At 62.9% G+C, this 55,783-nt stretch carries 55 protein-coding genes, 3 tRNA genes and 1 riboswitch (1 of these 59 cut by a window edge); of the genes, 34 read left to right on the top strand and 24 right to left on the bottom strand.

Going from position 1 to position 55,783, the window contains the following annotated elements; all coding sequences use genetic code 11:
• The 4 genes in view from ABIE35_RS20100 to ABIE35_RS20085 are tightly spaced (at most 24 nt apart) and all read left to right on the top strand, a layout consistent with a single transcriptional unit that may run on beyond the window.
• A protein-coding gene (locus tag ABIE35_RS20100; RefSeq protein ID WP_354517641.1) for an ROK family protein crosses the window boundary here: on the top strand, positions 1–907 show its 3' portion. 20 nt of this gene lie to the left of the window's left edge; 907 of the gene's 927 nt are visible here — the last part of the coding sequence; its start codon lies off the left edge, out of view; the stop codon is at positions 905–907.
• Entirely contained in the window at positions 904–1,872 is a 969-nt protein-coding gene (locus tag ABIE35_RS20095) for a 1-phosphofructokinase family hexose kinase (protein WP_354517639.1), read from the top strand. The genes ABIE35_RS20100 and ABIE35_RS20095 overlap by 4 nt, the downstream gene beginning before the upstream one ends.
• Positions 1,854–2,708, top strand: a complete 855-nt coding sequence (locus ABIE35_RS20090; protein WP_354517637.1) for a class II fructose-bisphosphate aldolase — start codon at positions 1,854–1,856, stop codon at positions 2,706–2,708. Before ABIE35_RS20095 ends, ABIE35_RS20090 begins: the two co-directional genes overlap by 19 nt.
• Before the next feature lie 24 nt (positions 2,709–2,732).
• Positions 2,733–3,524 (top strand): DeoR/GlpR family DNA-binding transcription regulator, encoded by a 792-nt coding sequence (locus ABIE35_RS20085; RefSeq protein ID WP_089594303.1) that lies wholly within the window; start codon positions 2,733–2,735, stop codon positions 3,522–3,524.
• A gap of 24 nt (positions 3,525–3,548) precedes the next feature.
• Here ABIE35_RS20085 and ABIE35_RS20080 read toward each other — a convergent pair whose 3' ends face one another.
• A complete protein-coding gene (locus ABIE35_RS20080; protein WP_354517635.1) occupies positions 3,549–4,229 on the bottom strand; it encodes a histidine phosphatase family protein in 681 nt (226 codons plus the stop codon).
• 23 nt (positions 4,230–4,252) lie between these two features.
• Here ABIE35_RS20080 and ABIE35_RS20075 point away from each other — a divergent pair, with 23 nt between their 5' ends.
• Positions 4,253–5,026, top strand: a complete 774-nt coding sequence (locus tag ABIE35_RS20075; protein WP_354517634.1) for a CPBP family intramembrane glutamic endopeptidase — start codon at positions 4,253–4,255, stop codon at positions 5,024–5,026.
• A gap of 118 nt (positions 5,027–5,144) precedes the next feature.
• Here the strand turns inward: ABIE35_RS20075 and ABIE35_RS20070 are convergent, their stop codons facing one another.
• Positions 5,145–5,783, bottom strand: a complete 639-nt coding sequence (locus tag ABIE35_RS20070) for a VOC family protein (RefSeq protein ID WP_089594306.1) — start codon at positions 5,781–5,783, stop codon at positions 5,145–5,147.
• A gap of 201 nt (positions 5,784–5,984) precedes the next feature.
• On the opposite strand from ABIE35_RS20070, the gene ABIE35_RS20065 reads away from it, so the two are divergent.
• Together ABIE35_RS20065 and metX are read left to right on the top strand one after the other, a co-directional pair.
• Positions 5,985–7,325, top strand: coding sequence for a bifunctional o-acetylhomoserine/o-acetylserine sulfhydrylase (locus tag ABIE35_RS20065; RefSeq protein ID WP_354517705.1), 1,341 nt, complete (start codon positions 5,985–5,987; stop codon positions 7,323–7,325).
• 185 nt (positions 7,326–7,510) lie between these two features.
• A riboswitch (SAM riboswitch) is annotated at positions 7,511–7,627 on the top strand.
• Between the two features lie 15 nt (positions 7,628–7,642).
• Positions 7,643–8,764 carry a homoserine O-acetyltransferase MetX gene (gene metX / locus ABIE35_RS20060; RefSeq protein WP_354517632.1) on the top strand — a complete coding sequence of 374 codons (1,122 nt, stop codon included), beginning with the start codon at positions 7,643–7,645 and terminating at the stop codon, positions 8,762–8,764.
• Positions 8,765–8,825: 61 nt separating this feature from the next.
• On the opposite strand, the gene ABIE35_RS20055 is transcribed toward metX, so the two are convergent.
• The 3 genes from ABIE35_RS20055 to ABIE35_RS20045 all read right to left on the bottom strand — a co-directional run bounded on the left by ABIE35_RS20055 (position 8,826) and on the right by ABIE35_RS20045 (position 11,388).
• The gene (locus ABIE35_RS20055) at positions 8,826–9,248 is read right to left on the bottom strand and encodes a hypothetical protein (RefSeq protein ID WP_354517631.1); all 423 of its coding nucleotides are present in this window, start codon (positions 9,246–9,248) and stop codon (positions 8,826–8,828) included.
• Positions 9,249–9,323: 75 nt separating this feature from the next.
• A complete protein-coding gene (locus ABIE35_RS20050) occupies positions 9,324–10,511 on the bottom strand; it encodes a winged helix DNA-binding domain-containing protein (RefSeq protein WP_354517629.1) in 1,188 nt (395 codons plus the stop codon).
• A gap of 34 nt (positions 10,512–10,545) precedes the next feature.
• The gene (locus tag ABIE35_RS20045; protein WP_354517628.1) at positions 10,546–11,388 is read right to left on the bottom strand and encodes an SGNH/GDSL hydrolase family protein; all 843 of its coding nucleotides are present in this window, start codon (positions 11,386–11,388) and stop codon (positions 10,546–10,548) included.
• A gap of 70 nt (positions 11,389–11,458) precedes the next feature.
• Here ABIE35_RS20045 and ABIE35_RS20040 point away from each other — a divergent pair, with 70 nt between their 5' ends.
• Positions 11,459–12,109 carry an alpha/beta hydrolase gene (locus ABIE35_RS20040; protein ID WP_354517626.1) on the top strand — a complete coding sequence of 217 codons (651 nt, stop codon included), beginning with the start codon at positions 11,459–11,461 and terminating at the stop codon, positions 12,107–12,109.
• A 10-nt stretch (positions 12,110–12,119) separates the two neighbouring features.
• Here the strand turns inward: ABIE35_RS20040 and ABIE35_RS20035 are convergent, their stop codons facing one another.
• Positions 12,120–12,347, bottom strand: coding sequence for an RNA-binding S4 domain-containing protein (locus ABIE35_RS20035; RefSeq protein WP_062067368.1), 228 nt, complete (start codon positions 12,345–12,347; stop codon positions 12,120–12,122).
• 23 nt (positions 12,348–12,370) lie between these two features.
• On the opposite strand from ABIE35_RS20035, the gene ABIE35_RS20030 reads away from it, so the two are divergent.
• The 9 genes from ABIE35_RS20030 to ABIE35_RS19990 all read left to right on the top strand — a co-directional run bounded on the left by ABIE35_RS20030 (position 12,371) and on the right by ABIE35_RS19990 (position 22,458).
• Entirely contained in the window at positions 12,371–13,375 is a 1,005-nt protein-coding gene (locus ABIE35_RS20030; RefSeq protein ID WP_354517624.1) for a DMT family transporter, read from the top strand.
• A gap of 155 nt (positions 13,376–13,530) precedes the next feature.
• On the top strand, positions 13,531–14,916 hold the full coding sequence (locus ABIE35_RS20025; RefSeq protein WP_207596944.1) for a glycine--tRNA ligase: 1,386 nt from the start codon (positions 13,531–13,533) through the stop codon (positions 14,914–14,916).
• Positions 14,917–14,918: 2 nt separating this feature from the next.
• Entirely contained in the window at positions 14,919–15,881 is a 963-nt protein-coding gene (locus ABIE35_RS20020) for a GNAT family N-acetyltransferase (RefSeq protein WP_354517623.1), read from the top strand.
• Positions 15,882–16,009: 128 nt separating this feature from the next.
• Positions 16,010–17,509 carry a YibE/F family protein gene (locus ABIE35_RS20015; protein ID WP_354517622.1) on the top strand — a complete coding sequence of 500 codons (1,500 nt, stop codon included), beginning with the start codon at positions 16,010–16,012 and terminating at the stop codon, positions 17,507–17,509.
• Positions 17,510–17,631: 122 nt separating this feature from the next.
• The gene (dusB, locus tag ABIE35_RS20010) at positions 17,632–18,813 is read left to right on the top strand and encodes a tRNA dihydrouridine synthase DusB (protein ID WP_014921229.1); all 1,182 of its coding nucleotides are present in this window, start codon (positions 17,632–17,634) and stop codon (positions 18,811–18,813) included.
• Between the two features lie 64 nt (positions 18,814–18,877).
• Positions 18,878–20,194 (top strand): deoxyguanosinetriphosphate triphosphohydrolase, encoded by a 1,317-nt coding sequence (locus ABIE35_RS20005; protein ID WP_354517621.1) that lies wholly within the window; start codon positions 18,878–18,880, stop codon positions 20,192–20,194.
• A gap of 59 nt (positions 20,195–20,253) precedes the next feature.
• Positions 20,254–22,143, top strand: coding sequence for a DNA primase (dnaG, locus tag ABIE35_RS20000; protein WP_354517620.1), 1,890 nt, complete (start codon positions 20,254–20,256; stop codon positions 22,141–22,143).
• 53 nt (positions 22,144–22,196) lie between these two features.
• Positions 22,197–22,269: transfer RNA gene (locus ABIE35_RS19995), tRNA-Asn, on the top strand.
• A 116-nt stretch (positions 22,270–22,385) separates the two neighbouring features.
• A tRNA-Asn gene (locus tag ABIE35_RS19990) sits at positions 22,386–22,458 on the top strand.
• A 48-nt stretch (positions 22,459–22,506) separates the two neighbouring features.
• Here ABIE35_RS19990 and ABIE35_RS19985 read toward each other — a convergent pair.
• The 5 genes from ABIE35_RS19985 to ABIE35_RS19965 all read right to left on the bottom strand — a co-directional run bounded on the left by ABIE35_RS19985 (position 22,507) and on the right by ABIE35_RS19965 (position 28,320).
• Positions 22,507–22,914, bottom strand: coding sequence for a hypothetical protein (locus tag ABIE35_RS19985; RefSeq protein WP_231341051.1), 408 nt, complete (start codon positions 22,912–22,914; stop codon positions 22,507–22,509).
• A gap of 43 nt (positions 22,915–22,957) precedes the next feature.
• On the bottom strand, positions 22,958–24,241 hold the full coding sequence (locus tag ABIE35_RS19980) for an alpha/beta hydrolase (RefSeq protein WP_354517619.1): 1,284 nt from the start codon (positions 24,239–24,241) through the stop codon (positions 22,958–22,960).
• A gap of 22 nt (positions 24,242–24,263) precedes the next feature.
• On the bottom strand, positions 24,264–26,762 hold the full coding sequence (locus tag ABIE35_RS19975; protein WP_354517618.1) for a bifunctional lysylphosphatidylglycerol flippase/synthetase MprF: 2,499 nt from the start codon (positions 26,760–26,762) through the stop codon (positions 24,264–24,266).
• Between the two features lie 125 nt (positions 26,763–26,887).
• A complete protein-coding gene (locus ABIE35_RS19970) occupies positions 26,888–27,067 on the bottom strand; it encodes a YMGG-like glycine zipper-containing protein (RefSeq protein WP_089594322.1) in 180 nt (59 codons plus the stop codon).
• A gap of 23 nt (positions 27,068–27,090) precedes the next feature.
• Entirely contained in the window at positions 27,091–28,320 is a 1,230-nt protein-coding gene (locus tag ABIE35_RS19965; RefSeq protein ID WP_354517617.1) for a multidrug effflux MFS transporter, read from the bottom strand.
• 174 nt (positions 28,321–28,494) lie between these two features.
• Between ABIE35_RS19965 and ABIE35_RS19960 the strand changes: the two genes are divergently transcribed.
• The 6 genes from ABIE35_RS19960 to ABIE35_RS19935 all read left to right on the top strand — a co-directional run bounded on the left by ABIE35_RS19960 (position 28,495) and on the right by ABIE35_RS19935 (position 33,710).
• Positions 28,495–29,343, top strand: coding sequence for a phage holin family protein (locus tag ABIE35_RS19960; RefSeq protein WP_354517616.1), 849 nt, complete (start codon positions 28,495–28,497; stop codon positions 29,341–29,343).
• Positions 29,344–29,391: 48 nt separating this feature from the next.
• Positions 29,392–30,015, top strand: a complete 624-nt coding sequence (locus ABIE35_RS19955) for a CDP-alcohol phosphatidyltransferase family protein (RefSeq protein WP_354517615.1) — start codon at positions 29,392–29,394, stop codon at positions 30,013–30,015.
• A complete protein-coding gene (locus tag ABIE35_RS19950) occupies positions 30,015–30,920 on the top strand; it encodes a DMT family transporter (RefSeq protein WP_354517613.1) in 906 nt (301 codons plus the stop codon). The genes ABIE35_RS19955 and ABIE35_RS19950 overlap by 1 nt, the downstream gene beginning before the upstream one ends.
• A gap of 109 nt (positions 30,921–31,029) precedes the next feature.
• On the top strand, positions 31,030–32,226 hold the full coding sequence (locus tag ABIE35_RS19945; RefSeq protein ID WP_354517611.1) for a glycosyltransferase: 1,197 nt from the start codon (positions 31,030–31,032) through the stop codon (positions 32,224–32,226).
• Positions 32,227–32,311: 85 nt separating this feature from the next.
• A tRNA-Ile gene (locus ABIE35_RS19940) sits at positions 32,312–32,385 on the top strand.
• A 134-nt stretch (positions 32,386–32,519) separates the two neighbouring features.
• Positions 32,520–33,710 carry an acyl-CoA dehydrogenase family protein gene (locus ABIE35_RS19935; protein WP_354517610.1) on the top strand — a complete coding sequence of 397 codons (1,191 nt, stop codon included), beginning with the start codon at positions 32,520–32,522 and terminating at the stop codon, positions 33,708–33,710.
• Positions 33,711–33,751: 41 nt separating this feature from the next.
• On the opposite strand, the gene ABIE35_RS19930 is transcribed toward ABIE35_RS19935, so the two are convergent.
• Positions 33,752–34,261 (bottom strand): M23 family metallopeptidase, encoded by a 510-nt coding sequence (locus ABIE35_RS19930; protein ID WP_354517609.1) that lies wholly within the window; start codon positions 34,259–34,261, stop codon positions 33,752–33,754.
• Positions 34,262–34,667: 406 nt separating this feature from the next.
• Here ABIE35_RS19930 and rpsB point away from each other — a divergent pair, with 406 nt between their 5' ends.
• From rpsB to ABIE35_RS19900, 6 genes are all read left to right on the top strand, one after another.
• Positions 34,668–35,555, top strand: coding sequence for a 30S ribosomal protein S2 (gene rpsB / locus ABIE35_RS19925; protein WP_354517608.1), 888 nt, complete (start codon positions 34,668–34,670; stop codon positions 35,553–35,555).
• Positions 35,556–35,675: 120 nt separating this feature from the next.
• A complete protein-coding gene (gene tsf, locus ABIE35_RS19920; protein WP_026541489.1) occupies positions 35,676–36,512 on the top strand; it encodes a translation elongation factor Ts in 837 nt (278 codons plus the stop codon).
• Between the two features lie 120 nt (positions 36,513–36,632).
• Positions 36,633–37,370: a UMP kinase gene (gene pyrH, locus ABIE35_RS19915; RefSeq protein ID WP_207596961.1), complete on the top strand. Its 738-nt coding sequence runs from the start codon at positions 36,633–36,635 to the stop codon at positions 37,368–37,370.
• Positions 37,371–37,472: 102 nt separating this feature from the next.
• Positions 37,473–38,030 (top strand): ribosome recycling factor, encoded by a 558-nt coding sequence (gene frr / locus ABIE35_RS19910; RefSeq protein WP_026541491.1) that lies wholly within the window; start codon positions 37,473–37,475, stop codon positions 38,028–38,030.
• Complete coding sequence (locus ABIE35_RS19905) at positions 38,030–38,965, top strand: phosphatidate cytidylyltransferase (RefSeq protein WP_089594331.1); 936 nt, start codon at positions 38,030–38,032, stop codon at positions 38,963–38,965. The genes frr and ABIE35_RS19905 overlap by 1 nt, the downstream gene beginning before the upstream one ends.
• Positions 38,966–38,985: 20 nt before the next feature.
• A complete protein-coding gene (locus ABIE35_RS19900; RefSeq protein ID WP_354517607.1) occupies positions 38,986–39,570 on the top strand; it encodes a DivIVA domain-containing protein in 585 nt (194 codons plus the stop codon).
• Between the two features lie 24 nt (positions 39,571–39,594).
• Here ABIE35_RS19900 and ABIE35_RS19895 read toward each other — a convergent pair whose 3' ends face one another.
• Genes ABIE35_RS19895 through ABIE35_RS19875 form a run of 5 tightly spaced genes read right to left on the bottom strand, consistent with a single transcriptional unit; the run spans position 39,595 to position 44,098 of the window.
• Positions 39,595–40,287: a hypothetical protein gene (locus ABIE35_RS19895; protein ID WP_354517605.1), complete on the bottom strand. Its 693-nt coding sequence runs from the start codon at positions 40,285–40,287 to the stop codon at positions 39,595–39,597.
• 45 nt (positions 40,288–40,332) lie between these two features.
• A complete protein-coding gene (locus tag ABIE35_RS19890) occupies positions 40,333–41,799 on the bottom strand; it encodes a sodium/solute symporter (RefSeq protein ID WP_354517604.1) in 1,467 nt (488 codons plus the stop codon).
• A complete protein-coding gene (locus ABIE35_RS19885; RefSeq protein ID WP_354517603.1) occupies positions 41,796–42,158 on the bottom strand; it encodes a hypothetical protein in 363 nt (120 codons plus the stop codon). The genes ABIE35_RS19890 and ABIE35_RS19885 overlap by 4 nt, the downstream gene beginning before the upstream one ends.
• Positions 42,155–42,874 (bottom strand): LytR/AlgR family response regulator transcription factor, encoded by a 720-nt coding sequence (locus ABIE35_RS19880; RefSeq protein ID WP_354517602.1) that lies wholly within the window; start codon positions 42,872–42,874, stop codon positions 42,155–42,157. Before ABIE35_RS19880 ends, ABIE35_RS19885 begins: the two co-directional genes overlap by 4 nt.
• A gap of 21 nt (positions 42,875–42,895) precedes the next feature.
• A complete protein-coding gene (locus tag ABIE35_RS19875; protein WP_354517600.1) occupies positions 42,896–44,098 on the bottom strand; it encodes a sensor histidine kinase in 1,203 nt (400 codons plus the stop codon).
• Positions 44,099–44,306: 208 nt separating this feature from the next.
• On the opposite strand from ABIE35_RS19875, the gene ABIE35_RS19870 reads away from it, so the two are divergent.
• Both ABIE35_RS19870 and ABIE35_RS19865 read left to right on the top strand, forming a co-directional pair.
• Positions 44,307–44,687 carry a DUF485 domain-containing protein gene (locus ABIE35_RS19870; RefSeq protein WP_354517599.1) on the top strand — a complete coding sequence of 127 codons (381 nt, stop codon included), beginning with the start codon at positions 44,307–44,309 and terminating at the stop codon, positions 44,685–44,687.
• A complete protein-coding gene (locus ABIE35_RS19865) occupies positions 44,684–46,303 on the top strand; it encodes a monocarboxylic acid transporter (RefSeq protein WP_354517598.1) in 1,620 nt (539 codons plus the stop codon). The genes ABIE35_RS19870 and ABIE35_RS19865 overlap by 4 nt, the downstream gene beginning before the upstream one ends.
• Positions 46,304–46,398: 95 nt before the next feature.
• Here ABIE35_RS19865 and ABIE35_RS19860 read toward each other — a convergent pair whose 3' ends face one another.
• The 5 genes from ABIE35_RS19860 to ABIE35_RS19840 form a co-directional block, all read right to left on the bottom strand.
• On the bottom strand, positions 46,399–47,418 hold the full coding sequence (locus tag ABIE35_RS19860) for a PHP domain-containing protein (RefSeq protein ID WP_354517597.1): 1,020 nt from the start codon (positions 47,416–47,418) through the stop codon (positions 46,399–46,401).
• 76 nt (positions 47,419–47,494) lie between these two features.
• Complete coding sequence (locus ABIE35_RS19855) at positions 47,495–48,100, bottom strand: hypothetical protein (protein WP_354517596.1); 606 nt, start codon at positions 48,098–48,100, stop codon at positions 47,495–47,497.
• Positions 48,101–48,143: 43 nt separating this feature from the next.
• A complete protein-coding gene (locus ABIE35_RS19850; protein ID WP_011774231.1) occupies positions 48,144–48,551 on the bottom strand; it encodes a DUF4383 domain-containing protein in 408 nt (135 codons plus the stop codon).
• Positions 48,552–48,678: 127 nt separating this feature from the next.
• Positions 48,679–49,386, bottom strand: coding sequence for a hypothetical protein (locus ABIE35_RS19845; RefSeq protein WP_354517594.1), 708 nt, complete (start codon positions 49,384–49,386; stop codon positions 48,679–48,681).
• A 148-nt stretch (positions 49,387–49,534) separates the two neighbouring features.
• Positions 49,535–50,005, bottom strand: a complete 471-nt coding sequence (locus tag ABIE35_RS19840; RefSeq protein ID WP_354517593.1) for an Lrp/AsnC family transcriptional regulator — start codon at positions 50,003–50,005, stop codon at positions 49,535–49,537.
• 195 nt (positions 50,006–50,200) lie between these two features.
• Here ABIE35_RS19840 and pdhA point away from each other — a divergent pair, with 195 nt between their 5' ends.
• The 3 genes from pdhA to ABIE35_RS19825 are packed head-to-tail and all read left to right on the top strand — an operon-like array spanning position 50,201 to position 53,819.
• A complete protein-coding gene (gene pdhA, locus ABIE35_RS19835) occupies positions 50,201–51,370 on the top strand; it encodes a pyruvate dehydrogenase (acetyl-transferring) E1 component subunit alpha (protein ID WP_354517592.1) in 1,170 nt (389 codons plus the stop codon).
• On the top strand, positions 51,370–52,380 hold the full coding sequence (locus ABIE35_RS19830; RefSeq protein ID WP_354517591.1) for an alpha-ketoacid dehydrogenase subunit beta: 1,011 nt from the start codon (positions 51,370–51,372) through the stop codon (positions 52,378–52,380). The genes pdhA and ABIE35_RS19830 overlap by 1 nt, the downstream gene beginning before the upstream one ends.
• Positions 52,377–53,819, top strand: a complete 1,443-nt coding sequence (locus tag ABIE35_RS19825) for a 2-oxo acid dehydrogenase subunit E2 (protein WP_354517590.1) — start codon at positions 52,377–52,379, stop codon at positions 53,817–53,819. The genes ABIE35_RS19830 and ABIE35_RS19825 overlap by 4 nt, the downstream gene beginning before the upstream one ends.
• 95 nt (positions 53,820–53,914) lie before the next feature.
• Here ABIE35_RS19825 and ABIE35_RS19820 read toward each other — a convergent pair whose 3' ends face one another.
• Both ABIE35_RS19820 and ABIE35_RS19815 read right to left on the bottom strand, forming a co-directional pair.
• Complete coding sequence (locus tag ABIE35_RS19820; RefSeq protein WP_354517589.1) at positions 53,915–54,787, bottom strand: NAD-dependent epimerase/dehydratase family protein; 873 nt, start codon at positions 54,785–54,787, stop codon at positions 53,915–53,917.
• Positions 54,788–55,012: 225 nt separating this feature from the next.
• Positions 55,013–55,783, bottom strand: a 771-nt coding sequence (locus tag ABIE35_RS19815; RefSeq protein WP_354517588.1) for an HNH endonuclease signature motif containing protein, incomplete at its 5' end; no start/stop codon positions are given.

Genomic DNA, 55,783 nt, shown 5'->3' with positions numbered 1-55,783 from the left:
ATCACCGGTCCTCTCCTTCGACGTAGGCGGGACTGACATCAAGGCCGGCTTGGTGGATGCCCGGGGGGCAGTCCTGGGCATGCGCCGCGTTCCTACGCCCTTGGATCCTGCACGCCCCGGCGAAGCGGTCCTGGACAGGCTGGCCGAACTCAAAACAGAGTTGGCCGCCGAATTCCCGGAGTCCCCAGCCAAAGCAGCCGGCATCATCGTCCCCGGCATCGTGGACTCCGTGGCCGGCATCGGTGTCTACTCGGCCAATCTCGGCTGGCGTAATTTTCCGTTCACGGCCGAAGCCGAAAAGCGGTTGGGGATCCCGGTGGCGTTTGATCATGACGTCCGGTCCGCTGCGGCTGTAGAACACACCTTTGGTGGGTCCAAAGAGTTCAAGGACGTTGTGGTGATGGTGGTGGGAACCGGCATCGCCGCAGCCGTTTTTTCTGGTGGCAAGGCTGTCACCGCGGGTGGCTTCGCCGGTGAGCTTGGCCATGCCCAGGTCCCGGACCCCGACGCCGGAGCTGGCTCCACCATCCTCGAAGCCGTAGGTTCGGCCGGTGCCATCGCCAAGCGCTACTACAGGGCCTCCGGGAACAGGGTGAACGGTGCCCGTGGTGTCCTGCTGAGGGCTGGAGACGGCGATGAACTGGCCGCGCGCATCTGGGCCGATGCCGTGGATGCCCTCGCCTTCACCATCTGCCAGTGCGTGAACATCATGGGAACCGAAGCGGTGGTGATCGGCGGCGGCCTGGCTGAAGCCGGTGACGAACTGCTGGAGCCCCTCCGGACCAAGGTCGATCAGATCCTCGATTTCCAGCGGCGTCCACGGCTGATCCGGGCCGAGCTGGGGCAGGACGCTGGCCTGCTGGGTGCGGCCTTGAACGCGCGGGCACTGCTGGGAGCAGCACAATGAAACGAGCCAACGTGAACCGCATCATCACCGTCACCGCCAATCCGGCCATCGACATGACCTATACCGTGCAGGGAATCACCGAGGGTGCCAGCCACCGGGTGCCCACCCCTCTGAGCCGGGCCGGCGGCAAGGGCATCAACGTTGCCCGTGTGACGCACCAGCTGGGGTACCCTGTCCTGGCCATCGCACCCACCGGCGGCGCCGCAGGGCAGACCCTTGCAGCTGAGCTCTGGACCAGCGGCGTTCCCCATACCCTGGTAGGAGTCGCTGCCGAGACCCGCCGCAGCATCGCCCTGGTGGACACGGTCGCCGGCGAAACGTCCATCTTCAATGAGGAGGGCCAGGCGCTCCTGCCGGACGACTGGCGCTCACTCCGGATTGCCGTGGTTGAGGCCGTCAGTGGAAACCGAAACCTGCCGGCTTCCGTCCTGGTCGGCTCAGGAAGCCTGCCACCGGGTGCTCCAGCAGATTTCTACCCGGAGCTGGTGCGTCTGGCCCACGACGCCGGGATCCCGGCCATCATCGACACCTCCGGTCCTGGAATCATCGCCGCAGCCAAAGCGGGTGCCGACATCCTCAAACCGAATCATCACGAGTTGGCCGAAGCCACCGGGGAATCCAGCCTTGAAGCAGCCGCCCTCGCCTTGATCGACATGGGCGCCCGGACGGTACTGGTCAGTGCCGGTGCGGAAGGCATGCTCGCCTTCGATCACGCCGCTCCCGGCGGCTACTGGAGCGCACGCCTGCCTGAAGCGCTGAGCGGCAACCCCACAGGGGCGGGCGACGCCGGTGTGGCGGCTGCCGCCGTCGCGCTCGCCGAAGGCATCACGGAACCGCGCGAAATACTCCGCCGCGCCACCGCGTGGTCCGCCGCTGCCGTGCTCATGCCGGCCGCCGGCGAAATTTCTCCGCGGTACCAGGAACTTCAAGACCAACTGATCGTGACATGGAAGGAGACCCGGTGACCCTGGTCAACACACGGGAACTCATGGACAGGGCCGCGGCTTCCGGCACAGGCCAAGGTGCGTTCAACATCATCCACATCGAAACAGCCGAGGGCCTGGTGGCTGGCGCCGAAGCGGCAGGTGTTCCGTTGATCCTGCAGATCTCCGAGAACTGCGCCAAGTACCACGGTGGGCTTGAGCCGATAGCGTCGGCCGCCCTGGCGATCGCCCGCTCCGCCGCCGTCCCGGTCGCCCTGCACCTGGACCATGCGGAGTCTGAGGACCTCGCCCTGGCTGCGGTCAACCTTGGATTCGGCTCCGTCATGTACGACGGCGCGCATCTGCCGTACGAGTGGAACGTCGAAGTCACCCAACGTGTGGCCGCCTACGCCCACCAGCGAGGTGTCTACGTGGAGGCCGAGCTCGGCAAAGTGGGAGGCAAAGACGGTGCCCACGCCCCGGGCGTCCGGACCGACCCCGCCGAGGCCCGGGCTTTCGTTGAGGCCACCGGTGTTGACGCGCTCGCTGTGGCCGTTGGTTCCTCCCACGCCATGACCGAACGAAGCGCCGCACTGGACCTCCACCTGATCACCCGCCTGAAGTCCGCGGTCGGAAAACCGTTGGTCCTTCACGGCTCCTCAGGCGTCACAGATGAGATGCTCGTAGCCGCTATCGGCGCGGGTATGACTAAAATCAACGTATCCACACATTTGAACGGGTTCTTCACCCGCGCCGTCCGTGAGTACCTCGATGCCAACCCTGCAGTGGTGGATTCCCGGAAGTACCTCAAGGCCGGCCGGGATGCCCTTGTGCTGGAGTCCGCACGTATGCTGACGCTGTTCGCCAAAGCGAAATAGCTCCGAACCCGCGAAAGGCTCGTCATGACGCGCACCGATCGGCTGACCGCCATCCTCGATCTCCTGGCCGAGTCCGGCCATGTGGAAGTCGAGGACATCGTGACGCGTCTGGGCGTGTCGCCAGCCACGGCCCGTCGAGACCTGGACAGCCTCGCCAAGCAGAGGTTGCTCAGCCGGACCAGGGGCGGCGCCACCACCGGATCGGTGGCCTATGACCTCCCGGGCCGCTACAACCGTGACGACCACGCCCAGGCCAAGCAGGATATTGCCCAGGCTGCGTCCGCATTGATCAGGCCCGGTGCTGTAATTGGCCTCAGCGGTGGCACCACCAACACCGCTCTGGCCCAGTTGCTCTCCACCCGCGAGGACCTTAACGCCCCGTCCAACCGGCCCACTCTGACGGTGGTGACCAATGCCATCAACATTGCCTCCCAACTGGCAGTCCGGCCCAACATCAAGATCATGGTCACCGGTGGCATCCTGAATCCGCGCTCCTACGAGCTCGTGGGCCCCTATACGGACGTCATCATGCAGAAAGTCGCTTTGGATATTGCGTTCATCGGCGTCAATGGCGTGGACCCGGATCTCGGTCCTACCATCACTGACGAGGGCGAAGCCATGGTCAACACCGTGATGGCACGCCGCGCCACGGAGTCCTACGTGGTGGCTGACTCTTCCAAAGTGGGTCGCCGCTCCTTCGCGGCCATGGCGGGCTACGACTTCAGGCACCTCATTACCGATGCCGGAATCAGCGCCGAGGACAAGGCTGCCTTCGAAGCCAAGGGCACCGAAGTCATCGTCGCATCCGCCGGCTAGCCAGCGGCAGGCCGGGTGCGCCGCCTAGAACCGCATTCTGGGCGCGTGCAGCACCGAATCGTCAACATCCCTGGGCACCCACTGGCTGAACGGTGAATCGAGGCTGTATTGGCCGTCGTCGTTCCTGACCAGTGTGCGCAACTCAGCGTTGTCCGGGTTGTTGAGGGATTCGAAGTACTCAACCGTCCAATGGAACCAGCGCATGCAGAACAGGCGCATGGTCAGTCCGTGCGTCACCAGGAGAGCGTTCGGCGCATAGGTGGGCTTTTGCCAATGGCGGTAGAGCGTCTCCATGAAGGACGACACGCGGTCGTACACATCGGAACCGGATTCGCCCTCGCGGAACCGGTAGAAGAAGTGGCCGTAAAGGTTGCGGAGCTCCTTTTGATCCTCGATCTCCCCGGCGATCTGGAAGTTGGCCCAGTCCTGCTCGCGAAGCCTGGGTTCCTCAATGACCCGTTCTATCAACGAGCCTAGATTCAACGCCTCCAAGGTCTGGTATGCCCTCAAATACGGTGAAACGTAGACGCAGACCTGTTGCCCGTCGAGCTTGCGGCGAAGGTCTTCACCGGCAATGCGGGCTTGCTCCACGCCGAGTTCCGTGAGCGGGATCCGGTAGTCCGGCACACGGTTGTAAATGGACGTGTCGGCGTTCGCGGCGGACTGGCCGTGCCGGATCATGAAAATTCTCGCTGGGGCACCCATCCCACCAAGCATAGGGTGGGTACATGTTCCTTGCTTCCCGCCGACGGCTGCGCGCCGAAGTACTTATTGTGCTGGGCCTGTCACTGGGCCAGTCGGCCGTATATTCCGTGGTGCAACTTCTGGACAAGATGACGCGGGCTCCCTTGGCCGACGCCACATCAACCCTGAACCGGTCCCAAAGCACCCGCGAGTACTTTGACCTCACCTACCAACTGCTGGACATCATCTTCGCCCTGGTGCCGGTGGCTCTGGTGTTCTACTTCCTGTCCGCGCATATCCAGGCAAACCGCGACGGCGACAACGGCTCGGCGTTCGCCCGGCTCGGCTTCAACTTCGCCCGGCCGGGCAAGGACCTGCTCCAGGGTGTGGGGCTTGCTGCCGTGATTGGAATTCCGTCTCTGGGCCTCTACGCCGCCGGCCGGGCCCTCGGCATCACCACGGCGATTGTCCCCAGCGGCCTGGACGCCTACTGGTGGACCGTGCCAGTGCTCATTCTCTCGGCCGTGCGGCACGCGGTCGTGGAAGAAGTGATCGTGGTGGGATACCTCATGGACCGCTTCGGCAAGTTCGGTTGGAGCATGCCCGTGGCCATTGTGGTCAGCGCCGTCCTGCGGGGGACCTACCACCTGTACCAGGGTTTTGGGCCGTTCATCGGCAACGTGGTCATGGGTCTGGTGTTCGCGTGGATCTATACCAAGACCAAGCGGGTGATGCCCCTGGTGATTGCCCACGCGTTGCTGGACATAGTGGCATTCGTGGGCTTCAGCCTGTTCGGCAAGGCGATGGGCCTGGGGTAGGGCGAAAAAAATCCGGCCGCCATCGGTGGGTGACGTCTTTGGCACCCGCTGATGGCGGCCGAAGTTCCTACCGGACAGGGGTGACCGGCGCCGGGACGAGCCCGGATGGACGGGGCGGTCAGATGGTGACGGCTCCTGAGGCGGTTTCGAAAGTTACTGACATGATTCCCGGAGTGCCGTGCGGCGCCATCCACTGGACAGCGACGTCCTCCAGCGGCTTTTCCACCGGTTCTCCGAGCCATTCGGTGACGCGTTCCGCCGAGCCCGCAATGGTGAGGCTGGACATCTTGACGTCGCTTTCGTAAATCCTGGACGGGTGAAGTGACGGATCGCCCTCCCACTTGAGCAAGTACGGAACCTGGGGATCTGCGATCAACCCCAGGATGCCGATCTGCTGCCACACCAGTTCGCGGCCGTCAGGGAACTTGCGGTTGCCCGGCACAGCGGAACGGCCAAGGCGGTCCTCAAACGGTGCCAGATCGTCAACAGCGACGCACCAGCCCATCCATCCACCACCGGCGGCCGAGCGGGCACGAACTGCTTGGCCAAAGGGTGCTTTGTCGGAAGCGGGGTGGTCCAGGACCTCCACAACTTCCAGGTACTTGTTATCCGCAAGGGGAATGATCATGTTCCGGGTACCAAAGCGCGGGTGCACTCCGCCCCGGACAGCGTCCACTCCCAGTGCCGCGGAAATTCGTTCGGTAGTGGCCAGAAGGCCATCTCGTTCACAGGCGTAAGAGACGTGATCCATGCGCATGGCTTCATCTTGGCACTTTGTGATCGGGGTCTCAGCTAAGTCAAGCCTAACTAAGGTGGGATGTGTATAACTGCTGCCGCGTGGCGTCATGCAGTGACGCTGAAAGACCGAAAGATTCCACCGGCGTCATAAAGCTGTCCATGGCTCCGGACACTTCCTAGACTGGCCCCAGCTCACATGCAGCACGTTTCCACAGAACCCATGCGCCACGAACAGGAGAACTCCATGTCACAAGGATGGTCTTTCGAAACCCGCCAGATCCACGCAGGTCAGGAGCCTGACTCTGCCACGGGAGCACGGGCACTGCCGATCTACCAGACCACGTCCTTTGTGTTCCCCAGCGCCGAGAGCGCAGCCAACCGGTTTGCCCTGGCCGAGCTCGCGCCCATCTACACCCGGATCGGCAACCCGACGCAGGATGCCGTGGAGCAGCGGATCGCGAGCCTCGAAGGCGGCTTGGGTGCCCTCCTGCTGAGCTCTGGCCAGGCCGCGGAGACCTTTGCGATCCTTAACATCGCGGAGGCCGGCGACCACATCGTGGCGAGCCCCAGCCTGTATGGCGGTACTTACAACCTGCTGGCGCACACCTTGAAGAAGTTCGGCATCTCGGTGACCTTCGTGGAGGACCCGGATAACCTGGACCAGTGGCGTGAGGCGGTCCAGCCGAATACCAAACTGTTCTTCGGCGAGGTTGTGTCCAACCCGCGCCAGGATGTGCTGGACATCGAGGGCATTGCCCGCACCGCGCACGAGGCCGGCGTGCCCCTCATCGTCGACAACACGCTGTCCACCCCCTACCTCATCCGTCCCATCGAGTGGGGCGCCGACATCGTGGTCCACTCCGCCACCAAGTACCTCGGTGGCCACGGTTCTGCCATCGCCGGCGTAATCGTGGATTCAGGCAATTTCGATTTCGGCAAGGACCCGGACCGCTTCCCGGGTTTCAACACCCCGGACCCCAGCTACAACGGTTTGGTCTACGCCCGGGATCTTGGCAAGGACGGGGCACTCGGCGCCAACCTCTCCTACGTTCTGAAGGCACGGGTCCAGCTTCTTCGCGACCTCGGCTCCGCTGTGTCCCCGTTCAACGCCTTCCTGATCGCCCAGGGACTGGAGACGCTGAGCCTGCGCGTCGAACGTCACGTAGCCAACGCCACCAAGGTGGCAGAGTGGCTGGAAGCCCACGACGACGTCGAATCGGTTGCCTATGCGGGTCTGCCGTCCAGTCCGTGGTACGACCGCGGCCGGAAGTACGGTCCGCAAGGCACCGGCGCCATTGTTGCTTTCAACATCAAGGGCGGTGTTGAAGCGGGCAAGCGCTTCGTTGACGGACTGGAACTGCACTCGCATGTTGCCAACATCGGCGATGTCCGCTCGCTGGTTATACATCCGGCCTCCACTACGCACAGCCAGCTGACGGTTGAGCAGCAGCTGGCGGCCGGTGTGACCCCCGGCTTGGTTCGCTTGTCCGTGGGAATTGAGCACGTGGATGACATCATCGCCGACCTCGAAGCCGGATTCCGGGCCGCCAAGGGAGCTTGAAACAAGCCCTGAAACCTGCGGCGTGAACACGCCTGACGCCTTTCCTGGAATGCCGCCCGGACCGACGATTATTCGCCGGGTGGCATTCCGGAGTGCTGCTTCGTGAACGAAAACGCCCCGAACCGTCACACTGATGTCATATTCTTCGCCATAACCGCCCTGTATTTCCTAGACTCTTCGTATTAGGTCATGAGTGCCAGCGCATAGCCCCGGCTTGCTGGCCGGCAACCCTCCTCCGCGGTGGGGTGCCCCGGGTGAAGACCTGGCCTGTTCGCACGCAAGGCGACGGGCAAGCGCGAGGTTAAGGTGTCAAAGGAATGACCATTACTGCTACAGCCCTTCCCAAATCCGGAGAAGAAGACGGAACCGTCAAGTACGCCGCCATTGGGTCGCTGGACCTTGAGGCCGGCGGATTCCTTCCCGACGTCGTCCTCGCTTATGAGACCTGGGGGCAGCTGAACGCCGATGCCTCCAATGCCGTGCTCATCCAGCACGCCCTCACGGGCAGCACGCACGTTGCCCGGGGAGCTACGGACGAAGAAGGATGGTGGGAGCAACTGGTAGGCCCCGGTGCCACCATCGACACCAACAGGTTCTTTGTCATCTCCATCAACATCGTGGGTGGCTGCTACGGCAGTACCGGACCGTCCTCGGAGGCGCCGGACGGCCGTCCTTGGGGCTCCCGGTTCCCCTTGGTCACCCTGCGAGACAGCACCGAGGCCGAGGCACGCCTGGCCGAAGCCTTGGGAATCCAGGCCTGGCACGCCGTGTTGGGCGGTTCCATGGGCGGGGCCCGCGCGTTGGAATGGGCAGCGACCTTCCCGGAGCGGGTGAAACGCTGCGCCGTGATATCCGTGGGTGCCTACAGCACGGCCGAGCAGATCGCCTTTGCGCAGGCCCAAACCCTGGCCATTCGCCAGGACCCGAACTTCAACAACGGCGATTACTACGGGGGCACGGCCCCTGAACAAGGGCTTGCGTTGGCCCGGCGCATCGCCCACATCACCTACCGCTCCGCGTTGGAGCTGGACTTCCGCTTCGGCCGTGAAGCCCAGCACCAGGAGACACCTTTGGCCGCTGCGGTCCTGGGGGAGCGTGGCCGCTATCAGGTGGAGAGCTACCTGGACCACCAGGGAACAAAGCTCGTCCGGCGTTTCGACGCCAACAGCTACATCGCCATCACCGAAGCCCTGATGTCCCACGACGTCGCACGCGGCCGTGGATCGCTGCAGGCAGCATTGTCGCGCACCACTGCGGAGTTTTTCGTCGCGGCCGTGGACAGCGACAGGTTGTATTTCCCGGCGCAATCCCGGGAATTGGCCGCAGCCTTGCCGGGTGATGTTCCGGTTCACGTCATTGAGGCGCCGATCGGCCATGACGGGTTCCTGACGGAAATCGGCCAGCTCTCAGCACAGCTCCGCGGAGCCTTCTTCGCCTGAGTTGAGTGGCCGTTGCAGGACAGTTGAGTAGCGGCTGCAGGACGCTGGGTTGGCCGCCAAGCTAGCCGTTCATGATGTCGCCGCGCTGCTTCATGTAGTCCTCCATGGCGATCTCCCCGTTGCTGAACTTCGCGTCCAGCTCTGCCAGCTTGCGGGCGCGGTAGCCTTGCGGCTCCGATCCGTTGGTTGCCGGGAAAGGCGTGGGGGAGGAAGTGTTCGACGGCGCCCCGGACTGCGGTCCGTCATCTACAGGGCGGATGACGGCCGGCCCGGACGAATAGCCCGGGTAATCCTGTGTGGGGTAATCCTGGGGCGGGTAACTCTGTGCCGGATAGCCGGGGCCGGGCAGGTTCTGCTGCGGGGGATAGCCAGGGCCGCGGAAGGTTCCGTTCTGGATCCGGCGCGCGCGGGATCGGTTGTACATGCGGATGCCGAGCGGAATCAGCCACGAGCAGACGATGATCCAGAAGATCAGATTGTTCACAGTGCAGGCCTCCTAGGTCTTATCCCAGCTTAGCCCGGTCGCACGGCGTGAACTCCGGCGCCTGCAGTGAACACTTCAGTGGAGCCGGGCTTCCATGCCCAGGAACTGCCCATAGCGTTCCACTTCGGCCTCCAAAGCCATCTGTTCGGGAGGGCTTGCCGGCCGGTTCATGCGGACATCCAGTTGGCAGGCGCCGCCGGAGAATCCATGGCGCCACCATCCAGCCAACCTGCCATCCATCAGGACCACGTGCATGGGCCCGTTGTCTTCGGGGAAGTACGGTGCTGTCCCACCCAGATAGTGCCGGGACTGCGAATAGCCCATGACGTATTCGTCGTAGCACTGGATGAGGTCGATGCGGGGGAGTCCTGCGTCAGGCAGACGCGAAGGGCCCCCGGGGTTGGTGAGCTCGACGGCATCTTCCGGGGCGAGGTAAAACTCGAGGCCGTCCATGGCGAGTGATGCCAGGGCGCCCGGCGATAGCTCGCCGGCCACCTGGATGCCCAGCTTTACGTCTTTCATGGTCAGCCCGGACCACACGGCACAGTCCTTGATGGTGGCGGGACCGCGGCTGCCGAAGTACCGGAGAACCAACGTGCCCAGGGCTTCTTCACGGACCTCCCCGGTCAACGGCGTGGGCACGAAACCCGGCACTCGCTCTTCGAAGAGGGCATACGTCTGTTTCAGGGCGCCCCCAGCCGAGCGGATGGGGGCGCCGCTCACCAGGATGCGACTGATCTCGGCGTGCATGAGGTGATAGATAAACCCCAGGCCCTTGCTGGGGAAGCCGGCCTGTCCCAGGACCCCAGCCAGCTCTTCGCGCGTCTTGTGGGCACCGTCCGCTACGGCTGAGGCCAGGATCCGGCCACTGAGTGCGGACGTTTCTTCGTCCACGCCTGTTTGGCGGTACATACCTTTGTTTCCCTGATGCAGCCGGTCCGCTGAGAGCCCCATCAGCCAGCCGAGATCATCCCGGTGCACAAAATGCCACGTGGGCCGCAGGATGTGCGTCCGCAGGATGGTTCCATCGGCAACGGCTTGTTCCACGTCGGAGGAAGTGGAAGCGGATGTCCTTTGGGCAAGGGTCCACCGCGCATACGGAAATTCCTGGGACTGGACTGCCAACAGGTTGCGGACCACGTCTCCGGCGGTCCCGGACAAAGGAGCCCGCAGTTGCTGCCGTCGCAGGCGCAGGCGCCGGACCTTCTCCGCGAAGAGGTCCGCCTTATCCGCCACTGTGGCCACCCGAAAGTCCGGCCCCATGAAACCCTGCTGGCACCATCACCTGAACGTCGCCCTAGCTCCGCGGCAGCAAGGTGCCGCTGGGGCCGAAGACAGGACCCGGCGTCGGACGCTTTGGCGTGATGCCGTCACCGGAGGACTGGTGCCGGAGCCTTCGGATAACCCACGGGACAAAGTACTCGCGCGCCCAGACGAGGTCCGAGGAGCGGGCCTCGCGCCACGTCCGCGGAGGCAGCGGCTTGGGCATCAGTGGTTCAAGGGTGTGCTGGACGTTGAGGGAGTCCAGGACCATCATGGCGATGGTGTGGTGTCCCAGGGGCGAGAAGTGAAGGCGGTCAACATCCCACATCTGGTGATCTGACAGCTGCCGCAATGACCACATGTCCGCTATCACGGCGTCGTGGCGTGCAGCCACTGTCCTGAGGTTCTCGTTGTAGATGGCCACTTTTCCACGGATGCGCCCCAGCACTGAGGCGGCGGTGTCGGGGCCGTTGAACAGCACCACGGTGGCTCCGCCAGAGCTCAGCTTTCCCACGGCGGTATCGAGTTTTTCGGCCAGCAGATCGGGGTCGCCGCCCGGTCGGATGAGGTCGTTGCCGCCTGCCGAAATGGACACGAGGTCAGGCTGCAACTCCAGGCAGTGGCCTACCTGTTCATCGATGATCTGCTGCAACAACCTGCCACGGATGGCAAGGTTGGCATAGGCAAAGTCATCTTGGCCGCGGCCCAACTCCTCGGCCACTCGATCTGCCCAACCACGGTGACCGCCAGGGTTCCGGGGCTCGGGGTCGCCGATGCCCTCAGTGAAGGAATCACCCAGCGCCACATAACGGGTCCACGGGTGTTTTTGCACAGGATCGCCAGGTTTCAACAACTGATTGTTCTCACTCACGCTCATATCCTGCCCCCTTACCGCGAACCTACGCCACCGTAGGTTGTTACTTGTGGGTAACTGCAAGAATGGAACCATGACTGAAGCTCCTGCATTTCCCGCGCCCGTTGTCCTGTGGTCCCACGATGAAGCTGAGCGTGCCGGCAAACCGCTCCTGGTCCTGCTGCACGGTTACGGCTCCAATGAGGACGACCTTTTCAGCCTGGCAGGGTTGCTGCCTGACGGATTTGTGGTGGCGGCCCTTCGTGCGCCGATGCCCATGGGACCTGGCTTCACGTGGTTCCCGCTCACGGCATCCATCGATTACTCCTTGGATGCCGTCAAACTCGCGGCCGAGTACGCCCTGGAATGGCTGGACACGGTTAAGGCAAACCACTCGTCGGTGACGCTTTTGGGCTTCTCCATGGGTATGGCCATGGCCACCACCATGCTCCGCTACCGTCCCGCGGACTTTGCCGCCGTCGTCGGGCTTTCAGGCTTTGTGATCGACGCCGGTGGCGACGCCGCGTTCAAGGACGACGAGCTGGACGGTTCGATGCCGATGTTCTGGGGCCGTGACCAGCAGGATCCTGTCATTACGCCGGACAAGATCGACTACACCATGGGCTGGGTCCGCAAGCATGTGGACCTCACCAAGGTCCTGTACACGGGCATGTGGCACGGCATCAACCAGCAGGAGATCGGACACGTGGGCGAATTCCTTACCCACAGGGTCCTCACCGACTGAGCCCGGTGGGTCAGGCGGCGGTGATCCGGACGGTCTGTCCGTTGACGGTTACGGTATCGCCCACATGGAGTTGGCGTCCGCGGCGGTCATCAATTTCGTTGTTGACTTTGACCAGTCCGTTCTTGATGAGCTCCGTGGCTTCAACGCCGTCCTCCACCAGGTTGGCAAGCTTCAGCAGTTGGCCAAGGCGGATCATGTCATCGCGGATGGGGATCTCTTCAATTTCGGGATTGCTCATAGAGCAATGATGCCTGAAGTAGTGTGGTGACGGTGCCGCAGCCTTCTCCCCGTCCTACTCTTCCGCTCGCCGTTGGCCTTCCTATCGCCGTAGCAACGGGCTTGGTCATCCCGCTTCAAGCGAGGATCAATGGGGCCCTTGGCGCAAAATTGGACGACGGCATTGCCGCGTCAGTCGTGAGTTTCACCACAGGGCTCCTGCTGATCGCAGCCATTTCACTGGCAACCCCCGGAGGGAGGGCCGGCCTGCAGCGCATCATTCCCGCTGTCCGGAACCGCAGCTTTCCCCGCTTCTATGTCATGGCCGGTGCCATCGGTGCGTTGTTCGTCTTTGCCCAGTCGTTCACGGTCGCGTTGCTCGGTGTTGCGCTGTTCACCGTCGCGGCTGTCACCGGCCAAACGTTGAGTGGTTTGCTCGTGGACCGCATGGGAATCGGCCCGGGCGGGAAACGCGCCATCACCGGGGTGCGGGTCCTTGGCAGTATCCTCACCGTTGCAGCCGTCGCCTGGGCTGTTTCACCCCGGTTCGGGGGCGACGCCGACGTCGCCTCGCTGGTGCTGCCGGTCCTGCTGCCGCTGGCCGCTGGTTTCTTCATGAGCTTCCAGCAGGCCATGAACGGAACCGCCACAGTTCATTACGGGACACCCATCGCTGCCACGCTGGTGAACTTCGTTGCCGGGTCACTCATTTTGTGGATCGCATGGATCATTAAGCTGGCCGTTGCCGGGCCGGGAAATCCGCTGCCCGGTGAGTGGTGGTACTACCTTGGTGGACCCATGGGCTGCCTCTTCATTGGACTGGCAGCGCTGCTGGTCCGAAGCCTGGGCGTCCTGATCACAGGTTTGGGCATGATTGCCGGGCAGTTGGTGGGATCCTTGGTGCTCGACGTCGTGATCCCCAGTCCCGGCGCGGTGGTCGCCTTGCCCACGGTGCTGGGTACAGTACTGACGCTCGCCGCGATCATCGTGGCCACGTTGCCCTGGCCCAAGGGAGCTTTCGCACGAAGATCAACGGCCAAAGGCCGGTAGGGTAAGTATCGGACAGTATTTTCGTGTACTTCCCACAGTAGAACGCAGTAACAACAGCAACTTTCCCCAGCACCCCGCCGGACAACCTCGTCCGGATCCGGGGCAAACCACCGCGGACCGCACCCAGCGGCCCTGTAGAACAAATGGAGTTACCCATGGCAGCAAAATCCGTCCTTGACCAGGTCATTTCCCTCTCCAAGCGGAGGGGCTTTGTCTTCCAGGCCGGTGAAATCTATGGTGGCTCCCGTTCTGCGTGGGACTACGGTCCCCTTGGCGCGGAACTGAAGGAAAACATCAAGCGCCAGTGGTGGCAGAGCATGGTCCGCGGCCGCGAGGACGTTGTAGGCCTGGATTCTTCGGTCATCCTTCCCCGCCAGGTATGGGAAGCATCCGGCCACGTGGAGGTCTTTTCCGATCCGCTCGTTGAGTGCCTCTCCTGCCACAAGCGCTACCGCGCGGACCACCTCGAAGAAGAGTACGAGGAAAAGAAGGGCCGCCCGGCAGAAAACGGCCTGGCGGACATTGTCTGCGCCAACTGTGGCACCCGCGGTCAGTGGACCGAACCCCAGGAATTCTCCGGCCTGCTCAAGACTTTCCTCGGCCCGGTGGCCAGCGAAGAGGGCATGCACTACCTGCGTCCGGAAACCGCCCAGGGCATTTTTGTGAACTTCAACAACGTCCTCACCACCTCGCGGAAGAAGCCGCCGTTTGGCATTGGCCAGATCGGCAAGTCCTTCCGCAACGAAATCACGCCGGGCAACTTCATTTTCCGTACCCGCGAATTCGAGCAGATGGAGATGGAGTTCTTCGTCGAGCCCGGCACCGATGTTGAGTGGCACCAGTACTGGATGAAGGAACGCATGTCCTGGTACACGGATCTGGGCATTCGCGAGGATAACCTCCGCTTCTTCGAACACCCGCTGGAGAAGCTCAGCCACTACTCCAAGGGCACCACTGACATCGAATACCGCTTCGGTTTCCAAGGCTCCGAGTGGGGCGAGCTCGAGGGCATCGCCAACCGCACCGATTTTGACCTGTCAACGCACGCCAAGGCATCCGGCACGGACCTGAGCTATTTCAATCAGGCCACCAACGAGCGCTACACCCCGTACGTGATCGAGCCTGCCGCAGGCCTGACCCGCTCCTTCATGGCCTTCCTGATCGACGCCTACACCGAAGACGAGGCACCCAATGCCAAGGGCGGCGTCGACGTCCGTACTGTCCTGAAGCTGGATCCGCGCCTGGCCCCGGTCAAGGCAGCTGTCCTGCCGCTGAGCCGTAACGAGGACCTGTCCCCGAAGGCCAAGGCGCTGGGCGCCCAGCTGCGCAAGAACTGGAACATTGACTTCGACGACGCCGGCGCAATCGGACGCCGCTACCGTCGCCAGGATGAAATTGGTACCCCGTTCTGCATCACTGTGGATTTCGACACCTTGGAAGACCAGGCCGTCACCATCCGTGAACGCGACACCATGAGCCAGGAACGTGTGTCCCTGGACAAGGTTGAGGGCTACCTTGCGGCACGCCTGATCGGCGCCTAGCCATGGCATTGGAGTATCGCGAATGGAAGGAGGGCGACGACCTCGCCCTCCTGGAAATCTGGGGCGGCCCGGAGACCCTTCCCGCTGAGCAGTTCCGTGCGGCCCTGGCACCGTCCAGCAACCAACCCTGGCGCCGCTGCATCGTGGCCGAAGACGTGGTGGACGGTGTACGGATCCCGGTAGCCGCCGGCGTTGTTCATGAGGCGTCCCTGCACCCCGAACGACTCTGGGCGTATATAGAGGTTGCCAGGGACCACCGCCGTGAAGGCGTAGGCGCCACCCTTCTGACCATGCTTCGGCGTGAAGCCGGGAACTCGCCATCGGGCGTTTCCAAGCTGCGCAGCAAGGTGGAGCCGGGCACTGCCGGTGCGGCCTTCGCTGCGGCAGCGGGGCTTGGGCCCATCCAGCGGTCGCAACTGGTGGTGGTGGAACCGGAACCACTGTCCTTGCCGCGGTTCGGTGACGGTTCCGAGGAAGCCGCGTCCGAGCGCGTGGAGGACTTGGCTACGGGTTCGGTTGAGTTGAGTGACGTTGTGGGCAAGTACTACTCGCACGTTCACCACTGGGATAGCCCTGGGGAGCTCAGCATCGCCACAGTGCAGCGCTTGTTCCTTCATGACCTGACCGGAGCCCACGGCGCGATCGTGCTGCGCGCGCCCAAGGCCAGCGCTTTTGGCCAAGGCGTTCCAGCAACACGCAAGGGCAAAATCCAGGCTTTCGCCATCAGCTATGCCCAGGGCAACTCGGACGAACCGTCGGATGTCTTCCTGGGGCATGACCCCCAGCTGTCAGCCGACGATGCAGCGGCGGCGGTCCGGGATCTCTTGGCGCTCATCGCTTACCAGCACCCGGTGCTGCTGGAAGTGGACGAATCCATGACGGCTCTCCGAACGGTACTGGGTCCACTGCTGGAATCAGGCAAGGCCCATGTGCGCGGCGCGGATACGTTGATCGTCAGCGATTGACCAGAATTTGTCCACGGGATCCCGTGCTGCCTGCATTCTGCGGGCGGCACGGGATCTTTGGCTTTACGGCTGAACTCTGCGGTCGGCCTGGTCCCGCGTAGGGTTAAGGGCATGAGGTTTTGCTGCTGATGGGCCACGGTCACTCCCACGGACATTCTGAAAGTTCCGAGCCAACACCGCAGGCCCTTGCCTCGCGAAAGAGGGCTAACTGGATTCTGGCGGCCATACTGGTTCCACTGGGCGTCCTGACGCTCGTGGCAATGATGGTCATGTGGCCTTCCGGAAGCCGGGAAGGAATCACGTTCTCGAGCCCCTACCAGGCTGCTCCGGGTGTTACCTTCGATACCGGGCGGATCCAGAGCGTTGTGGTGGAAAGCTGCACGCAAACGGGCCAAACCGACACGGGACAGCCCAACACCGGACAGCCCAACACCGGCCAAACCGACCCCAACCAAGGCGGGCAGGCTGGCGGTTCGCAGTGCACCTTCGCCTTCACCGAGCCGGACAAGGGCGGTGACGTGGTCAAGGTGGTCATCAACCCTGACGTGGCCATGTCCCACGGCGTGGATGTGGGGGACTCCATCAGGTACCTCAATCTCTCTGCCGTCCAGGGAACGAACGCGGGGAGCGGAGCTCCAGCCTTCGTCTTTGTAGATTTCGTCCGCAGCATCCCCATCGCCATCCTGGCCGTCCTCTACGCAGTGATTGTCATTGCCGTGGCCCGATGGCGTGGCTTCCGGGCGCTGCTTGGCCTGGTGGGTGCCTACTTCGTCCTGGTGAGCTTCATCCTGCCGGGTCTGGTGGAGGGCAAGCCACCGCTGCTGCTGGCGTTGGTGGGCTCAACGGTGATTATGATCGGGGTCCTGTATTTCGCGCATGGATTCTCGGCGCGAACATCCACGGCTTTGCTGGGCACCATTTTTGGGCTCAGCATAACCGCGCTGTTGGCGGCCTGGGCTACGGACGCCGCCAACCTTGCAGGGGTGGGAAACCACGATGCCTCCACTCTGGTGAACATGTCACCCCAGATCTCCATCTCCGGGATCATTCTCTGCGGCCTCATCATTTCCGGCCTTGGCGTGCTCAACGACGTCACCATCACCCAGTCATCTGCCGTGTGGGAATTGTATGAACTGGCGCCCAACACCACGGCCCGCAAGTTGTTCACCTCGGCCATGAGGATAGGCCGGGACCACATCGCCTCCACGGTGTACACCATCGCCTTTGCCTACGCGGGCGCCGCCCTGCCGATTCTCATCATCGTGATGCTGTACGACCGCCCGCTGGCCGAAGCGCTGACCAGCGCCGAGCTGTCCGAGGAAGTCATCCGGACCCTGGTGGGATCCATCGGCCTGGTCCTCGCGATCCCCGTCACCACGCTGATCGCTGTCCTGGTGGTCAAGGCCACCGGCATGAAGCGCCTCGCCACCGCGGGCGGGCCGACAGTGACTGCCGACGAGCTGAACGATACCGGTGCGCTGGCAGCAGCCGCCGCCGTCGCGGGTTCCGCCCCGCAGGTCACGCACGACGCCGGTCCCAGCCTTGACGCTCCCGGCCAGCCGGCGCGTCCAGGGAGCCGCCGCGCGCAGCGGGAAGCGGAGCGGCATGGCAGGGATGAAGCAAAGTAGGGCGTGATCGTGCAGGTCTTTGCTGCACCCGCTGGACTGCGCGGAGACTGGCGAACCCGGTGTACTGCCCAAGGAGGTGGCGGGATTCCCGCCGATTTGCCTCGCTTTGCAACAATGGATAGGTGACTGTAGTAGCAACGCCCCCCGCACCAAAGCTCGAGCTCCCGCCCTTGAAGCTCGGCGGGATTACCGTGGACACCCCGGTAATCCTTGCCCCCATGGCGGGCATCACCAACTCGGCCTTCCGCAGGCTCTGCCGTGAATACGGTGGGGGCATGTACGTGGCCGAGATGGTCACTTCCCGAGCCCTCGTGGAACGGACGCCGGAATCACTGCGCATCATTTCCCACGATGAGGACGAGAAAGTCCGTTCCGTGCAGCTCTACGGTGTGGATCCGGTGACGGTGGGTGCCGCGGTTCGAATGCTCGTGGAAGAAGACCGCGCGGATCACATCGACCTGAACTTCGGCTGCCCCGTACCCAAGGTCACCCGGCGCGGTGGCGGCTCAGCGCTCCCGTGGAAGATCGATCTGTTCACGTCCATCGTGCAGACGGCGGTCAAGGAAGCGTCCAAGGGCGGAATCCCGCTGACCATCAAGATGCGCAAGGGCATCGACGAAGACCACCTGACATACCTCGACGCCGGCCGCATCGCCCGCGACGCAGGCGTGGCCGCCGTCGCCCTTCATGGACGCACGGCCGCCCAGTTTTACTCCGGGCAGGCCGACTGGTCTGCCATCGCCCGTCTCCGCGAAGCACTTCCGGATATCCCCGTGCTGGGCAACGGCGACATTTGGTCGGCCGAGGACGCCGTCCGCATGGTGCGCGAGACCGGTGTGGATGGCGTGGTGGTTGGCCGCGGTTGCCAGGGCCGTCCGTGGTTGTTCGGGGACCTGCAGGCAGCTTTCGAAGGCAGTGACCAACGGCACCGCCCCGGACTCCGCGAAGTGGCTGAGGGGGTTTACCGGCACGCCGAGCTCATGGTGGAGACCTTCGGCAACGACGAATACAAGGCGCTCCGCGAAATCCGCAAGCACATGGCCTGGTACTTCAAGGGCTACGTGGTGGGCGGCGAGCTCCGCGCCAAACTGGCTACGGTTCCCACCCTCGAGGTGCTGCGCGAATACCTCGATGAACTGGACATGGACTCGCCCTACCCGGGTGTCGATTCAGAAGGTCCCAGGGGCCGCGCCGGCTCGCCCAAGAAGCCGGCCCTGCCGAAGGACTGGCTGGTGAGCCGTCAGCTGAACGCTGAACAGAGCGCGGATATCTCGGCTGCGGAGCTGGACGTTTCGGGCGGCTAGCCTCACACGTGTAAGACTGACTCAAGAAGCTCCACACCCTGGCGCTTGAAGGAGGCAGATACCCATGGGAACCGAAGCGATACTTGGCCACGACGGGACGGCCCACGATTTTGTGCTGGCCATCCCCGGTTACGCCGAGGCAGATTCCGCGCGGTGGGTTGAAGAGCCGCGCAAGAGCAACTATCGCTCCGATTTTGAACGGGACCGAGCCAGGGTCCTGCACTCTTCGGCCTTGCGCAGGCTCGGTGCAAAAACGCAGGTTGTTGCCCCGGACACTGATGACTTTGTTCGAACCAGGCTGACCCACAGCCTGGAAGTGGCCCAGGTGGGTCGTGAACTGGGACGTTCCCTTGGTTGCGATCCGGACGTGGTGGACACCGCGTGTCTGAGCCACGACCTCGGCCACCCGCCCTTCGGCCACAACGGCGAGTCCGCGCTGAATGAAGTGGCGCACACCATTGGCGGTTTCGAAGGCAACGCCCAGACACTGCGCCTGCTGACCCGGCTCGAACCCAAAGTGCTCGCCGAGGACGGAAGGCCGGCAGGGCTCAACCTGACCCGCGCGAGTCTCGACGCCGCGTCCAAATACCCGTGGTCCGCCGTCGACGCTCCCGTCATCCATGGCCACCGCACCAGCAAATTCGGCGCCTACGAGGACGATCTTCCGGTCTTTGAATGGCTGCGAGAGGGCGCCCCCGGGAACCGCTCCTGCATCGAGGCCCAGGTGATGGACCTGGCGGACGACATTTCCTACTCGGTCCACGACGTCGAGGACGCGATCGTAGCCGGTCACTTCCAGCTCAAATGGATGGACAACCCGGACCATCGGGCGCGCGTGGTGGGTTACACCAAACAGTGGTACCTGCCGCACAACGACCCCGCTGAAATCGATGCCGCCCTGGCCCGGCTGGAAGCCACCAAGGTCTGGGTCCGCGAAGCGGATGGCAGCCGTAAGTCGATGGCCGCCCTGAAGGATATGACCAGCCAGTTGATCGGCCGGTTCTGCCAAAGCGCCATGGAAACCACGCGGGCCCACTTTGGCCCGGCAAACCTGACCCGCTATGACGCAGAGCTCATGGTTCCCGAGGACACCGTCACCGAAATCGCGGTGCTCAAGGGCTTGGCCACCACGTTTGTCATCTCCACCGACCACCGCCAGCCCGTCTACGAACGCCAGCGCGAAGTGCTGCACGCTCTGGTGGGTGTTTTGAACGCCTCCGGCGACCGCCATCTGGAGCCGATGTTCGCCGCGGACTGGCGTGACGCCGCCGACGACGGTGCCCGGTTGCGCGTAGTGATCGACCAGGTTGCATCGCTGACAGACGTCTCCGCGCTGGCCTTCTACGAACGCCTCGTAGGCAGCCTTCCGTCCCTCTGGTAACTCCGGAGCCGCTGACGTTAACGGCGGGGACTCTTGGGGCAAGCGACTAGGATGGTGACGTGGCTGGCCTGATCAAACGTGAAGATATCGACGAAGTACGCCAGCGCACGGACATCAAGGAAGTCGTTGACGGTTACGTCACCCTCAAGGGCGCTGGGCTGGGCAGTTTCAAGGGCCTGTGCCCCTTCCACGACGAACGCTCGCCCTCCTTCACGGTTCGCCCGCAAGTGGGCAGGTACCACTGCTTTGGCTGCGGCGAGGACGGCGACGCCATCTCCTTTGTCCAAAAAATGGACCACAGCTCCTTCCACGAGGCTGTTGAGAAACTTGCAGCCAGGATCGGCTACGAACTGCGCTACGAGGATGGCGGCACCGGCCCCAGCCGTGAGGAAGTGGGCAAACGCCAGCGCCTGCTGGACGCCCACAAGATCGCCGATGAGTTCTTCCGCGCCCAATTGCTGACCCCCGGAGCGGCCGAAGGACGCAACTTCCTCTTTGGCCGCGGTTTCGATCGTGCGGCCGCAGAACACTTTGGGGTGGGCTATGCACCTCAAGGCTGGGACGCATTGCTGAAGCACCTCCGTGGACGCGGGTTCACGGATGCTGAGTTGAAACTCACAGGGATGTTCTCCGAAGGGAACCGGGGCATCTATGACCGCTTCCGGGGGCGGCTCATCTGGCCCATCCGCGACATTGCAGGAGACACCATTGGATTCGGCGCCCGCAAGCTCTACGAGGACGATCAAGGCCCCAAGTACCTGAACACGCCGGAAACCACGCTCTACAAAAAGTCACAGGTCCTCTACGGGATCGACATCGCCAAGCGAAACATCGCCAAGGAACGGCAATTGGTGGTGGTGGAAGGGTACACGGACGTCATGGCCTGCCACCTCGCAGGAGTCACGACGGCGGTGGCCACCTGCGGTACTGCGTTCGGCACCGAACACATCAAAGTAGCCCGGCGGCTGCTTTCGGACGACGGCAGCGGTGGAGAGGTCATCTTCACCTTCGACGGCGACGCCGCAGGGCAGAAGGCTGCCTTGAGGGCCTTCGAGGAAGACCAACGGTTCACGGCTCAGACGTACGTCGCCGTGGAACCCTCCGGTGCGGATCCTTGCGATCTTCGCCAACTCAAGGGCGACGCCGCCGTACGCGACCTCATCGGTGCCCGGAAGCCCCTCTTTGAGTTCGCCATCCGGGCCACGCTTCGCCGGCACAACCTGGACACGGTGGAAGGCCGTGTGGCGGCGCTGCGCGAAGCCGCCCCCGTGGTGGCGCAGATCAGGGATTCCGCCACGAGGCCCGGCTACACGCGCAACCTGGCCGGCTGGCTTGGTATGCCCATCGAGGAAGTCAGCAGTTACGTCGGGGCGGCCGCCAAGCGCGCAGCATCCGGCGGCAGTGCCTCAGCTCCGGCCGGCCCAGGCGGGCAATCGGCCGCGGCAGCCCCGCCGTCGAGCAGTCCTGTCTTTCAACGGCCCGATCCCAGGGACCCCATTGCCGGTATGGAACGCCAGGCGCTGGAAGTCGTCCTCCAGGAGCCGGGGGTGTTGGGCGGGGGAGCATGGGAGCGTTTCGAGGCCTCGCACTTTGCCACCCCTGCGTATGCGGCGGTCCATACGGCCGTGCGGGCTGCCGGACTTGCCCACGCGGCTGATCCTGTGGCGTGGGTGGAGCAGGTACGCCAGGAAGTTCCCGAACCTTTGCGGCCCTTGGTGTCCGAGTTGGCAGTGACACCCTTGCCCGCCAGTACGCCGGAGGCCATGCAGCGGTACTGCCGCGACATCCTGGCCCGCCTCTTCGAGCTGCAGATCACCCGTATCAAGGCAGACAAGATGGGCCAGCTTCAACGCCTGGACGCAGGAGCCAATCCGGAAGAATTCCAGCGGCTGAACCGCGAGTTGATGGTGCTGGAAATGGAGCGCCGATCCTTGCGATCGGACGGCTGAGAACCTCGATTTCGTTTTCCGGCGGGCCCCTGTTAAGCTAGTAACCGCTTCATTCCTCCGTAGCTCAATTGGCAGAGCATTCGACTGTTAATCGAAGGGTTACTGGTTCAAGTCCAGTCGGAGGAGCGCACAATACCCCCGTTCCGAGCTTTCGGAGCGGGGGTATTTTTATACCCCCGAGGGGTATCCGGAGTCGATTTCGCATTCCGGTAGAACCTTTGCTAAAGTCATAACCGCTTCATTCCTCCGTAGCTCAATTGGCAGAGCATTCGACTGTTAATCGAAGGGTTACTGGTTCAAGTCCAGTCGGAGGAGCATCAGGACCCCGCACCAGCTTCACGCCGGTGCGGGGTTCACTTTTTCTTACACGAAATCCATCTCCACCTGCAGGAACCGGGCGGCCTCGGCCACAGCTGCCAGGAACGAATCCTGCTCAGTGGGCGGGGTCCTGGGTTCGCGGGGATGCCACTCGTGCGGGGCTGAATAGACGCGGGTGAAGCCGCCACCGGGCGGGGCATAGAAGATTCCGAATCTCTGGACCGGCCACTCAGGGGAGGTCTCCGGCGCAACCAGCAGGGCGGCGTCTGCCTCGGGGTTGTACCACTGGGCGATGGGTCGGCGGCGGTCGTCCGTGAACAGGCCTGCGGCGTAGAGGGCAGCCGACTGGGGGCTGGTCACCGAGCACAGGCGGTCCCACCACAGCGGCAGGATGCGTTCATCCCGACGCTGCCACGGTGCCGGAAGCGGCTGCAGCTCTTGCCAATGTGGCACACCCCAACTTTATCGCCGGTTCGGTGCCTACAACAGGGGAGTCCTAGCGGGAGAGCCCCAGCCGGGGGTAAAGCACCTCGAAACCTTTGGTCAGGCCCGCGTTGAGGGCCAGTCCCACGTGGCCGCCGTTGGGGACCTCGTAATAGGTCACCGTCATTCCTGCCGCCTGTGCCGCGGCGGAGACAGCTTTCGCGGCGGCCACATACGTTACGTCGTCGGAGCCGACAGTGAAAACGGCTGTCGTATCAGGGAACTGCTTGCCCTTCATGATGTTGATGGGCTTCTGGGCGTCGTAGTCGGCCTGGTTGCCGCCGAAGATGGTTGCGAGGTTCCCGGCGGGGTCTTCGGCTCCCGGGAACTCTTCGCCGGAGATGTCCACCACGTTGCCCCACATTTTCGGGTACTTGACGGCGAAGGAGATGGCGCACTGGCCGCCATTGGAGTAACCGGCGATGGTCCAATGCTCCCGGTCCGGGAGGATGGTGAGGTTGGCTTTGGCCCAGTTCACTACGTCCTCATTGATGTACTTTTCTACGTTGCCGTACTTGGCGGTGTCCAAACAGAGGTTGTCGTTCTCATCCGGGCCGATCTGGTCAGCCACGATCGCAATCGGCGCCAGGCCGTTGTTCTTCGCCGCGAATTCATCCAGTGCTGCCGAGACGTACTGGGGGTCGGGTAGGCCGGGTTGGCCCATCATCAGGACGAACAAGGGAAGCCGGGGAGGATTGTCCGTCAGGGCTGCGGGAGGCAGGTAGATGCCGGCCGGCCTGGCGTCGAATCCGGAAGCCGTTGCCGGTATCACCTGGGTGCCCACCTTGCCTTTGGAGGGCATGGTGGCCGGGGGTTTCCAGCTCTGCCAGAGGGGTCCTGCCGGTATGGAGGCGTCCGGGTTGGGCTTGTTCAACTGGATGGCACCCTCAGTGGAAATTCCCAGGGCCGAGCCCAGGGTCTTGTTCAGCCCGAACTCGGTGTTGATGCCCAGCCCCGCGACGAGGACAAAGACGGGGATGGAGACTGCAGCCACCACTTTCCGCCACGCACGGCTGTGGCGGAAGCTGACCACGGACAGTCCCAGCGCGCCGAAGCAGGCGATGGCCCAGAACCACACGCGCGGAGTCAGGCCAACATGGAAGACGTCCATGACGTCCTCGATGATCCACACAGTCAGCCACCCCAGCAGCGCAGCGGCCACAATGGCAATGATCGCGGTCAGCGCCCACCGGGCTGACGGCCTGAGGAAAAGAACCAGGAAGAACACGACGCCGGTTGCCCCGGCAATGGTCATGACCACTGGGCCGCTGATCTCAAGTTTCAGGAGGTCGTCCATGGTTAGGAACTCCGAGTGCTTCTCATGCTGCGGGTTCCCTGGCAACCATTTGGCGCAGGAGGCCTGCGCTTTGCGCGGGGGAGAGGCCCGGCAGGTAGGCGGAACCAACAGCGATACCAATGGATGGCAACGCCAAGGGGTCCTGGTAATACATGTATAGGGTGCGGTGCTCCGGCTGGAACCGCGACTTGAAGGCGGCCAGGGACTTGAAGCCGTACATGGGCTCCAGAGCATTGCCGAGCAGCGCCAGGACACGGTCCAGGGAGCGCCGGTCACCCTCCGCGGTGTCAGCCCCGGTATTGGCCAGAGGTGAGCCGGACAGGGAGATCTGGGGTACGTCTTCCTTGAAGTGGGTTACGGCCGAGGCGATAAGGAACTCCATGACTCCCTTGAAGCCGCTGGTCCGCCGCCGCATGAAGTCCAAGGTCCATCCCGAAATGACGCCGTTGCGGAACACGGGCAACCAACTGGTGACTCCATGGACCAAGCCCTGATCGTCCAGGGCCACGCAGCAGAGGACTTCGGGATCTTTCAGCTCATTCAGGCCTCCCAGGGTGAAACCCATTTCGGGCAGGGCTTTGTCCGCGACCCACTCTTCGGAGATCTCTGCCAGTTGAGCCCTGACGCCCGGCGGCATCCCCTGGTAGGGATACCAGTGGTCCTTGATGGACAACTTCTCTGCGCGGTTCAGGGCGGTGCGCACGTTCTGCCATTCCTTGCCCTTGAAGGTCATGGCCTGGACGTTGAGAAGGGTCTCTTCCGCCACTTCAAGCTTGCGGAACCCACGGGGGAGGAGCGGGCCGTCCAGTTCTGCGGTGGCTGAGTAGAAGCACGGGGTGAGTCCCAGGCCGGCGCAGTGCTTCAGGAACCCCGCGGCTGCGTCCGCGTGGTGCTCTTCAGCCCCGAAGGGACCCGCAACCGTCAAAGCCACGCCGTTGTGCACCTGATACGCAACGCCGGCCTTTCGGTCCGGCGTGAACCAGTACTGGTTGTGGTCCCACAAGGCCATCCAGGACAGCGTGCCGCCGCCGTCATGGAGCAACTCGCGGGTGTGGCCCAGATCAGCCTCCGGATCCATGGCAAGCATCCTGAACCGCCGGAAATTGTTAAGGACCAGCACCAGGATGCAGAGCCAGATGATGTCCCCGCCCAGTCCGTACACCACGGTGCTCAGCAGGCCTTGGGGGAGGGCCACCACGAACGGAACAGGGAAGGGGACCAGGATGTGGGTCAGCTGCCCCGCAAGGTCCCACAGAGTGGAACGTCCCGGATTGCCTTCGACGAACCAGAACGCCACATAGAGAACTATTGCAGCGACAGCCAGGATCAGTGAGGTCCTGCCCAGGACCCTGTATCCGGCGTCGCTGGATTCCACCCGGAACTTGTGGCGGTTGGCCAACAGCAATGCCACGATGATCACCGGCGCGAGGACAGCCGGAACCGCATAGAGCAGGAGGTAGCCGAAATCGTCATCGCCCAGAGAGACGTCCGGATCAGTGATGTATTGGACGATGGACAGGATCGTCACTGCTGCGAGGTACGCCTGGATCACCAGTGTCAGGCGGTAGGCGAGCCGGCGGCCGCGGCGGAGTCCCTCGGCGCAAACAAGCAGCAGGAGGACCGGAATCAGTGTCAGGATTGCTGCGCCGAAGCTTTGGACGCCCACGATGCCCTGCAACGTGACGCAGTTGGTGTCGTTGTTGCAGGCCTCCTTGACTTCATCGGCGTCCGGGCTGGCTTGGAGCATGACGTCCGAGACCACGGAGAGGGGGCCTATTTCCCACGTGCCGGTGAGTTGTGTGAGCAAAGGGCCCACTGCGAAGACACCCACCACAGTGCCGACCAGAAAGCGGGTTTCACGGAGGGTCGATGAGTGCAGTGATCCTGCCCTGCGGCGGAGCACCAGGGACTGGACGGCCCAGCCCGCCAGGATGCCGATCACGGCTCCGGCCAGCGCCTGAAGGGTTTGGGCCACTCCCACAAACAGGGCAAACATCAGCGTCGCGGCCAGCAGCCAAGTCCTCAGCCGACGACGCCAGAGGGCGTCCAGTGCCGCCGTCGCGCATCCCAGCGCGGCCGCAGCGCCGCCGTAGGCGCCAACAACGTATTCGCCGCCCAGGAAGCTGAGCCACTGATCGCTGGCATCGGTTCCGAACGCAACCAGCGCCACCAGAACCAGGGCGCTGAGGGCCGAGCCCGCCACGAACGCTGCAAGCGCCAGCCATGGGCCCATGACACGCTCGGCGATTCCCACTCCCACCAGGATCGCGGCCGTGCAGGCGAGGTAGTCCAACAGGGAAGAAGCAAAGAACGCCGACGTGAAGATTGACCACCAAGGCCCTGGCTCCACTGCCAATCCCAGCCCCACTTGGTCCAGCAACGCCTCGCTGGGTCCATTCAACAGGCTTCCTGTCGCAACCCCCAGGATCAACAGCAGTGCTGCCAGGCCCAGCGTCAGGGGGAGCCGGCGAACCGTCGCCAATCCGCGGACACCGCCCCGCAATCCACCAGCCGCGCTCATGTGATGTCCCCTTCACCGGTCCGGCACCGGTTAGCCCGGCTGGCCACCATTCTGCCTTGCGGGACGCTGTAAGGGGAGAGGCTGGAGGGTCCCGACGGCGGCGGGTCGCGTTTGGTGCCGTGGGCCTAGTCCCGTTTCCAGGGGCCGGGGTTCACCCGGTAAAGGACGGCGGCGCCAATCACGGCACCGAGAATCGCGCCGAACAGGGCACTTCCCGCGGCGCGGCCGATGAGCGCGCCGGCAGTGGCGCCAAGCAGGGCGCCGAGGAAGAGGCCCCTGCCGTTGCGGTGCGGTTTCTTGGTCATGGTGTCAGCCTACGGGTGGCTTCCTAATGGATGGAGGGAACGGTGCGGGGCCGGACCACCAGCCAGAGTGCGGCGATGGCACCGGTGATGCACACGGCCATGACGGAGCCCATGGGAACAGCGGAACTGACGCCCAGCCAACCCACTACCGGCGGGACAATTCCGGCCATCATGAACTGGGATGCCCCCAGGAGGGACGCTGCCGTGCCGGCCTGGGCTCCGTGATTGGCGAGGGACAGGACCTGGACGCAGGGGAACATGAAGCCGGTGGCGCAGATGTAGAACCACAACGGAATGAGGATGCCCCACAAGCCCATGTGGAACAGGTCTAGGACAACGATCACTGAGGCCATGAGGAGCATGAAGAGCGTGGCTCCGGCCACAATCCATTGCGGTGCCACCCGCCTGATCAGCCGGGAACTGATCTGAACGCCGGCCACAATACCCAGGGAATTGACGCCGAAAAGGAGCCCGTATTCCTGGGGCGAAAACCCGTACACATTCTGGAACAGGAAGGTGGACGCGGACAGGTAGGCGAACAAGCCACCGAAGTTCAGGCTTCCCACCAACACCATCCCCACAAAAATCCGGTCAGTGAGTACGGTCTTGTACCGTTGCCGGACCGTGACAGCGGACTTCCCCCGCTGTTCAGCAGGGAGTGTTTCCCGGATGAAGAAGATGGACGCCGTGATCACCAGCAGGCCGTAGATAGCAAGGAAGTAGAAAATACCGGGCCACGGGAAGACCAGCAGCAACTGCGATCCGATAACAGGGGCAAGGATAGGAGCCAGGCCGTTGACCAGTGACATCCTCGAAAACATGCGGACCATGGAATAGCCGTGGAAAAGGTCCCTGACCATGGCCATGGCCACTACGCCGCCGCCTGCGGCGCCGATGCCCATGAGGACACGGAACAGGGACAGCATTCCGATGTCTGTTGCCAGCGCTGCCCCGAGCGAGGAACCGATGTGGACGGCGGTGGCAAGGATCAGGGGGAGCCGGCGCCCTACTTTATCGCTGAAGGGACCCACCACCAGTTGGCCTAGCCCGAAGCCTACGGTGGTTCCCGTCAGGGTGAGTTGGATGGCCGCAGCCGAAACGTCGAAACTCTCCTCCAGCGCCGGGAACGCCGGGAGGTAGAGGTCGATCGTGAAGGGACCCAGCGCAGTCAGCGCACCCAGCAGGAGAATGTAGACAAGTTTTTCGCGTCGGCTCAGGGAGTCGCCCGGAGCAATGGGAGAGGTCACGATCATCTATCCTATGGCCCGGATCATATTTATTGGGCGTATGACAGGCGCGCCGCAGTGTGGTCCCGAAAGTTCAGCAGGAACCTGAATGATAGCTTTGAGGACAGGTGTCCGCGGTGAGAGATTTCAGTCCGCGTTCGCCCCACACGATGCCCAGAGGAAAGCAGTTAGGCGGAACCCATGAGTGGACGTCACACCGGCCGGACCAGTCAAGGACCTGCCATTCGTACTTTGCCGAAGACCCTCAAGCTCGTTGCACGGTTGGCCCCACGGCAAATCAACGACGAAATTGCCTTGGCAAAGGTGGAACTCAAACGCAAGGCTACCCAGGTTGGAATAGCCGGCGCCTTCTTTGGCGTGGCCCTTGTCTTCCTTTCGCTGTTGGTGATCGCCCTCGTTGTCGCCGCCATTCTGGGGCTGGCAACCATCATGCCGGGATGGCTCGCAGCGCTGATCGTCGCAGCGTTCTTCTTGATTATTGTGGCCATTTCATCCCTGATTGGAATCGCCAAGTTCAAGAAGGCCATGCCCCTGGTACCCGAGGACACCATCCGGGGCATCAAGCACGATCTTGGAATTGCCAAAGAGGGCTCAGCCTTCGATGAGTCCATCCTCGATCCCAACTCGCCCGCTGCCAAGGCGGCCAAGGCCGAGAAGGAAGCTGCAGCGGAGAAGGCCAAAGCAGAGAAGGCTGCGAAGGAAGCGGCCAAGGAAGCGGACGCCGTCAAGGCACCCACGGAAGCGGAGCTTCGCTCGCGCCTGAAGAAGCGCCGCGAACACCTGACGGGGGTCCGCGACGAGCTCGGCGAGCAGTTGGACGTCAAAAAGCAGGGGCAGGCCCTGCTAAACAGCGCCGGCGGAAAATTCCAAGAGGGCAAGGAGTTCGCTGCGGCGAAGCTTGCCGACCTCGGAGACTCCGTCCCCGAAAGCCTCACCGAGCGGCTCGCGGCCCGGTGGAAGGACCTCGCCGCGTTTGCCACTGCTGCAGTGGTCTTCGTTGTTGCCCTGCGGAAGCTGCTGAAAAAGTAGGCAGATATCCGCAACGCCAAACACTGACAACGAGGAAGGGGGACAGACGTGAAATTGATCGGTGCTGGTTCGAACCCTGACCGGCCGCAGGTTGACCACGACCTCATCTTCACTGTCCCCAACATCCTCACGGTCCTCCGCTTCATGGGGGTCCCGCTGTTCGTGTGGCTCGTTTTGTCGGAGCAGGAGTACGGCTTTGCGGTCCTGGTGCTTGTGATCATGGGCAGCACCGACTGGGTTGATGGCTACATCGCCAGGCGCTTCGACCAGACCTCCAAGCTGGGCCGCATCCTGGATCCCATGGCCGATCGGGCCGCGCTGCTGGCCGTTGCCTTCACTTTGGCGATTGCCGGCGTCGTGCAGTGGTGGTACCTGGCCGCGCTGTTGGTTCCGGACGCGATCCTGGCCATTGCTTCCCTGATCTACTTCCGCAGCCACCCGGACCTTCCAGTGAGCGTCATTGGGAAAATCCGCACAGCGCTGTTGCTGCTCGGCACTCCGTTGCTTGTCCTCTCCAAATTGCCCATCCCGTTCACTGAGGTCTACTTCGTTGCAGCGTGGACGTTCCTGGGCTTCGGGCTGCTGGGACACTGGATTGCGGCGTACAACTATTTCTGGGCCATCTTGCGTAAGGGAAAAGAACTGAAAAACGACGACGGCGGACACGACTGATGGTCTGGTTGGCGGTTTTCCTTGCGGTACTTGGTGCCTTCTTCCTCGCCATAGGCGCCCAACGGCAGGGCAGCGCAGTTAAAGCCGATACCGGCGGCCTGGCGCTGAGCTCCAACGGTTTCCTGAGGCTGCTGCGGAATCCCCGTTGGATGCTCGGGCTGCTCTTCCTTACCCTCGGGATGGGGATGAACGCCATCGCCCTGGTATCTGCACCGCTCACCGTGGTGCAGCCCATTGGTGCCATTGCGCTGGTGATCACCACGGTGGTCAATGCCAAAGACCAGGGTCTGAGCATCAACCGTGCAACTGTTGTGGCCATCAGCGCATGTGTCACGGGGTCGGCATTGTTCGTGTTGCTGGCCGTCTTCGTCACGCAGGAGAACCATCACGTCACCGGCGAGGACGAGCTGACCATTGTTCTCCTTCTGGCTCTGGCTGTGGGGATCTTCGGGACTTTGGCGGTCCTTTTCAAACACCGGATGAGTGCCTTCGTCTACATCCTGGGGGCTGGTGTCCTGTTCGGTTTTGTTGCCGTCCTGACCCGCATTATCGGCAAGCACCTGCTGGATCCCAACGGTTTGTTCCTGCTTAACGTCCAGTGGTACACCCTGATAGCGATCGTGGCAGCGGGGGGATTGGGATCCTGGTTCGTGCAGAGTGCCTACTCCGGTGGCCCACCGGACCTGGTCATCGCCGGACTGACCGTTATCGACCCCATGGTGGGCATCGCCATCGGCATTGTGATCCTTGGTGAGCTTCGTCCCGATGTCCACGCCGTGATGGCCATCGCCATGGCTGTGGCCGCTACGCTTGCTATCGTGGGGGTTATTGCCCTGAGCCGGCACCATCCGGAAGTCACCAAACGCAAGAAGGACGCAAAGGCGGCTGCCGCCAAAAAGGCCTAGGGCATAGCTGTACCTTGCGCCGCCGCTGCACGCGGACCGGCAACCCGGCGACACCGCAGTATTGCCACAGGCAGTGCTGTCCGCACCGTGAACATCAGGAGTTCTCCACGTGACCATTCCCGACACCAACAAGCCCCTCACTCTTCTGATTGCTGCGGATACCTACCCGCCGCATGTCAACGGTGCCGCACAGTTTGGCTACCGCCTGGCCAAAGGAATGACGGCACGAGGGCACAACGTCCACGTGTTGGCCTGCCGTCCGGACACGGGCAAGAGCTTCACGGAGTTCCGTGACGAAGCCACTGTTCACCGGCTCCGTTCCCATGGCGTTTTCACCCATGAGTACTTCCGCATTTGCTTCCCGTGGGAGATCAAGAAGGAAATCAGCCTTCTTTTCGACAAAGTACAGCCGGACGTCGTCCACATCCAGAGCCACTACATGATTGGTGAGCACGTTCTTTACGAGGCCGTGAAGCGTGGCATCCGGGTTGTTGCCACCAACCACTTCATGCCGGAAAACCTGAATCCCTTCCTGCCGTTCCCGCAGTGGTTCAAGGACATCGTTGGCCGCATCTCCTGGAAGGACATGGGCAAGGTGATGAGCCAGGCCGATGTGGTCACCACGCCCACGCCGCTCGCTGCCAAGGCCATGCATCAGCATGCTTTCCTGCGGAAGGTCCTGCCCCTTTCCAACGGCATCGACTCCTCCGCCTATGAGCTGCAGCCCGGTGAGGTCATGGAGCCGCACGCCAACCCCACGGTTCTTTTTGTGGGAAGGCTTGCAGAGGAGAAGCACATTGACGTGCTGATTGATGCCGTGGCCAAGACCCCACGTGCACTGAACGTGAACCTGGAAATCGTGGGCGGCGGCGAAGTTCGTCCTGCCCTTGAAGCCCAGGTCGCCAAGCTGGGACTGGGGGACAGGGTGAGGTTCCTCGGGCTCGCGAGCGATGAAGACCTGCGCGAGGCTTACATCAAGGCCGATATTTTCTGCATGCCCGGGACAGCCGAACTCCAGTCACTGGTGACCCTGGAAGCCATGTCTGCTTCCACTCCGGTGCTGCTGGCCAATGCCATGGCCCTGCCGCATCTGGTCCGCGATGGTGAGAACGGCTATCTCTTCACGCCGAACAACAGCGATGAACTGGCGGCCAAAATCACTCAGCTGGTGGAGCTTCCCAAGCATGAGCTTGAAGCCATGGGTAAGCTGAGCCGCGAGATGGTGGAGCCCCACAGCATCAACGGCACGCTCCAGACGTTCGAGGAACTCTACCGCGGGGCTTCCTACGAGGACATGGTGGTGTGACAAAAGCACTCCCCGGCACCTATTAGAATTGCTGGAGTGCTTTGCCCGGAACTGCTGCTTTGCGGTGGGCCCTTCCGGGCGTCACGGGGCTATAGCTCAGCTGGTTAGAGCGCGGGACTCATAATCCTAAGGTCCTCGGTTCAAGTCCGAGTAGCCCTACATTTCACCCAGGAGCTGTGGCCGACAATCAATGATTGTCGGCCACAGCTCTTTTGCGTTCCCCCTTGGGTGCGGTAAGTTACTCAGCAGTAACTTAGTCTTGGTCGCAGGTGACCACCCTTGAAGGAGCGAACATGTCCAACGCTGCATTCGACGCCACCAACCTTCCGTATGCCGACGGCGACTTCTATGCCTTTGAGCAGATGCTCACAGGCAAAGAGCAGGATCGCCTGGCCGAGGTCCGCGAATTCCTTGCCCGCGAGGTCAGGCCCATTGCTGTGGACTGCTGGAACCGTGGCGAGTTCCCCATGGACCTCATTCCCAAGCTCGGCGAACTGGACCTTGTCAGTCCCGTCCGTCGCCAGGGGTACTCGAACCTGTTTGCCGGCATGCTCCATGCGGAGGTGACCCGCGCGGATGCTTCCATTGCCACCTTCATGGGTGTCCACGACGGCTTGTTCACCGGCTCCATTGAAGCCCTCGCTTCCCAGGAGCAGAAGGATGCCTGGCTCCCGGACATCTATTCGCTGAAGAAGATCGGAGCTTTCGGCCTCACCGAACCGTTGGGCGGATCTGATGTTGCCGGGGGCACCCGGACCACGGCTAAACGCGACGGCGACACGTGGATCCTCAATGGAGCCAAGCGCTGGATTGGCAATGCCACGTTCTCCGACTGGGTGGTCATCTACGCCAAGGATGTGGCCGACAATCAGGTGAAGGCGTTCCTGGTGGACACCACGCTGCCCGGCTTCTCTGCCAGCAAGATCGAGAACAAGATCTCCCTGCGTACGGTCCAGAACGCCGACATCGTTCTGGATAACGTGGTGGTGCCGGACTTCTTCAAGCTTGCCAATGGCAACAGCTTCCGCGATACCAACAAGGTTCTCAAGGTGACGCGCTTGGCCGTAGCGTGGCAGGCAGTGGGGCTTCAGATGGCAGCATTCGACGTCGCCCGCAGCTACGCCGTGGAGCGTCAGCAGTTCGGACGGCCGCTGGCCGCGTTCCAGTTGGTGCAGAACCAGCTGGTCCAGATCCTCGGGAATACCGTTGCTTCCATGGGCATGATGGTCCGTCTGGCCCAGCTCGAAGACGCAGGAGTCGCCAAGGATGAGCAGTCAGCCTTGGCCAAGGCCTTCACCACCGCACGCATGCGCGAAAGCGTCGCATTGGGCCGCAGCATCCTGGGTGGCAATGGGATCGTCACGGACTATGGGATGGCCAAGATCTTCTCCGATGCCGAGGCCATTTACTCCTACGAGGGCACGCATGAGATCAACACGCTGGTCACCGGCCGGGCCATCACGGGCGTCTCGGCCATCGTCTAAACAGTCCGCTGACCGGGGTGGTGTCCCGGCTGGCTGGGGACTCAGTAGAGCGGGAGCAGGATGGATGGGCGCAGATCCGCCACGAAGCCCAGTGGGTTGAGATAGTCCTCGCCCCGGCGAACACCCCAATGCAGGCAGGTACTGACGCCGCAATGTCCGGGTTGCAGGGTCCCTATGACCTGGCCCTTGCGGACAACGTCGCCGGCTTTGAGTTCGCTGGTCACGGGTTCGAAGCTGCTTTTGAGGCCATCGCCGTGATCGATGGTCAGTACCGGCCGATCCACCACGACGCCGGCAAAGGTCACCACGCCGTCCGACGGCGCGGTGACCTTTCCGCCGTCGGACGCTGGTCCGACATCCACGCCCCGATGGCCGCTCAGCCACGGTTTGTCCGGAGGATCGAAGATCCGAAGCACGTCAGGTTTGGGGGAGAGCGGCCAGCTCCACCGGGCGGAGGCCGGAGTCGGCGCAGCCGGCACGGATGCGCCGACTCCGCCCGCAGCCAACGCCACGGTAGCCAGCAGGGTCACTAAGGACTTTGCAAGGGTCATGAAACAAGCCTTCCGGGGAGCACGCGGCGGGTCGATCCCCGGTCTTTCGTATGTGGACAACGGGCTGCGATCGCGGTCAAACAGGTGGGGCCGCTGTAGTACACTAGGTGGAGCAGTTTGCTGTGCCCTCAAGCTTGTTCAGGAACATGTCTCATTCAGATATGTGTGGGTCCCAGGCTGACTACGCGTATCCAGCCCTCCACCAGCGAAGCCACGTGGCTTCAGGCTGCGGAGGATTGTGCCTCTTGCGGTCCGGACAAGCCTTTGGCTTACACCGGATGAGAGGTGCAATGGATGCCAGGAGCCGCGCCCATCCGGGCAGAGGCTAAACAACCGTCAACTATTGGCAGGGTAAGAGCAGCCCCCTGGGCTCTCTCATGAATGACCTGCCGGAAGGAGCGTCGGCATGCCCGTCGTAACTATGCGCCAGCTGCTTGACAGCGGCGTCCACTTTGGACACCAGACCCGTCGTTGGAACCCGAAGATGAAGCGCTTCATCTTCACGGAGCGCAACGGCATCTACATCATTGACCTCCAGCAGTCGCTGTCCTACATCGACCGCGCCTACGAGTTCGTCAAGGCTACTGTCGCCCACGGCGGCACCGTCCTGTTCGTCGGCACCAAGAAGCAGGCTCAGGAAGCAATTGCCGAGCAGGCTACCCGTGTCGGCCAGCCGTACGTCAACCAGCGTTGGTTGGGCGGCATGCTCACCAACTTCCAGACTGTCGCCAAGCGCATCCAGCGCATGAAGGAACTCGAAGAGATCAACTTCGACGACGTCGCAGGCTCGGCTTACACCAAGAAGGAGCTCCTGCTCCTCAAGCGCGAACTCACCAAGCTTGAGTCGAACCTCGGCGGTATCCGCAACCTGACCAAGGCTCCCTCGGTTCTGTGGGTTGTTGACACCAAGAAGGAACACCTTGCTGTTGACGAAGCCAAGAAGCTGAACATCCCCGTTGTTGCCATCCTGGACACCAACTGCGATCCCGACGAAGTTGACTTCCCGATCCCGGGTAACGACGACGCCATCCGCTCCGTCAACCTGCTGACCCGCGTTGTTGCCGACGCCGTAGCTGAGGGCCTCATCGCCCGCAACCAGCGCGCAACCGGCACCACCGAAGCTCCGGAAGAGCCGCTGGCTGAGTGGGAGCGCGAGCTCCTCGAAGGCAGCAAGGCCGAAGAAGCAGCGGCAACCGAGGCTCCGGCAGCAGAAGCTCCCGCAGCCGAGGCTCCGGCAGCAGAAGCTCCCGAAGCAACTGAAGCTGCAGCCGGCGAAGCCGAAGCAGCAAAGTAAATCTGGACCTTCCCTGATGCCGCAAACAGCATCGGGGGCAACTGACAGGATGGCAGCCCACATGGTGGGCGGCCGTCCTGTCAGTCCGTAAACACACAAATTCTAGACAGAGGGGTTCACATGGCGAACTACACTGCTGCTGACATCAAGGCCCTGCGCGAGCGCACCGGCGCCGGCATGATGGACGTCAAGAAGGCTCTTGACGAAGCCAACGGTGACGCCGAGAAGGCCATCGAAATCATCCGCATCAAGGGCCTCAAGGGCGCCACCAAGCGCGAAGGCCGTTCGACCGCTGAAGGCTTGGTTGCTGCCAAGGTCAACGGCGGCGTCGGCGTAATGATCGAGGTCAACTGCGAGACTGACTTCGTTGCCAAGGCTGACAAGTTCATCCAGCTGGCTGACAAGGTCCTCAACGTTGCAGTCGAGTCCGGCGCAGCCGATCTCGAGACCCTGCTGGCTACCGAGGTTGACGGCAAGCCGTTGTCCGAGGTTGTTGTCGAAGAGGGTGCTGTCCTCGGCGAAAAGGTCGTTGTCCGTCGTATCTCCCGCGTTGAGGGAACCACGGTTGACGCTTACCTGCACAAGACGTCCAAGGACCTCCCGGCCCAGGTCGGCGTCCTGTTCGCTGTTGACGGTGAAGGCGAAGCCGCTGCCACCGCCGCACACGACATCGCTGTCCACGTTGCAGCAATGGCTCCGAATTACCTGACCCGCGACGACGTTCCGGCCGAACTGGTCGAGTCCGAGCGCCGCATCGCCGAAGAGACCGCCAAGGCTGAAGGCAAGCCCGAAGCTGCTCTTTCGAAGATCGTTGAAGGCCGCGTGACGGGCTTCTACAAGGGCGAAGTTCTGGTTGACCAGGCATTCGCCAAGGATTCCAAGAAGACTGTTGCACAGGTCCTCGAAGAAGCCGGCGTCAAGGCAACCGCAGTAACCCGTTTCCGCGTAGGAAACTAGTAATTCATGAAAAGGGGTGGTCACTTCGGTGGCCGCCCCTTTTTCATGCACCCGTCCGGGTAGTACCTGCGCGGACCCACAGCACGATAATCTAGCCAGAGTCCACCAACGGGAGGCACCATGGAAACCGTCAACACTGCAATCCAGCCCGAGAAGACCCGCCGACGTGTACTTCTGAAACTTTCCGGTGAGGTCATCGGCGGAGGCAAGCTCGGGGTCGATCCTGAAACCGTCCGGGCCATCGCCAAGCAGATCGCCGCAGCTGTCTCCGACGTCGAGGTGGCAATCGTCGTAGGTGGCGGCAACTTCTTCCGCGGCGCAGAGCTGTCCCAGAGCGGCATGGACCGTTCCCGCGCCGACTACATGGGCATGCTCGGCACGGTCATGAACTGCCTGGCCCTGCAGGACTTCCTGGAGCAGGCAGGCGTTGAAACCCGCGTCCAGAGCGCCATCACCATGGGCCAGGTTGCAGAGGCCTATATTCCCCGCCGCGCCATCCGCCACATGGAGAAGGGCCGCGTTGTCATCTTCGGTGCAGGCGCCGGACTGCCCTACTTCTCCACTGACACCGTAGCGGCCCAGCGTGCCCTCGAAGTCCATGCTGACGTGGTCCTTATGGCCAAGAGCGGTGTGGATGGCGTCTACACTGCCGATCCCAAGAAAGACCCCACAGCCGAGAAGCTGGACGTCCTCAGCTACGACGACGCCCTGCGCAGGGACATCCGAGTCATGGACCAGACGGCCATGACCATGTGCAAGGACAACAAACTGTCCATGGTGGTCTTCGGCATGGAAGGCGAGGGCAACGTTACCCGTGCCATCCTCGGCGAAACGCTGGGAACCTTGGTTACTCCCTAGCTGGGGCTAGGATATTTCTAGGACCTTCCGCCTCTCACGGCGGATCTTTACTGTGCACTGCGGCCTGCATAAGGGCGGCAACTTATTTCTGAGGAGAAACCCGTGATCGAAGAGACCTTGCTCGAAGCCGGCGAAAAGATGGACAAGGCGGTTGAGGTAGCCAAGGACGATTTCGCTACGATCCGTACGGGTCGGGCCAACCCCGGTCTCTACAACAAGGTAATTGTCGAGTATTACGGCACCCCCACGCCGCTCCAGCAGTTGGCTTCCTTCGGTGTTCCCGATGCCCGGACCATCCTCATCACGCCCTACGACAAAACCGCCCTGCGCGACATTGAGAAGGCGTTGAGCGATTCCGAGGTTGGTGCCAACCCCTCGAACGACGGCAACGTCATCCGCGTTACCATTCCTGAGCTCACCAAGGAGCGTCGCAAGGAATACGTCAAGATTGTCAAGGGCAAGGGTGAAGACGCCAAGGTCTCCATCCGCAGCATCCGCCGCAAGGCAAAGGACACACTGGACAAGCTCGTCAAGGACGGCGAAGCCGGCGAAGATGAGGGTGCCCGCGCTGAGAAGGAGCTCGACGCCCTGACCAAGCAGCACGTTGACAGCATCGACGAGTTGCTCAAGCGCAAGGAAGCCGAGCTGCTCGAGGTCTGATGAACCAGGCTGAGCCGGCACCCGCTGGACGGGTCCCGACACGCGACACCCCTCAGCGTGCCAGGCGCGTACGGACGAACCCCACGCCTAAGGCCGGCCGGAACCTTCCGGCCGCCATCGGCGTCGGGCTTTCCATGCTTCTGGCGGTTTTGGGCGGATTGCTTTTCCTCCCTTTGGGATTCGTCCTGCTCACCACGGCTTTTGCTGTGTTGGGTGTGTGGGAAGTTTTCCGGGCCCTCGAAGCCCAGGGCACCAGGATGCCGATCATCCCCGTGATGGTTGGCAGCCTGGTGATGCCGGTATCGGCCTATTTCGGCGGTCTGGAAGGTTTGCTGTTCACCATGACGGCGAGTTCCGTGGCCGTCCTGCTGTGGCGCTCCATCGAGAGCGCCGCTGGAGCGCCGCGGAGCGTGTTCGCCGGTGTGTTCACCCTGGCGTGGATTCCTTTCCTGATCAGCTTCGCGTCGCTGTCCTTGCACACCACCAGCGGCCCCACTCCTGTGGGCTTTTGGCCGGATGGGATCCCCGAAGGCGCATGGCAGATTGCGTCCATGCTGCTGTTGGTCGTCTCCAATGACACGTTTGGATACATCGTTGGGGCGTCCTTCGGGAAGCACCCCATGGCCCCAAAAATCAGTCCCAAAAAGTCGTGGGAGGGTTTCGCGGGGTCGGTGGGTGGCGCCATGCTGATTGGCGTCCTGGCCTGTATCTTCCTCCTCGACAAGCCCTGGTGGGTGGGCTTGCTCCTGGCCGTTGGCATGGTGGCCGCAGCTACGGCAGGCGACCTTGCCGAGTCCATGGTCAAACGCGAATTGGGGGTCAAGGACATGAGCAGTATCCTGCCTGGCCACGGTGGCGTCATGGACCGCCTGGACTCCATTGTGTTCGCGGCCCCTGTAGCCTATGTTCTGTTCGCGCTGCTCAGCGGCGTCTGACAATCAACGAAGGAAAATTAGTGTCCGTGGATATTCGACGCCAGATTCCCGCAACGTTCGATCGCGTGGAGCGCAGCAAGTACGGCTATAACGCCAAACAAGTTGACGAGTTCCTTCAGCGTGCCAGGACGTCGTTCGAGAACCCCGTGGGTACCGCTGACCAGGTGGCCAGCGTGGACGTGCGGGACGTGGCCTTTGACCCCGTCAAAGGTGGGTACGACGCGCACAGCGTGGACGCTGCCCTGGACCGGCTCGAGGATGCGTTTGCACGCCGCGAGCGTGATGACCTGATCAGCCAGCAGGGCGAAGAAGCCTGGCTGCGCCAGATCGGCAAACTCTCCGGCATCCTGCGGGGCCGGCTTCACCGGCCCGATGGCGAGCGGTTCCGTCGACCTTCCAGTAAGCGGGCGCGCAGCTACAACATCCAGGACGTGGACGCCCTGTGTGCTGAACTGGTGGGCTACCTTGAGCACGACCAGGTCCTGAGCGTGGACACTGTCCGCCGGGCCGTGTTCCGGGCGGCCAAGGGCGATGAAGGCTACGAAGAAGCCCAGGTGGACGCATTCCTGGCCCGCGCCGTAGAGCTTATGGCGGCTATCGACTAATCCAGACCCCGCTCGTCGGGCGGGCTAGTGAGCGCTGGGGGAAACTGGCGGGTTGTTCTTCCACACTGCCAAGTAGCGTTTGTGGCCGCGGGCGAGCGAGGTGCCGAAGAAGGCCAAGGCCACTAGAACGGCCACGGGGACTGCCGCCACTGGGGGAAGCCCGGCTGTCAGGAGTGCCGATCCCAGAAGCAGGGCGATCAAGGCCGAGTTGACGAACCCCATAAAGACCATGCTGCTGCCAGCGACCTGGCTGAAGTCTGTCCGAACGCCCAGGAAGTAGTACGTTCTTTTGGCTCCTTCTTCGTCATCGTGGGCGCCGGCCATGAGGTACGGCCCTATGCCGGGATCCAGGTCGACGTAGGCCGCGCGCAAGCGGTTCATCGCCAGGACATACATCAGGTCTTCCATGCCCACACTCATGACGCGGACGTGAGTGAGCAGGCCAACCACCAGGTCGATGCTGAGGATGGTCAGTGCGAAGGCCCTGAAGGCATCTGAAAACTGTGTGGCGTTACCCACCAGCGCCACACTCAACAGGCTCGCCGAAGTGAAGGTCAGGAACATGCTGATGCGGGTGAGGACTTCGCCTTGGGTGGTACTGCGCGAGGCGAGCAGGCTCCAGTGTTCGGTGGCCAGCAATTGCGCGCGGACACTCGGTGACAACTCCGTCGGTCTCGCCGGCGGCTCTGGGCTGGAGGCGCCCGGTTCCTCGGACATGGCGTCATTGTCCACCCTGGCTGCTGCGCGGACAACAGGCCGGGCCTAGCGCTCGGTGACTACCGGCCGCTCCGGAACGTGCAGCCGCGACATGACGCGGTTCACCGACGCCGGCACACGGCTTTTCGTTGCGAGGGACACTATTACCGTCACCGCGAACGCCGCCGGAACACTCCACGCCGCCGGCTGGGCAAGCCACGCGGGCGCGTTACCTGATCCCATGAGCGTACCCATCACCATGGCACCACCGCAGAGCAGTGCACCGGTCAGCATTCCGGCAATCGCGCCGGCGTCGGTCAGTCCGCGCCACCAGATTCCCAGGAGCAGGACCGGGCAAATGGTGGAGGCTGTGAAGGCGAAGACCAGGCCAACGCTCCCGGCCAGGGCCAGGGTGTCGGTCATCAAGGCAAAGCCCAAAGGCACGACGGCGGCCAGCACCGCTGCGAGGCGGAATCCCCTGACGCTTCCGCCGAAGAGGTCCTGGCTGATGACTCCCGACAGCGAAACCACCAACCCCGAGGTGGTGGACAGGAAAGCTGCGAAGGCTCCGGCTACGACGAGGGCGGAGAGAAGGTCTCCGGCGGTGCCCCCTATCAGCTTGCCGGGGAGCAGGAGGACCAAGGCGTCGGCCTGGCCCGACTGTGCGAGTTCGGGCGCGAACATTCGTCCCACCGCGCCGGACACGGTGGGAAAAAGATAAAAGACTGAGAGCAGGCCCAACACAATGAGTGTGGTTCTCCGGGCGGATTGCCCGTCCGGGTTGGTGTAGAACCGCACCAGGACGTGGGGCAGGCCCAGGGTTCCGAAGAGCAACGCCACCAACAGGGAAATGTGCTGGTACGCGCCGGCGGAGGCCTGGCCTGTGGGGTTGATGGGAAGCGGAGCCTGGGGTGCGGTGCCGTTACCGGCCAGCACCAGCAGCACGAAGACCACCGGAACTGCCAGGGCAGTCAGTTTCAGCCAGTACTGGAATGCCTGGACAAACGTGATGGAACGCATGCCACCGGCCACCACCGTGAGGCACACGACCACAACAACCGCCGTCGAGCCTACCCACGACGGCAGGCCGGTGGTGATGCGGATGGTGAGTGCCGCCCCGTGGAGTTGAGGGACGATGTACAGCCAGCCAACGGCGACTACCACCAGGCTGGTCACGCGACGGACCAGTGCGGAATCCAGGCGGGCTTCGGTGAAGTCGGGAATGGTGTAGGCGCCGGATCGACGCAGGGGAGCAGCCACAAAGAGCAACAGCATCAAGTAGCCGGCGGTGTATCCCACGGGAAACCAGAGCGCGTCCGTTCCTGACAGCAGGATCAGCCCGGCGACGCCCAGGAAACTGGCGGCGGAGAGGTACTCGCCGCCGATTGCGGAGGCATTCCACCAGGGCGGGACGGTTCGCGAAGCCACGTAGAAGTCGCCGGTTGTCCGAGAGATACGCAGACCGTAGAAGCCGATGACTGCCGTCGCCAGCGACACGGCAAGGAAAGCGAACAGGCCCACAGCAGGGTTCACTTGTCCTCCACCAAGTCCCTGTAGCGGGCCTCGTTGCGGGCGGCCGCGCGGTTGTACAGCCAGGCGCTCAAGCCAATCACCGGGTAGATGCCGGCGCCCAGCACCATCCAGTCCAGTGGGATGCCGAACATCCGGGTTTCCGCCACCCCCGGCCCGTATACCAGGAACAGTGCGATCACCACGAGGATGATCAGGAAGCAGCAGGCCACCACCAGCGCCAAGCGCAACTGGGATCGGATCAGGGACCGGATGAAGAGTTTTCCGGCATCGGAGTCTTCGGCGACCTCACGCGGATATGGCAACCGGCCGGACGCCGCTGTGGCCGAAGGGCGGGGCGCCGTCACCCGGACGCGCGTCATCCCTGCGGCCGGATACGCGTGGACTGCAGCTTGTCCCGGACGGAGGGCAGGTGGCGTCGGCTGATGGGCAACTCAGCTCCGGCCACGGCTACGCTGGGCCCTGTTGCGGACAACCTCAGGTGCTGGACGTGGTTCAGGGCGATCAGGTACGAGCGGTGGATCCGGATGAACCCTGCCTCTGCCCATTTCTGTTCAAGGTCGCTGAGGGGAACCCGGATGAGATAGCTGGCTTCGGCCGTGTGCAGCCTCGCGTAGTCGCCCTGGGCCTGTACGTAGGTCACGTCATCCCGGCGGATCATGCGGGTGGTGCTGCCAAGGTCCACCGTGATCATCTCAGGCGCGGGGGTGCCTTCCTTGATCAGGTCACTGATGCGATCCACAGAGCGGGAGAGCCGTTCGGCGCGCAGCGGCTTCAGGAGGTAGTCGATCGCGGCGAGGTCGAAAGCTTCCAGCGCGCAGTCTTCATCGGCGGTGACAAAAACGACGGCAGGTGGATGGCTGCTGCGGGAAATGGCCCGTGCGATATCCAGGCCAGACAACGCCGGCATGTGGATGTCGAGGAAGACAGCGTCCACAGACTCCGTTTCCAGGGTCCGCAGCGCCTCAGCACCGGAGGAGGCCCGGTGGATGGCACCAATCCTTTCATCCCGGCCCAGCAGGAAGGCAAGCTCCTCCACGGCGGGCAGTTCGTCATCAGCGACGAGCACGTTGATCATGTTTAAAGACTAACCGTCACCTCAGGCGTCATGACCCGGCTGGGATTTCGGCACCCGCATGGTGATCAGGGTTCCTTCCCCGGGAGCAGTGTCGATGACCAGCCCGTGCTCGTCCCCGTAGACCTGGCGCAAGCGGGCATCCACGTTGCGCAGTCCCACGTGGATCCCATCCGTGTGCCCGGCGAGCACTGACCGCAGGTGCTCGGGGTCCATCCCCACGCCGTCGTCCTCGATGGTGACTTCAGCGAACGCACCGGAGTCGTTGGCGCAGATGGTGATATGGCCCGGGCCCTCCTTGGCCTCCAGCCCGTGCCGGACCGCATTCTCCACCAAAGGCTGCAGGCTGAGGAACGGGATGACCGTGCTGAGGACCTCAGGGGCGATCCTCAGGCTCACTTGGACGCGTTCGCCGAAGCGTGCCCGTTCCAGCAGGAGATAACGGTCGATGCAGCGCAGTTCCTCGGCCAGTGTGGTGAAGTCGCCGTGGCGCCGGAAGGAGTACCGGGTGAAGTCGGCGAACTCCACCACCAACTCCCGTGCCCGAGCGGGGTCGGTGTTGATGAAAGAGGCGATGGCATTGAGGGAGTTGTAGATGAAATGCGGGCTGATTTGGGCTCGCAGCGCTCTGACCTCAGCCTCCATCAGCAAGGTCCGGGAGGCTTCGAGCTCCGTCAGTTCCAGCTGGGCGGCAATCCAGTCGGCCACCTCGCTGGTGGCCCTGACCAGCCCGGCACCTGCCGCCGGCGCCAGGGCCGCCACAGAGCCGACCACCTTGGATCCGGAACGGATGGGAGCAATCACGGCACTGAAGTCATGGTTTCCATGCTCGGCTTTGGCAGTGGTCCGATGCCCGGCGTGCGGCACCACTGCGGTTCGGCCCGTGGTCAAGACCTCGGCAGCAAGACGCATCAACGACGGCCTGAGTTCCTCGGCTGTACCATCCCACGCGAGCACAGAATCGGTGTCGGTGATGGCCAAGGCATCGCAGCCCAGCAGTACGCGCAGCTGCTTACTCGCTTTCGCTGCACCGGCCGGCTGGAGGCCGCCACGGAGATGCTGCCCGGCCCGGGAAGCGGCGTGCAAAGTGTTGTAAGTGGCCCGTTCGGCGTCGGTGCCTAGGTCCCGGAAGGAACGCATCACCTTCAGCCCAACACCCACGACGACGGCGATGGCCAGCACGATCACGGCGATGGCAGCGGCTGTGAACAGCGGGGATTCGGGCATAAGGCCAGCGTAGCCGGATGCTCCTCCACCTCGGTCCGATTCCACGGAAGGTGGTTCACATCCCACCGTTTGGCGCAGCACCGCAACCGTTGAGCGATGGCAGTGCGCGATGCTCTGGAAGAGGCGCCCGGCGGCGTTCGATAGTGATTGCAGTCACATTGGCAAGACATGTGGAGCTGGTGTGGACACATCACAATCAGGAGGAACCATGGGTAATGAGGCCCAACCCCAGGACGAAACAGCGTCCGTGGACTTCCAGGAAGTTCAACAGACGGAACGGTTCAAGACACTGCGCAAGCGGCACCGCAGCTTTGTCTTCCCGATGGCAGTCGTATTCCTGCTCTGGTATTTCGCATATGTTCTTTTGGCCGATTACGCGGTGGGCTTCATGTCCATCAAGGTATGGGGCAACATCAACGTCGGGCTGATCCTCGGCCTGCTGCAGTTCGTTACTACCTTCGGCATCACGGCATGGTACGTGAGCTACTCCAACAGGAAGCTGGACCCCATCGCTGCTGAAATCCGCAATGAGATCGAGGGCCACGAATTTGATAAGGACGGCAATGTGATCAGCGGGGGAGTCAAATGAACACCATGGTCCCGGCAGCAGTCAACGTCGAAGCGCTAAAAGACACCACCCTGCTCAACATGGGCATTTTCGCCCTCTTCGTGGCGGTCACCATGGTGATCGTCTTCCGGGCCAGCCGGAACAACAAGACCGCAGCGGACTACTACGCAGCCGGCCGATCATTTACTGGATCGCAGAACGGCACGGCTATCGCCGGAGACTACCTGTCGGCGGCCTCCTTCCTCGGCATTACCGGCGCCATTGCCATCAACGGCTACGACGGGTTCCTGTACTCCATCGGCTTCCTCGTCGCTTGGCTCGTCGCTTTGCTCCTGGTGGCTGAACTGCTCCGCAACACCGGCAAGTTCACCATGGCTGACGTTTTGTCCTTCCGCTTACGTCAGCGCCCTGTCCGAATTGCGGCCGCACTCTCCACCTTGGCCGTCTGCTTCTTCTACCTCCTCGCCCAGATGGCAGGAGCGGGCAGCCTGATTTCGCTCCTGCTGGGCATCAGCGACTGGGGCGGTCAGGCCTTGGTGATCATCGTCGTCGGGGCCTTGATGATCATGTATGTACTCATCGGCGGCATGAAGGGCACCACCTGGGTACAGATCATCAAAGCCATCCTGCTCATTGCCGGTGCAGGGGTCATGACAGCCATGGTGCTCGCGATCTACGGTTTCAATCTGTCCAGCCTGCTGGGCTCCGCAGCTGAAGCAGCCAATAACCCGGCCATCCTGAACCCCGGGCTGCAGTACGGAAAGACCGAAACGTCCAAGCTCGACTTCATGTCCCTCGGCCTTGCCCTGGTCCTCGGTACAGCCGCACTGCCTCACGTGCTGATGCGCTTCTACACTGTCCCGACAGCCAAGGAAGCCCGTAAATCCGTGGTCTGGGCGATCTGGCTGATCGGCCTGTTCTACCTCTTCACCCTGGTGCTGGGCTATGGTGCAGCAGCCCTTGTGGGGGCGGAAACCATCAAGTCCGCGCCCGGCGGAGTGAACTCCGCCGCGCCGCTGCTTGCCTTCCACCTTGGCGGCCCTTTGCTCCTGGGCTTCATTTCGGCGGTTGCCTTCGCCACCATCCTGGCGGTGGTGGCTGGTCTGACCATCACGGCGGCTGCATCCTTCGCCCACGACATCTACGCAAATGTCATTGCCAAAGGCAAAGCGGATGCCATCACCGAGGTGAAGGTGGCCCGCCGGACGGTACTGGTGATCGGCGTCCTTGCCATCCTGGGCGGCATCTTTGCCAACGGACAGAACGTGGCCTTCCTGGTGGCGCTCGCCTTCGCTGTTGCCGCGTCGGCGAACCTGCCCACCATCGTCTACTCCCTGTTCTGGAAGAAGTTCACTACCCAGGGCGCTGTCTGGAGCATGTATGGCGGTTTGGCTGCAGCCATCCTGCTGATCACGTTCTCACCCGTGGTTTCGGGCGCCAAGACGTCCATGATCCCCGGAGCGAACTTCGCCCTGTTCCCGCTGAGCAACCCGGGCATCGTGTCAATCCCGTTGGCCTTCTTCCTGGGATGGCTCGGAACCGTTCTGGACAAGCGGCGCGAAGATCCGGCCAAGCAGGCGGAAATGGAAGTGCGCTCGCTGACCGGCGTCGGTGCCGAGAAGGCAGTAGAGCACTAGCGTCGGCTCGACCATCACTACCCAAGGAAGGCCCCTCCTGCGAACAACGTGCAGGAGGGGCCTTCCTCTTGGGTGCCGGATGCTTCAGGCTGAGCCTATTTCTTCAGGCTGAGCCACTCCGTCAGCTGTTCCAGAGGCCAGGTGGTGACAATCCGTTCTTTGGGGACGCCCAGGGCTTCGGCGCGTTCGGCACCGTATTGCAGGAAGTCGAGTTGGCCAGGAGCATGGGCATCACTGTCAATGCTGAACAGGCAGCCGGCGTCCAGAGCCATTTTGATCAGGTTGTCCGGTGGGTCCTGACGCTCGGGACGGGAATTGATTTCGACGGCGACACCCCAGTCCGCGCACTCTTTGAAGACTTTCGCGGCATCGAACTCGGACTCGGGCCGCGTACCCCGTGATCCCTGGACGAGGCGGCCGGTGCAGTGCCCCAGCACGTTGGTGTGGGGATCGGTGATGCCGCCCAACATCCGGGTGGTCATGGTCATTTTGTCTGACCGGAGTTTGGAATGGACGCTGGCCACCACCACGTCCAGTTGGCCCAGCATGTGGGGAGTCTGGTCCAGGGTTCCGTCTTCGAGGATGTCCACTTCAATGCCTTTGAGGAGGCGGAATCCATCCTGGGATGAGTTGATTCCCTCCACCACGCCAAGCTGCTTCTCAAGCCGCTCCACGCTCAGTCCGTTGGCGATGGTGAGATTGGGAGAGTGGTCGGTGAGGGCAAGATACTCGCGGCCGAGGGTCCGTGCCGCTGCCACCATGGCTTCGATGGGCGAGCCGCCGTCGGACCAGTTGCTGTGGCTGTGAAGATCGCCGCGCAGTGCGGCCCGGAGCGTGTCTCCTCCGGAGGCCAACGATTCCGTGCCACGTTGGCGCAGGTCCGCAAGGTATTCGGGGATCCGGTCTTCGAGGGCCTGTGTGATGACTTCGGCACTGCGGTTGCCGACGCCCTTGAGGCTGGTGATCCGTCCGGTACCCACAAGCTTCGCCAACTCTTCGGGCGAAAGCTGCCGCACGGCGTCGGCCGCTTTCCGGAAGGCCTGGACCTTGAAGGTGGGGGCCTGGCTGCGTTCGAGCCAGAAGGAGATTTCGTCGAGTGCCTCTACGGGATCCATGGCTCCATGATCCACGAACCAGGCGCACCATCAACAGTGGGCAGTGTCAATGGTGCGCCGGTGCGGTCGCCGTCAACTAGTGGTGGCGACCCGGGTCCAGGGCGGGATTGGAGCCCTGGCCGTTTTCTCCGTGAGGGGCCTGGCCGTGCTCGCCATGTGGGACAGCGTGCTGTCCTGCCAGCGAGGCGGCCAGTCCCGGTGTTGCCACTGTTGCAACAACGACGGCGGCTCCGAACGCGGCTGCCAGAAGCCGCCCGGTCCTTGGCTGGCCGTGGGCGCCGCCGTCGTTGGTCTTGTGCTGCCGCCTCAGCCAGCCAGCTCCGGCAAGAGCCATGAGCGTCAGGCCAAGGGCGGCAAAGTGGCTCACGTCCAGTGAGCGCAGGGAGCTGATCCCGGTAACTGTGACTGCGAGGTGCGCAGCAGCAGTAACGGCGAGAACCGGAAACGCGAATCGTGCGAAGACCAGGGCGTTGCGGTGCAGTCCCCGCAGGGACCAGGCCAAAAAGGCCAGGCCCGCCGCGAGGGTTGCCACGCCGGCTACCACCATCCCGGGTGTCACTGACGCTGTTCCGGTGAGATATCCGGCGGCAAGGGAAAGCTCAACCATCCCGGCGGCCATCGCTGCGAAGTACACGAACAGGAGGGTCGCTGCGTTCAGTGTGGGGTGGTATCTGCGTTCCATGGTTCTTGCCGTCCTCTCGCTGTTTACTCGGTGATCAGGCGGATCAGGCGCGGGCGGAGGCTACGGCTGCCTTGTCCTGGGACAGTGCCACACCCAGCAGGACCACAGCGCTGGCAAGGTGCAGCACATTGTCTGCACCGTTGAGGGCAATGATGTTCAGGGACGAACCCACCAGGAAAAGTCCGAGGATACCCACCAGAAGGTACACGCCGCCTACTGCCGTGTTGACGGATTTGGACAGCGTGACGCTGTTCATGCCGGCGTACAGAAGGGCAGCGCCGATGGCCAGGTGGATGATGTTGTGAAGTGGGTTCACGGCGAAGATGATCAGGTTGGCGCCCTCGGTGGCGAAGAAGCCGATTCCCGAGGTGACAAAGAATCCGAGCACGCCTACCAGGAGGTAGACAGCTCCGAAGATGGTGGCGATCAGGCGATTGGGCGAAGTACGCATGGTCCGAACCTTCCGGTGATGGCCGGATATTCCGGCCGTCCTGCTGAGCCCCGGGTGGGGCTCTCAAGCAGTGATTCGGACCATAGGCGCAGGTGGATGGGTGGTGTGCGGAAATTCTTTCCTGCGGCTAGGGGCGGAGGCGGATGCTGCTCATCTTGAGGTCGCTGGTGCCCTCGAAGACGTAGTGGAGATCGATGGTCTTGCCGTCGCATTGCAAGGCACCGGAGAGATCGGCTTTGTTGTTGCCGTTGTTGTTGTTCACATTCACCGAGCTGTAGTTCGGCTTGCACGAACTATCCAGTTCGAGGCTGGCAATGCCGTCCACGAACGACTCCTTGTCCAGCTCATCCTTCAATGGCTGGCTCAGGTAGTTGTCGTAAGCCTGCTCGGTTTGGCCTGAGACCACCAAGTTGGTGAATTCGTCCGCCAAGGACCTGGCCTTGGACGTCGCATTTCCCACCAGGTTGACCAGCAGGAGTACGCCCACCACTGCCAGCACGATCACGCCGGCAACGATGCTGAGGACGATCCACAAGACCTTCCTGCTCTTCCGGGCCGGCGGCTGGCCGAATTGGCCCGGAGGGTACTGCCCGGACTGGAATTGGCCTTGCGGATAAGGATTCTGGGTGTTCGGCTCCTGACCGGGTGTTGGGTACTGGGGGCCGCCATACTGGGGCCCACCGGTTTGGGGGCCGCCAGCTTGGGGAGCAGTGGACGACGGCGGCTGTTGCCACTGCGGCGTGCCCCCGGTCTGAGGGGGGTATCCGGGCCCGGGAGGCACCGGCGGCGGGTTTTGGCCCGGGTAGTTGGGCTCGGGTTGTTGCGGGTTGCTCACGGTAGTGCCCCTTTCGGCAGCCTTCGGCAGCGCCACCACATGGCCGGGGTCCTCTGGCCGGCCCCCGGTACGTCCTCTTGCATCCAATCGCATGCGGGTTCGGCGGGCAAGTACCGGCCTGCGAATAAGCGCAGGTGAGGAGGGATTTTTAGTCCCCGGAGCGCCTCCCCAGGAGCGGCTGTACGCGGTAAGGGATCATCTCGCGCATCGCCAGTGCTGTGTCGGTCCGTTCCACCCCATCGCAGCCCAGGATCTTTCCATTGATGCGGTAGAGGTCCTCGGCGTCCAAGGCAACAACACGCAACAGCAGGTCCGCCGAGCCCGTGAGGCCAAAGCCCTCAAGGATTTCCGGAACGTCTGCCAGGTCCTGCGCCAGGGAGGCGAGTTTTTGCTGCTGGACGTGAACCGTGATGAATGCCGTCAACGGATAGCCCAGCGCGGCCGGGTTGATCCGTCGCTCAAAGGAGAGGAAGGCGTGCTTTTTCTCCAGCTGGGCCATGCGGGCCTGCACCGTGTTGCGGGACAGGCCCAGCTTTTGGGCAAGTGCCACCACTGTCCCACGGGGGTCTTTGGCCATCGCGGAAAGGAGCCGGGTGTCAGTGCCATCCAGGGGTTGCATAATGCGCAAGATTAGCACGGTGAGCTGAGCCGAAACAGGGCAGAATGCTCAATTTTCGGAAGGGCAGTTGTACCCGATGTGCGTTGTGAGTAGGGTCACAATTAACTCCGGCGAAGGTGCCGGAGGGCCGGTCTGCGGCAGGATCACAAGTCCAGCCAGCGCCGACGAAAACGAGCCGGAAGGTTGCGATCACCTGTGTTGACGGATCAGGCGGGCAAGGGAGTGCACCACGACACTCCGGGCCCTGGACATAGTGCACAAAATCCCTTGAGGACTGGCGGCAATCTGCTCCAGTTGGTGTCGCCGGAAGGCGAGCGGATCAGCCATCCGGAATTCGATGTCTGGGTCAAGGATGTCGGAGATGAGCAGTTGTGTTCCTTGTATGAGGACATGACAGTTATCCGCCGTATCGATGCCGAAGCGACGGCACTCCAACGTCAGGGCGAGCTGGCATTGTGGCCACCGCTGCTGGGCCAGGAAGCGTCGCAGATCGGCTCCAGCCGCTCGCTGCGCGATGACGACTTCGTCTTTCCCAGCTACCGCGAAAGCGGCGTGGCCTATGTTCGTGGCGCCCATCTATCCGAGATCGCCAGGGTGTGGCGCGGCAATGCCTCCTATGGCTGGGACCCGCAGCGCATCAACCTGGCCACGCCACAGATCATCATCGGATCCCAGAGCCTGCACGCCACAGGCTACGCCATGGGAGTCCAGCTGGATGGAGCCAACACTGCAGTTCTGGCCTACTTCGGTGATGGTGCCACGAGTGAAGGCGACGTGAACGAGGCCATGGTGTTCGCCGCCAGTTACCAGGCTCCCGTGGTCTTTTTCTGCCAGAACAACCATTGGGCCATTTCAGAACCGGTGCGAGTACAGTCGCACGTGCAATTGGCCGACAGGCCCACCGGATTCGGAATTCCGAGCATGCGGGTTGACGGCAACGACGTTCTCGCTGTCATGGCTGCCACTCGGGTCGCCCTGGACCGTGCACGCAAAGGCGGCGGACCCACGTTTATCGAGGCCGTCACCTACCGTATGGGTCCCCACACCACTGCCGACGACCCCACCCGGTACCGCGACCCGATCGAACTCGAAGACTGGGCCGCCAAGGATCCCATCCTGCGGCTGCGCAAGCTCCTGGAGGCCAAAGGCCTCCTCACCGAGGACGTTGAGGCCCGCGTCAAAAGGAGGGCCGACGCCGTGGCAGCCGAGCTCCGTTCCAGCTGTATCGGGATGCCGGACCCGCAGCCGTTGGACGTCTTCAATCACGTCTACAGCACCCCCAATTCCTGGATTGAACGCCAGAAGGACCACTACTCGCGATACCTGAACAGCTTCAACCAGCCCGTCGAGGAAGGTGCACTCTGATGTCCAAGCTCACGTTTGCCCGGGCCATCAACGCCGGCCTCCGGAAGTCACTGGAAAACGATCCCAAAGTGGTCCTGATGGGCGAGGATATTGGCGCGCTCGGTGGTGTCTTCCGTGTCACCGACGGACTCCAGAAAGACTTCGGAAAGCACCGGGTCATCGATTCGCCTCTGGCCGAGTCAGGCATTATCGGCACCGCGGTTGGCCTGGCCTACCGCGGCTACCGTCCCGTGTGCGAGATCCAGTTCGATGGCTTCATCTACCCTGCCTTCGACCAGATTGTCAGCCAGGTAGCCAAGATGCACTACCGTACCCAGGGGCGGGTCAAGATGCCCATCACCATCCGCGTTCCATTCGGGGGTGGCATCGGCTCGCCGGAACACCATTCAGAGTCGCCCGAGGCCTACTTCACCCATACCTCCGGTCTCCGGGTTGTGGCAGTGTCCAATCCGCAGGATGCCTACACCATGATCCAGCAGGCGATCGCCTCCGATGATCCCGTCCTCTACTTTGAACCCAAGCGTCGCTATCACGACAAGGGTGATGTGGACGAAACCATCGACCTCTCCACGGCACTTCCGTTGGACAAGGCCGCGGTGGTCAGCGCCGGTTCTGACGTGACACTGGTTGCCTACGGCCCATTGGTGAAAACAGCCAAGGACGCCGCGATGGCAGCGGCTGACGAAGGCATTTCCGTGGAAGTCATCGACCTCCGTTCACTGGCCCCCGTGGACTACCCCGTGGTGGAAGCATCTGTCCGCAAGACGGGCCGCTTGGTCATCACCCACGAGGCCGGCCAGTCCGGCGGCTTGGGTGCGGAGATCGCCGCCAGCATCACTGAACGGTGCTTCCATTATCTGGAGTCCGCACCCGTTCGCATCACCGGCTTCGATGTGCCCTACCCCTACTCGAAGCTCGAAATGCACCACCTGCCGGATTTGGACAGGATTCTCGACGGCGTTGACCGCGCCTTGGGCCGCCCCAACTCGCTGAGTGGACTGGAAGGATGACCGCCACCATGATCAAGGAATTCAGGCTGCCGGACCTTGGTGAAGGCCTCACGGAATCGGAAATCCTGAGCTGGAAGGTGGCTGTGGGGGACACTGTCACGCTGAACCAGGTGATCGCCGAGGTGGAAACCGCCAAGGCCGTTGTGGAGTTGCCCTCTCCCTTCGCAGGAGTGGTGGCAGAACTTCATGAGCAGCCCGGCACGGTGGTGGAGGTCGGCAAGCCGATCGTTTCGTTCGAGGTTGACGACGCCGGGCCCTCCAACGTGGGTGGCGCGCCGGCCGCTGGCAGCGGCTCCGCTGGTGAGCGGACCGCCGTCGAAACCTCTGCCAACGGCTCTCTGGCAAATGCCGGTGCTGAAGCGGTGGGGGCCCCGGCGAAACGTGAGCCGAACCTGGTGGGGTACGGCGCCGTCGTCGAACATTCCGGCCGTCCGACACGGCGCTCCCGGGGGCAGGTACGGGACATCAAGGTCCCAGCGCCGGTAACCCCGGTGGAGCCGGTAACTCCGGAGGCGCCAGCGATCGTCGAACCCATGGCGGCGGGTCGTGCAGAGGAAGGAAACCCTGAGCGACCACGTTCTACTCCGCCGGTGCGAAAGCTCGCCCGTGATCTCGGAATCGACCTCGAAGTGGTTCACGGTACCGGGCCGGGCGGACTCATCACCCGCGAGGATGTCCAGAACTTCTCCGGTGCAATGGAGGCTCCAGCCGAGGCCACGATTTCTGATGCACAGGGTGAGCGGGAGGCAAGGACACCCATCAGGGGAGTACGGAAGTTCACGGCCGCGGCTATGGTGCAAAGTGCTTTCACCGCGCCGCACGTGACGGAGTTCCTGACCGTCGACGTCACGGCAACCATGGAGTTGTTGGCCCGGCTCAAAGGCAACCGGACGTTCGAAGGCTACAAGCTGACACCGCTGACCATCGCGGCCAAGGCGGTCCTGGTGGCGCTGGGGAACAACCCGTCGCTGAATTCCCGCTGGGATGAGGCGAGCCAGGAGATTGTCCAGTTCAACTATGTGAACCTGGGCATCGCCGCAGCAACGCCGCGTGGCCTGACGGTACCGAATATCAAGGACGCTGACCGGCTGACACTACGTGAGCTCTCCACGGCGCTCACTGAACTGACCGATACTGCCAGGGCGGGCAAGACGTCCCCCGCTGACTTGTCCGGTGGGACCATCTCCATCACCAACATTGGCGTGTTCGGCATCGACGCCGGGACCCCTATCCTGAACCCGGGCGAGGCCGCCATTGTGGCACTGGGTGCTGTGCGGAAGGCGCCATGGGTGGTGAATGACCAACTCGCCGTCCGCCAGGTCATGTCCCTGAGCCTGTCCTTCGACCACCGCTTGGTGGACGGCGAACAGGGTTCACGGTTCCTCGCGGATCTGGGCTCCATCCTGGCCGATCCCGCCATGGTCATGACCATGATCTAGCGGTAACTGAAGCTGCGCCGGCCCATCCCTTTACGAGTGCTTGCAGGAAACTGCGGTTAAGGGGTGGGCCGTCGCGCGTCAGCGGGCAGGTGGGTTCAATCCTCGGTGGGCGTCGTCCGGTTGGAGTGGACATTGCGCCAACTGTGTTCGGGCTCAAAACCCAGGAGCCTGCGCGCTTTCTCGATGGACAGCATGGTTTCGTGCTCGCCCAGTTCCTTGAGGACCTCGACGCCGGGGAAGACTTCAGCGGCCAAATCGGCGCTGCTTCGGCTCATCACGGTATCGGCGGCGGCTATGATGAAGGTCTCGAAGCCCGGCACGCCATGTTCCAGGGCCTTGACTACTGCCAGTGCACCGTCGCGGGCGTCGATGTAGCCCCACAGGTTCCATTTCCGAAGGTTTGCGTCAGTGTCGAAGGACGGGAAGGCATCGTAGTCCTCGGGGTCCATGACGTTGGAGAAACGCAGCGCCGTGATGCTCAGTTCCGGATCCCATCGCGTGAGCTGGATGGCCATCTGCTCCTCGAGATGCTTGACCAGCGAGTAGGTGCTTTCCGGCCGGGCCGCGTATTCCTCGTCCACGGGAATATAGGGAGGAGCGATGTCGAAGGGGAGTCCCAGTACCGTCTCGCTGGAGGCATAGACCACCTTCTTGATGCCGGCCCGACGGGCAGCTTGGAACACGTTGTAGGTGGACACCATATTGTTCTCGAAAATTGCGGCGTCGGGGGCAAGGCCTGGTGCGGGAATGGCGGCCAGGTGAACGATAGCGTCCAAGCCGTGGTGCTGGTCATCCAGGCCCAGGATGACATCCAGGACCTGCCCGTAATCACGGAGATCCACGTTGACGTAGCCCTTGCCCCGGGTACCGGCGCGGTCAATGTTGAGCACTTGGTGGCCATCCTGCGTGAGTCGCCGGACTACGCTCCTACCCAGTTTTCCGCTTCCGCCCGTGACGGCAATCCTCATGGTGTGCTCCTTGATAGTGGCTGGTCCCTGACCCTGTCGCCTTGTTGAGTCAGCTGCTTTGTAGAGTCAGCAGGGTTCGAGTTTCAGCCTAGGCGGCGAGGCGGCAGAAAACAGCCTCTCAAGCTGGCCCTGGGAGTCCTAGGAAGACACGAACGACCCAAGGGCATACCCGGGGCGCCGCCCGTCGCCGTTTGTGGGCGTGTTGATGTTCTGCCACCGCTTTTTCTATGTTCTGTGGGGTGTGTGGTGGTGGTTGCGTCGGGGTGTTTGGTGGGGGTCGATGTGGGGTGGGGGGATGAACCAGGGGACGCCGGTTTTCATGTCGATGCGCCATTGTTCTTTGTGGATGAGGTGGTGGTGGTGGTTGCAGAGCAGGGTGCCGTTGTCTGTTGATGTGGTGCCGCCGTGGGACCAGTAGGTGGTGTGGTGGGCTTCGCACCAGGGTGCGGGCATGGTGCAGTCGGGGAAGGCGCAGCCTTGGTCGCGGGCGGTGATGGCTTTGCGGATGTGGGGTGGGAAGATCCGGGTGGTGCGGCCGATGTTCAGGACGCGGGAGTCGCTGCCGAGCAGGACGGGGAGGATCTCGGCGTCGCAGGCGATTTTGCGGATGGTGTTTGGGTGGATCGGTCCGGTGAACGTTGCGGTGCCAGTCCCTGTCGCTGTCGCGGTGCCTGTGCCAGTGACTGTCCCTGTCGCGGTGCCGGTGCCGGTTCTGGTGTTGTGCTGGTTGTGGTGTTGGTGGTTTTGGGCTTGGTGGAGGAGTTCTTGGTAGCCGATGGTGACGGTGAGTTGGGGTGGGAGGCCGCCGTTGGCGGGTAGTTTCCCGGTGCGCATGGCGAGGCTGCAGGCGCTGGTGAGGCCGTTGAGGAGTTTCTGTGGCCGGCTGCGCCGGTCCAGGTCCGGACCGGCGCCTGGGCCATTGTCTCTGCCCGTGCCTGCGCCTGTGCCTGTGTCTTTGTCGGGGCGGTTCCCGGCGTCGGTGTGCTCCGTGGTGGC

The organism is Paenarthrobacter sp. 4246 (genome assembly GCF_040546855.1).
Classification (GTDB): domain Bacteria; phylum Actinomycetota; class Actinomycetes; order Actinomycetales; family Micrococcaceae; genus Arthrobacter.
The sequence above is the reverse complement of the archived record's forward strand: the minus strand, read 5'-3'. Positions and strand labels throughout refer to the sequence as shown.

What these genes read in the sequence shown, in the direction of transcription:
- ABIE35_RS20095 (WP_354517639.1), top strand. Translation starts at nt 904, where the DNA reads ATGAAACGAGCCAACGTGAACCGCATCATCACCGTCACCGCCAATCCG.
- ABIE35_RS20090 (WP_354517637.1), top strand. Translation starts at nt 1,854, where the DNA reads ATGGAAGGAGACCCGGTGACCCTGGTCAACACACGGGAACTCATGGAC.
- ABIE35_RS20085 (WP_089594303.1), top strand. Translation starts at nt 2,733, where the DNA reads ATGACGCGCACCGATCGGCTGACCGCCATCCTCGATCTCCTGGCCGAG.
- ABIE35_RS20080 (WP_354517635.1), bottom strand. Translation starts at nt 4,229, where the DNA reads ATGGGTGCCCCAGCGAGAATTTTCATGATCCGGCACGGCCAGTCCGCC.
- ABIE35_RS20075 (WP_354517634.1), top strand. Translation starts at nt 4,253, where the DNA reads ATGTTCCTTGCTTCCCGCCGACGGCTGCGCGCCGAAGTACTTATTGTG.
- ABIE35_RS20070 (WP_089594306.1), bottom strand. Translation starts at nt 5,783, where the DNA reads ATGCGCATGGATCACGTCTCTTACGCCTGTGAACGAGATGGCCTTCTG.
- ABIE35_RS20065 (WP_354517705.1), top strand. Translation starts at nt 5,985, where the DNA reads ATGCGCCACGAACAGGAGAACTCCATGTCACAAGGATGGTCTTTCGAA.
- metX (WP_354517632.1), top strand. Translation starts at nt 7,643, where the DNA reads ATGACCATTACTGCTACAGCCCTTCCCAAATCCGGAGAAGAAGACGGA.
- ABIE35_RS20050 (WP_354517629.1), bottom strand. Translation starts at nt 10,511, where the DNA reads ATGGGGCCGGACTTTCGGGTGGCCACAGTGGCGGATAAGGCGGACCTC.
- ABIE35_RS20045 (WP_354517628.1), bottom strand. Translation starts at nt 11,388, where the DNA reads ATGAGCGTGAGTGAGAACAATCAGTTGTTGAAACCTGGCGATCCTGTG.
- ABIE35_RS20040 (WP_354517626.1), top strand. Translation starts at nt 11,459, where the DNA reads ATGACTGAAGCTCCTGCATTTCCCGCGCCCGTTGTCCTGTGGTCCCAC.
- ABIE35_RS20035 (WP_062067368.1), bottom strand. Translation starts at nt 12,347, where the DNA reads ATGAGCAATCCCGAAATTGAAGAGATCCCCATCCGCGATGACATGATC.
- ABIE35_RS20025 (WP_207596944.1), top strand. Translation starts at nt 13,531, where the DNA reads ATGGCAGCAAAATCCGTCCTTGACCAGGTCATTTCCCTCTCCAAGCGG.
- ABIE35_RS20020 (WP_354517623.1), top strand. Translation starts at nt 14,919, where the DNA reads ATGGCATTGGAGTATCGCGAATGGAAGGAGGGCGACGACCTCGCCCTC.
- ABIE35_RS20015 (WP_354517622.1), top strand. Translation starts at nt 16,010, where the DNA reads ATGGGCCACGGTCACTCCCACGGACATTCTGAAAGTTCCGAGCCAACA.
- ABIE35_RS20005 (WP_354517621.1), top strand. Translation starts at nt 18,878, where the DNA reads ATGGGAACCGAAGCGATACTTGGCCACGACGGGACGGCCCACGATTTT.
- ABIE35_RS19980 (WP_354517619.1), bottom strand. Translation starts at nt 24,241, where the DNA reads ATGGACGACCTCCTGAAACTTGAGATCAGCGGCCCAGTGGTCATGACC.
- ABIE35_RS19975 (WP_354517618.1), bottom strand. Translation starts at nt 26,762, where the DNA reads ATGAGCGCGGCTGGTGGATTGCGGGGCGGTGTCCGCGGATTGGCGACG.
- ABIE35_RS19970 (WP_089594322.1), bottom strand. Translation starts at nt 27,067, where the DNA reads ATGACCAAGAAACCGCACCGCAACGGCAGGGGCCTCTTCCTCGGCGCC.
- ABIE35_RS19965 (WP_354517617.1), bottom strand. Translation starts at nt 28,320, where the DNA reads ATGATCGTGACCTCTCCCATTGCTCCGGGCGACTCCCTGAGCCGACGC.
- ABIE35_RS19960 (WP_354517616.1), top strand. Translation starts at nt 28,495, where the DNA reads ATGAGTGGACGTCACACCGGCCGGACCAGTCAAGGACCTGCCATTCGT.
- ABIE35_RS19950 (WP_354517613.1), top strand. Translation starts at nt 30,015, where the DNA reads ATGGTCTGGTTGGCGGTTTTCCTTGCGGTACTTGGTGCCTTCTTCCTC.
- ABIE35_RS19935 (WP_354517610.1), top strand. Translation starts at nt 32,520, where the DNA reads ATGTCCAACGCTGCATTCGACGCCACCAACCTTCCGTATGCCGACGGC.
- ABIE35_RS19930 (WP_354517609.1), bottom strand. Translation starts at nt 34,261, where the DNA reads ATGACCCTTGCAAAGTCCTTAGTGACCCTGCTGGCTACCGTGGCGTTG.
- rpsB (WP_354517608.1), top strand. Translation starts at nt 34,668, where the DNA reads ATGCCCGTCGTAACTATGCGCCAGCTGCTTGACAGCGGCGTCCACTTT.
- tsf (WP_026541489.1), top strand. Translation starts at nt 35,676, where the DNA reads ATGGCGAACTACACTGCTGCTGACATCAAGGCCCTGCGCGAGCGCACC.
- pyrH (WP_207596961.1), top strand. Translation starts at nt 36,633, where the DNA reads ATGGAAACCGTCAACACTGCAATCCAGCCCGAGAAGACCCGCCGACGT.
- ABIE35_RS19905 (WP_089594331.1), top strand. Translation starts at nt 38,030, where the DNA reads ATGAACCAGGCTGAGCCGGCACCCGCTGGACGGGTCCCGACACGCGAC.
- ABIE35_RS19895 (WP_354517605.1), bottom strand. Translation starts at nt 40,287, where the DNA reads ATGTCCGAGGAACCGGGCGCCTCCAGCCCAGAGCCGCCGGCGAGACCG.
- ABIE35_RS19885 (WP_354517603.1), bottom strand. Translation starts at nt 42,158, where the DNA reads ATGACGCGCGTCCGGGTGACGGCGCCCCGCCCTTCGGCCACAGCGGCG.
- ABIE35_RS19880 (WP_354517602.1), bottom strand. Translation starts at nt 42,874, where the DNA reads ATGATCAACGTGCTCGTCGCTGATGACGAACTGCCCGCCGTGGAGGAG.
- ABIE35_RS19875 (WP_354517600.1), bottom strand. Translation starts at nt 44,098, where the DNA reads ATGCCCGAATCCCCGCTGTTCACAGCCGCTGCCATCGCCGTGATCGTG.
- ABIE35_RS19870 (WP_354517599.1), top strand. Translation starts at nt 44,307, where the DNA reads ATGGGTAATGAGGCCCAACCCCAGGACGAAACAGCGTCCGTGGACTTC.
- ABIE35_RS19865 (WP_354517598.1), top strand. Translation starts at nt 44,684, where the DNA reads ATGAACACCATGGTCCCGGCAGCAGTCAACGTCGAAGCGCTAAAAGAC.
- ABIE35_RS19860 (WP_354517597.1), bottom strand. Translation starts at nt 47,418, where the DNA reads ATGGATCCCGTAGAGGCACTCGACGAAATCTCCTTCTGGCTCGAACGC.
- ABIE35_RS19855 (WP_354517596.1), bottom strand. Translation starts at nt 48,100, where the DNA reads ATGGAACGCAGATACCACCCCACACTGAACGCAGCGACCCTCCTGTTC.
- ABIE35_RS19850 (WP_011774231.1), bottom strand. Translation starts at nt 48,551, where the DNA reads ATGCGTACTTCGCCCAATCGCCTGATCGCCACCATCTTCGGAGCTGTC.
- ABIE35_RS19840 (WP_354517593.1), bottom strand. Translation starts at nt 50,005, where the DNA reads ATGCAACCCCTGGATGGCACTGACACCCGGCTCCTTTCCGCGATGGCC.
- ABIE35_RS19830 (WP_354517591.1), top strand. Translation starts at nt 51,370, where the DNA reads ATGTCCAAGCTCACGTTTGCCCGGGCCATCAACGCCGGCCTCCGGAAG.
- ABIE35_RS19825 (WP_354517590.1), top strand. Translation starts at nt 52,377, where the DNA reads ATGACCGCCACCATGATCAAGGAATTCAGGCTGCCGGACCTTGGTGAA.
- ABIE35_RS19820 (WP_354517589.1), bottom strand. Translation starts at nt 54,787, where the DNA reads ATGAGGATTGCCGTCACGGGCGGAAGCGGAAAACTGGGTAGGAGCGTA.